The 57,671-nt window shown below is 38.0% G+C and carries 60 protein-coding genes and 1 other RNA gene (2 of these 61 running past the window's edge); 14 read left to right on the plus strand and 47 right to left on the minus strand.

Going from position 1 to position 57,671, the window contains the following annotated elements:
* From parC to HF078_RS16475, 3 genes are all read left to right on the plus strand, one after another.
* Window positions 1-702, plus strand: the final stretch of a protein-coding gene (parC, locus tag HF078_RS16465; protein WP_169292128.1) for a DNA topoisomerase IV subunit A. Its footprint begins 1,743 nt before the window's first position; the window shows 702 of its 2,445 coding nt (coding positions 1,744-2,445); the start codon falls outside the window, past its left edge; it ends in the stop codon at window positions 700-702.
* A 188-nt stretch (window positions 703-890) separates the two neighbouring features.
* Window positions 891-1,055 (plus strand): hypothetical protein, encoded by a 165-nt coding sequence (locus tag HF078_RS16470; protein ID WP_169292129.1) that lies wholly within the window; start codon window positions 891-893, stop codon window positions 1,053-1,055.
* 90 nt (window positions 1,056-1,145) lie between these two features.
* The gene (locus HF078_RS16475) at window positions 1,146-1,712 is read left to right on the plus strand and encodes a cysteine hydrolase family protein (RefSeq protein ID WP_169292130.1); all 567 of its coding nucleotides are present in this window, start codon (window positions 1,146-1,148) and stop codon (window positions 1,710-1,712) included.
* Between the two features lie 34 nt (window positions 1,713-1,746).
* Here HF078_RS16475 and HF078_RS16480 read toward each other — a convergent pair whose 3' ends face one another.
* The 4 genes from HF078_RS16480 to HF078_RS16495 form a co-directional block, all read right to left on the minus strand.
* Window positions 1,747-2,211 (minus strand): nucleoside deaminase, encoded by a 465-nt coding sequence (locus HF078_RS16480; protein ID WP_169292198.1) that lies wholly within the window; start codon window positions 2,209-2,211, stop codon window positions 1,747-1,749.
* A gap of 568 nt (window positions 2,212-2,779) precedes the next feature.
* Window positions 2,780-3,148, minus strand: coding sequence for a hypothetical protein (locus HF078_RS16485; protein ID WP_169292131.1), 369 nt, complete (start codon window positions 3,146-3,148; stop codon window positions 2,780-2,782).
* Window positions 3,149-3,271: 123 nt separating this feature from the next.
* A complete protein-coding gene (locus HF078_RS20945) occupies window positions 3,272-3,439 on the minus strand; it encodes an LAGLIDADG family homing endonuclease (protein WP_240951780.1) in 168 nt (55 codons plus the stop codon).
* 271 nt (window positions 3,440-3,710) lie between these two features.
* A complete protein-coding gene (locus HF078_RS16495) occupies window positions 3,711-4,925 on the minus strand; it encodes an MFS transporter (RefSeq protein WP_169292199.1) in 1,215 nt (404 codons plus the stop codon).
* A gap of 199 nt (window positions 4,926-5,124) precedes the next feature.
* Here HF078_RS16495 and HF078_RS16500 point away from each other — a divergent pair, with 199 nt between their 5' ends.
* The gene (locus HF078_RS16500; RefSeq protein ID WP_169292132.1) at window positions 5,125-5,478 is read left to right on the plus strand and encodes a winged helix-turn-helix transcriptional regulator; all 354 of its coding nucleotides are present in this window, start codon (window positions 5,125-5,127) and stop codon (window positions 5,476-5,478) included.
* Between the two features lie 37 nt (window positions 5,479-5,515).
* Here HF078_RS16500 and HF078_RS16505 read toward each other — a convergent pair whose 3' ends face one another.
* The 4 genes from HF078_RS16505 to HF078_RS16520 all read right to left on the minus strand — a co-directional run bounded on the left by HF078_RS16505 (window position 5,516) and on the right by HF078_RS16520 (window position 9,256).
* Entirely contained in the window at window positions 5,516-6,037 is a 522-nt protein-coding gene (locus HF078_RS16505) for a cupin domain-containing protein (RefSeq protein WP_169292133.1), read from the minus strand.
* Between the two features lie 86 nt (window positions 6,038-6,123).
* Window positions 6,124-6,573, minus strand: a complete 450-nt coding sequence (locus tag HF078_RS16510; RefSeq protein ID WP_169292134.1) for a DUF2512 family protein — start codon at window positions 6,571-6,573, stop codon at window positions 6,124-6,126.
* Window positions 6,574-6,737: 164 nt separating this feature from the next.
* Window positions 6,738-8,342, minus strand: a complete 1,605-nt coding sequence (locus HF078_RS16515) for an ABC transporter permease (protein ID WP_169292135.1) — start codon at window positions 8,340-8,342, stop codon at window positions 6,738-6,740.
* Window positions 8,342-9,256: an ABC transporter ATP-binding protein gene (locus HF078_RS16520; protein WP_169292136.1), complete on the minus strand. Its 915-nt coding sequence runs from the start codon at window positions 9,254-9,256 to the stop codon at window positions 8,342-8,344. Before HF078_RS16520 ends, HF078_RS16515 begins: the two co-directional genes overlap by 1 nt.
* A 172-nt stretch (window positions 9,257-9,428) precedes the next feature.
* Between HF078_RS16520 and HF078_RS16525 the strand changes: the two genes are divergently transcribed.
* Window positions 9,429-10,013, plus strand: a complete 585-nt coding sequence (locus tag HF078_RS16525) for a TetR/AcrR family transcriptional regulator (RefSeq protein WP_169292200.1) — start codon at window positions 9,429-9,431, stop codon at window positions 10,011-10,013.
* Between the two features lie 35 nt (window positions 10,014-10,048).
* Here the strand turns inward: HF078_RS16525 and clpP are convergent, their stop codons facing one another.
* Both clpP and HF078_RS16535 read right to left on the minus strand, forming a co-directional pair.
* Window positions 10,049-10,651, minus strand: a complete 603-nt coding sequence (gene clpP / locus HF078_RS16530) for an ATP-dependent Clp endopeptidase proteolytic subunit ClpP (protein WP_346775367.1) — start codon at window positions 10,649-10,651, stop codon at window positions 10,049-10,051.
* Window positions 10,648-11,328, minus strand: a complete 681-nt coding sequence (locus HF078_RS16535; RefSeq protein ID WP_169292138.1) for a sigma factor-like helix-turn-helix DNA-binding protein — start codon at window positions 11,326-11,328, stop codon at window positions 10,648-10,650. The genes clpP and HF078_RS16535 overlap by 4 nt, the downstream gene beginning before the upstream one ends.
* 199 nt (window positions 11,329-11,527) lie before the next feature.
* Between HF078_RS16535 and HF078_RS16540 the strand changes: the two genes are divergently transcribed.
* Window positions 11,528-11,851, plus strand: coding sequence for a hypothetical protein (locus tag HF078_RS16540; protein WP_169292139.1), 324 nt, complete (start codon window positions 11,528-11,530; stop codon window positions 11,849-11,851).
* Window positions 11,852-11,903: 52 nt separating this feature from the next.
* On the opposite strand, the gene fumC is transcribed toward HF078_RS16540, so the two are convergent.
* A complete protein-coding gene (gene fumC / locus HF078_RS16545; protein ID WP_169292140.1) occupies window positions 11,904-13,289 on the minus strand; it encodes a class II fumarate hydratase in 1,386 nt (461 codons plus the stop codon).
* A 135-nt stretch (window positions 13,290-13,424) separates the two neighbouring features.
* Window positions 13,425-14,384, minus strand: coding sequence for an oxygen-dependent tRNA uridine(34) hydroxylase TrhO (gene trhO / locus HF078_RS16550; RefSeq protein WP_169292201.1), 960 nt, complete (start codon window positions 14,382-14,384; stop codon window positions 13,425-13,427).
* A 275-nt stretch (window positions 14,385-14,659) separates the two neighbouring features.
* Between trhO and HF078_RS16555 the strand changes: the two genes are divergently transcribed.
* Window positions 14,660-16,015 (plus strand): glucoamylase family protein, encoded by a 1,356-nt coding sequence (locus HF078_RS16555; protein WP_169292141.1) that lies wholly within the window; start codon window positions 14,660-14,662, stop codon window positions 16,013-16,015.
* A gap of 51 nt (window positions 16,016-16,066) precedes the next feature.
* Here HF078_RS16555 and HF078_RS16560 read toward each other — a convergent pair whose 3' ends face one another.
* The 10 genes from HF078_RS16560 to HF078_RS16605 form a co-directional block, all read right to left on the minus strand.
* A complete protein-coding gene (locus tag HF078_RS16560) occupies window positions 16,067-17,113 on the minus strand; it encodes an ATP synthase beta subunit C-terminal domain-containing protein (RefSeq protein ID WP_169292142.1) in 1,047 nt (348 codons plus the stop codon).
* 276 nt (window positions 17,114-17,389) lie between these two features.
* Window positions 17,390-18,784 (minus strand): L-cystine transporter, encoded by a 1,395-nt coding sequence (locus HF078_RS16565; protein ID WP_169292143.1) that lies wholly within the window; start codon window positions 18,782-18,784, stop codon window positions 17,390-17,392.
* Window positions 18,785-18,975: 191 nt separating this feature from the next.
* Window positions 18,976-19,245: a DUF1292 domain-containing protein gene (locus tag HF078_RS16570; protein ID WP_169292144.1), complete on the minus strand. Its 270-nt coding sequence runs from the start codon at window positions 19,243-19,245 to the stop codon at window positions 18,976-18,978.
* Window positions 19,246-19,431: 186 nt separating this feature from the next.
* Window positions 19,432-19,620, minus strand: a non-coding RNA gene (ssrS, locus tag HF078_RS16575) — 6S RNA.
* A 44-nt stretch (window positions 19,621-19,664) separates the two neighbouring features.
* The gene (locus HF078_RS16580; RefSeq protein WP_169292145.1) at window positions 19,665-19,955 is read right to left on the minus strand and encodes a DUF6509 family protein; all 291 of its coding nucleotides are present in this window, start codon (window positions 19,953-19,955) and stop codon (window positions 19,665-19,667) included.
* Between the two features lie 16 nt (window positions 19,956-19,971).
* On the minus strand, window positions 19,972-21,198 hold the full coding sequence (locus tag HF078_RS16585) for a DEAD/DEAH box helicase (protein ID WP_346775359.1): 1,227 nt from the start codon (window positions 21,196-21,198) through the stop codon (window positions 19,972-19,974).
* 127 nt (window positions 21,199-21,325) lie between these two features.
* Window positions 21,326-21,925, minus strand: a complete 600-nt coding sequence (locus HF078_RS16590; RefSeq protein ID WP_169292146.1) for a response regulator transcription factor — start codon at window positions 21,923-21,925, stop codon at window positions 21,326-21,328.
* Window positions 21,922-23,058, minus strand: coding sequence for a sensor histidine kinase (locus tag HF078_RS16595; RefSeq protein WP_169292147.1), 1,137 nt, complete (start codon window positions 23,056-23,058; stop codon window positions 21,922-21,924). The genes HF078_RS16590 and HF078_RS16595 overlap by 4 nt, the downstream gene beginning before the upstream one ends.
* Before the next feature lie 171 nt (window positions 23,059-23,229).
* Window positions 23,230-23,715 carry a site-2 protease family protein gene (locus HF078_RS16600; RefSeq protein ID WP_169292148.1) on the minus strand — a complete coding sequence of 162 codons (486 nt, stop codon included), beginning with the start codon at window positions 23,713-23,715 and terminating at the stop codon, window positions 23,230-23,232.
* A 163-nt stretch (window positions 23,716-23,878) separates the two neighbouring features.
* Complete coding sequence (locus tag HF078_RS16605; protein WP_169292149.1) at window positions 23,879-25,099, minus strand: tetratricopeptide repeat protein; 1,221 nt, start codon at window positions 25,097-25,099, stop codon at window positions 23,879-23,881.
* Between the two features lie 375 nt (window positions 25,100-25,474).
* Here HF078_RS16605 and HF078_RS16610 point away from each other — a divergent pair, with 375 nt between their 5' ends.
* From HF078_RS16610 to cydS, 3 genes are read left to right on the plus strand one after another with little or no spacing between them, the layout of a single operon-like run.
* Window positions 25,475-26,806, plus strand: a complete 1,332-nt coding sequence (locus HF078_RS16610; RefSeq protein ID WP_169292203.1) for a cytochrome ubiquinol oxidase subunit I — start codon at window positions 25,475-25,477, stop codon at window positions 26,804-26,806.
* Window positions 26,807-26,818: 12 nt separating this feature from the next.
* A complete protein-coding gene (locus tag HF078_RS16615; RefSeq protein ID WP_169292150.1) occupies window positions 26,819-27,832 on the plus strand; it encodes a cytochrome d ubiquinol oxidase subunit II in 1,014 nt (337 codons plus the stop codon).
* Window positions 27,833-27,845: 13 nt separating this feature from the next.
* Window positions 27,846-27,947 (plus strand): cytochrome bd oxidase small subunit CydS family protein, encoded by a 102-nt coding sequence (gene cydS / locus HF078_RS21330; RefSeq protein WP_481748025.1) that lies wholly within the window; start codon window positions 27,846-27,848, stop codon window positions 27,945-27,947.
* A gap of 46 nt (window positions 27,948-27,993) precedes the next feature.
* On the opposite strand, the gene HF078_RS16620 is transcribed toward cydS, so the two are convergent.
* Window positions 27,994-28,629, minus strand: coding sequence for an NUDIX hydrolase (locus tag HF078_RS16620; RefSeq protein ID WP_346775360.1), 636 nt, complete (start codon window positions 28,627-28,629; stop codon window positions 27,994-27,996).
* Window positions 28,630-28,921: 292 nt separating this feature from the next.
* A complete protein-coding gene (locus HF078_RS16625) occupies window positions 28,922-30,175 on the minus strand; it encodes a YeeE/YedE family protein (protein WP_169292151.1) in 1,254 nt (417 codons plus the stop codon).
* A gap of 232 nt (window positions 30,176-30,407) precedes the next feature.
* Here HF078_RS16625 and HF078_RS16630 point away from each other — a divergent pair, with 232 nt between their 5' ends.
* From HF078_RS16630 to HF078_RS16640, 3 genes are all read left to right on the plus strand, one after another.
* On the plus strand, window positions 30,408-31,154 hold the full coding sequence (locus HF078_RS16630; RefSeq protein ID WP_169292152.1) for a helix-turn-helix domain-containing protein: 747 nt from the start codon (window positions 30,408-30,410) through the stop codon (window positions 31,152-31,154).
* Window positions 31,155-31,178: 24 nt separating this feature from the next.
* Window positions 31,179-32,051, plus strand: coding sequence for a DUF3307 domain-containing protein (locus HF078_RS16635; RefSeq protein WP_169292153.1), 873 nt, complete (start codon window positions 31,179-31,181; stop codon window positions 32,049-32,051).
* Window positions 32,052-32,158: 107 nt separating this feature from the next.
* On the plus strand, window positions 32,159-32,305 hold the full coding sequence (locus HF078_RS16640; RefSeq protein WP_169292154.1) for a hypothetical protein: 147 nt from the start codon (window positions 32,159-32,161) through the stop codon (window positions 32,303-32,305).
* A gap of 89 nt (window positions 32,306-32,394) precedes the next feature.
* On the opposite strand, the gene HF078_RS16645 is transcribed toward HF078_RS16640, so the two are convergent.
* The 4 genes from HF078_RS16645 to HF078_RS16660 all read right to left on the minus strand — a co-directional run bounded on the left by HF078_RS16645 (window position 32,395) and on the right by HF078_RS16660 (window position 36,245).
* On the minus strand, window positions 32,395-32,946 hold the full coding sequence (locus HF078_RS16645) for a cupin domain-containing protein (protein WP_169292155.1): 552 nt from the start codon (window positions 32,944-32,946) through the stop codon (window positions 32,395-32,397).
* A 136-nt stretch (window positions 32,947-33,082) separates the two neighbouring features.
* A complete protein-coding gene (locus HF078_RS16650) occupies window positions 33,083-34,060 on the minus strand; it encodes a VOC family protein (protein WP_169292205.1) in 978 nt (325 codons plus the stop codon).
* Between the two features lie 42 nt (window positions 34,061-34,102).
* A complete protein-coding gene (locus HF078_RS16655) occupies window positions 34,103-35,119 on the minus strand; it encodes a nuclease-related domain-containing protein (RefSeq protein WP_169292156.1) in 1,017 nt (338 codons plus the stop codon).
* A gap of 322 nt (window positions 35,120-35,441) precedes the next feature.
* Window positions 35,442-36,245: an RDD family protein gene (locus HF078_RS16660; RefSeq protein WP_169292157.1), complete on the minus strand. Its 804-nt coding sequence runs from the start codon at window positions 36,243-36,245 to the stop codon at window positions 35,442-35,444.
* 108 nt (window positions 36,246-36,353) lie between these two features.
* Here HF078_RS16660 and HF078_RS16665 point away from each other — a divergent pair, with 108 nt between their 5' ends.
* Entirely contained in the window at window positions 36,354-37,316 is a 963-nt protein-coding gene (locus HF078_RS16665) for a stage II sporulation protein M (RefSeq protein ID WP_169292158.1), read from the plus strand.
* Here the strand turns inward: HF078_RS16665 and HF078_RS16670 are convergent.
* The 19 genes from HF078_RS16670 to HF078_RS16760 form a co-directional block, all read right to left on the minus strand.
* Entirely contained in the window at window positions 37,308-38,669 is a 1,362-nt protein-coding gene (locus tag HF078_RS16670) for a DUF58 domain-containing protein (protein WP_169292159.1), read from the minus strand. The genes HF078_RS16665 and HF078_RS16670 overlap by 9 nt on opposite strands.
* The gene (locus tag HF078_RS16675) at window positions 38,620-39,549 is read right to left on the minus strand and encodes an AAA family ATPase (protein WP_169292160.1); all 930 of its coding nucleotides are present in this window, start codon (window positions 39,547-39,549) and stop codon (window positions 38,620-38,622) included. The genes HF078_RS16670 and HF078_RS16675 overlap by 50 nt, the downstream gene beginning before the upstream one ends.
* Window positions 39,546-40,685, minus strand: a complete 1,140-nt coding sequence (locus tag HF078_RS16680; protein ID WP_169292161.1) for a DUF4350 domain-containing protein — start codon at window positions 40,683-40,685, stop codon at window positions 39,546-39,548. Before HF078_RS16680 ends, HF078_RS16675 begins: the two co-directional genes overlap by 4 nt.
* 18 nt (window positions 40,686-40,703) lie before the next feature.
* Window positions 40,704-41,339 carry a DUF4129 domain-containing protein gene (locus HF078_RS16685; RefSeq protein WP_169292162.1) on the minus strand — a complete coding sequence of 212 codons (636 nt, stop codon included), beginning with the start codon at window positions 41,337-41,339 and terminating at the stop codon, window positions 40,704-40,706.
* 36 nt (window positions 41,340-41,375) lie between these two features.
* Window positions 41,376-42,290 carry a hypothetical protein gene (locus HF078_RS16690; protein ID WP_169292163.1) on the minus strand — a complete coding sequence of 305 codons (915 nt, stop codon included), beginning with the start codon at window positions 42,288-42,290 and terminating at the stop codon, window positions 41,376-41,378.
* A 156-nt stretch (window positions 42,291-42,446) separates the two neighbouring features.
* Window positions 42,447-42,821, minus strand: coding sequence for a nucleotide excision repair endonuclease (locus HF078_RS16695; protein ID WP_169292164.1), 375 nt, complete (start codon window positions 42,819-42,821; stop codon window positions 42,447-42,449).
* 71 nt (window positions 42,822-42,892) lie between these two features.
* Entirely contained in the window at window positions 42,893-44,017 is a 1,125-nt protein-coding gene (locus HF078_RS16700; protein WP_169292165.1) for an NAD(P)/FAD-dependent oxidoreductase, read from the minus strand.
* A gap of 114 nt (window positions 44,018-44,131) precedes the next feature.
* Entirely contained in the window at window positions 44,132-45,469 is a 1,338-nt protein-coding gene (locus tag HF078_RS16705) for an alkaline phosphatase (protein ID WP_169292166.1), read from the minus strand.
* 224 nt (window positions 45,470-45,693) lie between these two features.
* Window positions 45,694-46,530, minus strand: coding sequence for a sugar phosphate isomerase/epimerase family protein (locus HF078_RS16710; RefSeq protein ID WP_169292167.1), 837 nt, complete (start codon window positions 46,528-46,530; stop codon window positions 45,694-45,696).
* 14 nt (window positions 46,531-46,544) lie between these two features.
* The gene (locus HF078_RS16715) at window positions 46,545-47,516 is read right to left on the minus strand and encodes a DUF6005 family protein (protein WP_169292168.1); all 972 of its coding nucleotides are present in this window, start codon (window positions 47,514-47,516) and stop codon (window positions 46,545-46,547) included.
* A complete protein-coding gene (asbD, locus tag HF078_RS16720) occupies window positions 47,513-47,806 on the minus strand; it encodes a petrobactin biosynthesis protein AsbD (RefSeq protein WP_169292169.1) in 294 nt (97 codons plus the stop codon). The genes HF078_RS16715 and asbD overlap by 4 nt, the downstream gene beginning before the upstream one ends.
* Window positions 47,803-49,041 carry an AMP-binding protein gene (locus tag HF078_RS16725; RefSeq protein ID WP_169292170.1) on the minus strand — a complete coding sequence of 413 codons (1,239 nt, stop codon included), beginning with the start codon at window positions 49,039-49,041 and terminating at the stop codon, window positions 47,803-47,805. Before HF078_RS16725 ends, asbD begins: the two co-directional genes overlap by 4 nt.
* A 6-nt stretch (window positions 49,042-49,047) precedes the next feature.
* The gene (locus HF078_RS16730) at window positions 49,048-50,757 is read right to left on the minus strand and encodes an IucA/IucC family protein (protein ID WP_169292171.1); all 1,710 of its coding nucleotides are present in this window, start codon (window positions 50,755-50,757) and stop codon (window positions 49,048-49,050) included.
* The gene (locus tag HF078_RS16735; RefSeq protein ID WP_169292172.1) at window positions 50,735-52,549 is read right to left on the minus strand and encodes an IucA/IucC family protein; all 1,815 of its coding nucleotides are present in this window, start codon (window positions 52,547-52,549) and stop codon (window positions 50,735-50,737) included. Before HF078_RS16735 ends, HF078_RS16730 begins: the two co-directional genes overlap by 23 nt.
* 161 nt (window positions 52,550-52,710) lie before the next feature.
* Complete coding sequence (locus HF078_RS16740; protein WP_169292173.1) at window positions 52,711-54,213, minus strand: helix-turn-helix domain-containing protein; 1,503 nt, start codon at window positions 54,211-54,213, stop codon at window positions 52,711-52,713.
* An 89-nt stretch (window positions 54,214-54,302) separates the two neighbouring features.
* Window positions 54,303-54,758 (minus strand): YrvL family regulatory protein, encoded by a 456-nt coding sequence (locus HF078_RS16745; protein WP_169292174.1) that lies wholly within the window; start codon window positions 54,756-54,758, stop codon window positions 54,303-54,305.
* A 113-nt stretch (window positions 54,759-54,871) separates the two neighbouring features.
* Window positions 54,872-55,693 (minus strand): adenosylmethionine decarboxylase, encoded by an 822-nt coding sequence (gene speD, locus HF078_RS16750; protein WP_169292175.1) that lies wholly within the window; start codon window positions 55,691-55,693, stop codon window positions 54,872-54,874.
* Between the two features lie 66 nt (window positions 55,694-55,759).
* Window positions 55,760-56,671 (minus strand): CBASS cGAMP-activated phospholipase, encoded by a 912-nt coding sequence (locus HF078_RS16755; RefSeq protein ID WP_169292176.1) that lies wholly within the window; start codon window positions 56,669-56,671, stop codon window positions 55,760-55,762.
* Window positions 56,672-56,756: 85 nt separating this feature from the next.
* Window positions 56,757-57,671 carry the 3' portion of an ArsA family ATPase gene (locus tag HF078_RS16760; protein ID WP_169292177.1) on the minus strand. 39 nt of this gene lie beyond the right edge of the window, so 915 of the gene's 954 nt are visible here — the last part of the coding sequence; its start codon lies beyond the right edge, outside the window — the gene reads right to left on this strand; it ends in the stop codon at window positions 56,757-56,759.

The raw sequence follows: 57,671 nt of genomic DNA on the forward strand, positions 1-57,671 counted from the left end.
AACATTGTTCCAATAGACCGAGATGAGTCCATCATAAAAGCAATACCTGTCAGCAATTTCGAAGATCCTAAATTCTTGTTGTTCGTAACACATAACGGAATGGTCAAGAAAACAGAGTTGAGCGCCTATAAAGCACAACGTTACTCTAAGCCACTGATGGCCGTAAACCTTAAAGGGGATGACCAAGTAGTGGATGTTCACCTTACAGATGGCAATCAGGATATCTTTTTGGCGACAAGAAGCGGGTACGGACTATGGTTTACAGAAGAGGAAATCAACGTCGTAGGTGCCCGTGCAGCAGGTGTAAAAGGTATAAACTTGAAAGATAAAGATTTTGTTGTGAGCGGCTTAGTATTCGAAAAGGAATCAAAAGCCATGCTGTTTATCGCCACCCATCGCGGTGCCGTGAAGAAATTAAAAATTACCGAGTTTGATAAAGCCACACGTGCTAAGCGTGGGCTGGTTATGCTTCGTGAAGTGAAAAATAATCCACATCAGATAGCAGCAGTTGATCTGGTGGAGCCTTCCAGTTTCATTTATGTACAAACAGAAAAAGGCATGGTGGAGAAGCTTGCAGCTGCCTCTTACCGCAACAATGACCGCTATTCAAACGGATCCTTCGTCCTGGATCAACAGGAAGCAGGAGATGTAGTGGAGATGTGGGTAGAGACGGAAGAGGAAGTAGAAGGTAAGGAAAAATAGGATAAAGATAGTTGGGACCGCTTTTCTGCGTTGGGTTTTGGCGTGGAGGGGCGGTTTTTTTGTATATGTTTGGAGAAGAGTGTTACGTAGGAAGTAAAATTAGGTTTACAGGATTTATATTATGTAAACTATATAAGTGTTTTGAATGGCTAATTGTATAACATTAAAATTTAAAGGTAGAAGTAAGCTTGGGAAATGTAGAAGTAAATCCGGGAAATGTAGAAGGTGGTAGTTTTAAAGTAGAAGATCAGTATAAAAAGGTAGAACAGCTTAAAAATGACCGAACTCTCCAGTTAAAAATTGTTTCTGTAACAGAAGAGAATGCAATTCCTGATATAATATGGAATAATTAATGCACCAAGAAAAGTTAATCCAAGCCTTTATTCAAGCATATCTATAGTAAAGGTCTAATAATATAGTGGAGGAAAGAGAGGGGATGTATTATGAAGCCGGTATTACTAGTAGTAGATGTACAAAAAGGATTTGATGATCCAGCTTGGGGGCAACGCAATAACCTGGATGCAGAAGATAGAATGCTAGAACTGATGAAATCATGGAGACAAAATGAGTTTCCTATTATTCATGTTCAACACGTATCCCAAGACCCAAATTCTAAACTTCATCCCAGCAACCCTGGATTTGCTTTAAAACCGGGATTTGAGCCGATGGAAGATGAATATTTTATCCGTAAAAATGTGAACAGTTGTTTTATCGGAACAGAATTGGACAGTTACCTAAAGAAAAATGGCTATCAAACACTAATTGTTATTGGATTAACCTCCAATCATTGTATATCGACTACTGTAAGAATGGCTGGAAATCTCGGGTACAGAACGTATGTTTGCAGTGACGCAACAGCAGCATATGAGGCTGTTTCCTATGACGGTTTGAAGCTACCTGCAGAAGAAGTGCATCGCCACGCCTTATCCGCATTACACCAAGAATTTGCAGAGGTTATTACAACTCAAGAAGTAAAAAAATTGTTTCAACAAAAAACAATAAAGAATTAATAAAAACAACGCCATTGCAACGTGGCGTTGTTTTTCAATAATGAGTCCGATCAACTTTTTTACTCCAATTTATAAATGGCTGCAAGGAGTTTACTAGAGGTAAATGAATAAAAGGGAGGGTTCGATTTGCAGGATCAAGTTGAACTTCACGGTAGATAAATTCATCATCAAAATGAATGGCGGCAGCGTCTTTTCGATCTGCAGCAAAATATACGGTGGGAATTCGTGCCCAATATATAGCTCCTAGACACATCGGACAAGGCTCACAGCTGCTATAAAGTATACAATCTCTAAGCTCAAAGGTTTGTAAACTATAGCAAGCCTTCCGTATAGCCATAACTTCAGCATGAGCCGTTGGATCGAGGTTACTGGTCACTTTGTTGACACCTTCAGCAATAATTTGATTGTTTTTTGTAATAACTGCGCCAAATGGACCGCCATTTTCTTTAACATTTTGTACAGCCAAGTCAATGGCGCGGTGAAGAAAGAATGCATGCATATGCTTTTCCAAAGAAACACCTCCACAGAAAGGGATTTCTAACATCTTATTGCATTCCTTTAGAGTTAATACGCTTGAGCAATAAATACATGTAAATATTATTGGCAGCAATGGAGGGACAAAATTATAAAATGATTGCGGTAATACTATTATGTAAACCGTAATGAAAAGAGATGACTGTATATGAAGATTTATAATAAATGATATTAGGGATAATAGATCAAAAAATAACTAAATCTGATTAGCCAGAAATACTAGATTGGTTTAAGGTTTTAGGTTTGATAATAATGATTGTAGTTTATTGAACAAATCCAATTAAAATTAATAAATAATTAAACGATGCATTTTAATCATTTTTATTAATTTCGTCTCACTATCATAAGTTTACTTTGTTTTTGATACAAAATAGCTATTTTTTTATAACTTCCTATAATACATATTATGTAGACCCCGAAGAAAATACAAGATTAGAGGAGTATTAAGTTACTCCTCTGCTCTCGAGTATTTATATTTTTGTTATGAGTTGAATACTTGCAAATTGATCATCAGTTTTTATCCAATTCTCTAACTACTCAACAGAAATATTTGCATGTAAACGTGCTTTTTCTATGGAGTTGTGAAACTCGAACTCTTTAAGGAATACTCTTTGCTTAGTCGTTTTTTTTGCAGCTTTGTTTATTAACTTCTCAGCTGATAATTCTTCTTTATTGTAAATATCAAATTTTCTTTTCAGATATAATCTCTTATCATTGTATATCCGATCACCAAATTGTTTTATGGTCTTTCTGCCGGTAATGTAAATTCTGAAGTGATTATCTTTACTTGTAATTATTGGGTCGTATCCTTTGGAATCGAGTATATTTCTTAAATCTATAAAGAAATATGACCCTCCAACAAAGTTTATCATATTTCCTTTTTTATATACTTCCATCTCCATCAAAATAACCTCTTACAAAATGATGCATATATCCTTCTGGAACATAAGGAAATTCTACAGTTCTAGACTTGTTTGGTGTTAAACCATGGATATTTATTAGGTCATCTTTAATAATTTTGCTGTTTATATTAAGGAAATATACCCATTTTTATATTCCCCAATTGGATGATTAGATTTCATTTCATGTCTTATTTCATCAAGAATTTCAATTTCTTTTTGTGCAAAACTTACTGTTTGTCCTTCTCCACTTACTACTCCATCCGCTAAGAAAAAGCCTAATATATATGCCATGTTCGGTGACCAGTGCTTAAAATAATCCTCATTTATATGATACTTCCTTTTCCAATGTCCCCTAGGACGCAATTCCACATTATTTTTCTTTAGAATTTGTGGTACTCATACCATCATTATACATTTTAATAATTTCTGGGAGGTCAAAGGTGATTTTTCTATTTCGTATCTGCTTCATATTTTCGATTACCTACATTTTTATTATACGAACATTTGTTCTTATGTGCAAAAAATAGCACTTCCCTCCCTTAAAAAAAGAAAAAACCGCCCATTACTGAGCAGTTTTCCCTTCCATTTTCATTAATTTAAACGTCAACCCAACTGCCCCCATCACCATGACTCCCCCAATCCATGGAGTATGGATCAGACCTATAGAATCCACAATAATACCACCTAACAACGATCCAATCGCTATCCCTACGTTAAATGCTGCAATATTGAGCGCAGAAGCCACGTTTACTGCAGAAGGTACATATTTTTCCGCAAGATTCACGACCAACACCTGAAGTCCAGGTACATTCATAAATGCAAACATCCCCATTAAGAAGATCACGATCAGCCCTACAACTTTAAATGGTGCTGCAAATGTCAACACAACCAAAATGACAGCTTGCATTATAAACATCCACATTAGTGCCTTCAAAGGGTTCTTATCTGATGCTTTACCACCAATTACATTCCCTACTGCAACAGCGATTCCATAAACAAGTAAGATACCACTTACCCACTTTGCACTAAATCCTGTAACGGTTTCTAAAAGTGGTGTCAAGTAAGTGAATGCCACGAAAGTCCCACCATATCCTAAAGCGGTTATCGCAAAAGCCATCAAAAGTTTACTGTTTTTCAACACATCAAGTTGCTCGCGTAACGTTGATGGTGGTGCCTCTTTCAAATTGCTGGGAATTAGAATTGCACTTGCTGCTGCTCCAATCACTCCCAAGAGAGCAACACCCCAAAACGTTGCTCTCCAGCCAAACATTTGTCCAATAAAGGTTCCTAGTGGTACACCTGTTACTGTCGCCACAGTCAATCCTGTAAACATCAATGCAATGGCGCTTGCTCTTTTGTCAGCAGGAACAAGATCTGCAGCGATTGTTGCCCCTATTGAAAAGAAGATTCCGTGTGAAAAAGCGGTGATAAACCTTGCTGCCAATAGTAATTCATAATTGCTGGATAAAGCTGCTACCGTATTACCAATAATAAATACAATCATTAGGGAGATAAGTAACGTCTTTCGATTCATCTTATTTGTAAGTGCGGTTAAAACTGGTGCACCAATGGCAACACCCATCGCATAACCCGAGATTAACAATCCCGCCATTGTGATGGAGATGTTTAAATCATTTGATATGGTTGACAATAAGCCAACTGGAACGAATTCTGTTGTCCCAATTCCAAAAGCACTAATTGCTAGTGCTAACAATGCTAACGTACTATTTCGTCTGTTTGCTTTAGTTTGATCTATAGAAATTGCTTGTGAACTCATCATAAATGCCTCCTTCATAATATGGAGATTACCTTTGGCGCCATTTGGTAACCTTTCGAGTTCTTATTATGAAGGCATTAGTTATTAAATGTAAGTACGCACTTTAAAGTGAGGTAGGCACCTGGAAGTACCCTATTTACCTTTAAGAACATGGTGGTATAATGAGTGAAATAAATACCTTACAAAGAAGGGATACTTTATGAAGAAATACAATATTCCAGTGGAAGCTGCATTGGAAGTTATCGGTGGAAAGTGGAAAGTAGTGATTTTATGTCACCTAATTAAAAGTAAAAGGCGCACTAGCGAACTTAAAAGACTCATGCCTACTATTACGCAAAAAATGCTCACTCAGCAACTTAGAGAGCTTGAGGCTGATGGTGTTGTCAATCGCATTATTTATAATCAGGTACCTCCTAAAGTAGAGTATGAATTAACTAATTACGGCTGGTCCCTAAAGCCTGCATTGGACATGCTTTGTTCATGGGGTGAGCATCATATAGAGAAAACTTACCCAGATAAAGAGTTAGTTTTAATGGATACAAATGAAAACTAAGTAAACCCCCTTTCCACTACTTTGAAAGGGGGTTACTTCAAATCGGCAACACTTCATAAGCCATCTTCCGAATAATTTCCTCGTGTTCGGGATACTTTGCCATTAAATCCGTTTGTGTGAACATTTCAAAATCCTTGAATTCAAACCCAGGTGACACCATGCAACCAACCAGAGCATAACTATCTAAAGTATCGACACTTGAACCAAAAATAGAGTTTTTCGAAACTAATACTTGTGGTCTTTCCCCTTCACGTAAATTTAAACCTAACTTGTGTTGTTCATACTTCCCTGCTTCTGTAATGACGTGGACGGTTAATGAACTGCCCCCATGAAAATACCATAATTCATCTGATTTTAACCGATGAAAGTGTGAAATGTTTTTATCTGTAAGTAAAAAATAGATGCTTGAATATAGCTTTCGCTTACCATCGAAAGAAACAGATAGTTCATTATCAGTGATGTTTTCCCCTGATATATATGTTTGTTTGTAAAAGCCACCTTCTGGATGTGCTTCAAGCCCTAATGCCTCTACCCAATCTTTCACTTTATCAAGACTCATAATTGCTCATAGACTCCTTCCCCAATTAAATCCGAATATATAAAAGTATAGCAAACAAAAACAAAAACCCAACAGAAATATTGGGTTTAGTCTTCTCTCTTCTTCTTTTCATGAACACTTAACTCTTCTGAGAACTCTGTTTGGAGTTCCATCGGTCGAGCTTCCCTCTTCGCTTTCTTTCTTGGGTGATCCGGGAAAACACTTTTGACAAGATATAGATGAAAGAACACTTCAAATACAATAATAGTTAATGCTGCAATAGCTGATGGTATCAGGAATCCGCCACTTAAATTGGTCAGAATATATGCCATAAAAGCAATAACCGCAAAATTAAATACAAAGTCAAAAACAGCAGCGAATGTGTAATTTGTTCGTGGCAAGACCATATCATCCACTACAAAGTACGAAAAAGTAACGAGAAGAACAGTTGTCAAAAGAATATCGAGGAAAGATATTTCAGCAAACTGATTCAAGAAAAAGGATAGGATTAAAAAGCTGGCGATGAATTTAATTAATATCGGCATAACATGCTTCATGTTTTTCACTCCTTTTCCCTTGTAGATTGCTCGATGAAAAGGTGTTTTATTCAGGTAAACCCCCTCGTTAATAAATGAGGCCACTGAAATCAACAGCTTGGAATCATTAACAACTTTACTTTTTCAGTTTTTCAGTAGCCTCTTATTATAACGAGGGGGCAACATTATCCTGTGATATCACGATTACGAAATCCGAAAAAACCTACAATCATAAGAATGATTGCAATAAGTGAAAGGGTCGCTAGCGTTAAATAATTGATTTCTTCCACCGGAATCTGTGGTATGTGTCCGTATGGCGATAAATTTGCCATCCAGTCAGGAAGCTTTAGCATCCCCCCAAGATATACAACAAAAAACGAATAGCCTAGTACAAGCCAAGTGAGACCTGTCAGTTTAGGTTTTAATCCAATGATAGCAACTCCAATTCCGGTCATGATCCACAAAGCGGGCAAATAGACTAAGCCTGCTTTTAAAAACGACTGTAAAGAGATAGGATCATCCATGACGGAATCTGCTGCCACCCATAAGCCTAAAATGGCCAAAGTTAGCATAATAAAGCCGAAGATGAGAGACAACAACATATAACTACCCAGTAACTTTGATCGTGACACGCTTCTCGCAAGTATTGGCTCCAGGTGCCCCCTCTTCTCCTCCCCTTTTAACTTCAACAAAAACATGATGGGGGGAATCGTACAAAGCATCGAAATAATAGCCATAAGCATGGTCATAAATTGTTCCGTTAACGTGTATCCTTCCACAGGTGGTAACATTTGAGTTAACATATCATTGCTAGAAAAGAACGTTTCTAGGTCCCCAAGCACGGATCCATACGACGCTCCTAAGATAAACATTCCGATCGCCCAAGCGATAATCCCTGTACGTTGGAGCCTGAAGGCCAATCCGAAAGGACTTTTTAAGAAACGAGACGCAAATCTTTTACCTGGCTTTGTCGGGATGAAACCAGACCCAAGATCACGCAATGCATGTAAATAAAGCGCAGTCACGGCAATAATTATAGAGCTGCTTATTGTAAGAAAAACTGGCCACCAATAATTGTTCACATAAACCTCTGTTCTCAATATCCATCCGAGCGGTGATACCCAAGACAAGCCTTCATTACTTACATCACCTATCGCACGAATGATATAAGAGACTGCAAGCACAGTAAATGACAACCCAATGGTACTACGAGAGTTTGAAGAAAGTTGTGCAAAAAGTAGCGTAATGCTTGTGAAAAATACCCCCGTAACACCTAATGCTGCACCGTATAAAAGGGAACCGTTCAGATCAATGCTTTCAATTCCTAGTGAAAATAAGCTAAAAGCTACGAAGAGACTTAAACATACATTGGTAGCTATCACAACGACCAGTGTAGAAGTAACAGTAGCTAAACGACCTACAGGCAAGGAGCGGATTAACTCGACGCGTCCCTCCTCTTCATCATTTCTTGTATGACGCGTAACTAACATAATACTCATGATTGCCACCACTATCGCTGTAAACAGAAGCATTTGATGTGCCATCATGGGCCCTTCTGTATAGTTTTCCAACCCATATCCCTTACCGACCATTGCCGTCATGGCAGGGTTCTTCATTGTTTCAGCGATTGCTTGTCTTTCCTGGTCATTCGCATACAGACCAGAAAAAGACGTAGCAGTTAATATTGTCATCATAGTAATGGACAGCAACCAAATTGGGATACGAATCTTATCCCGTTTCAAAGTGAAAAGTATGAGGCTACCCGTATTAGTAAAACGTTGCTTCCACATTAGGCTTCCCCTCCCGCTCCTGCATTGGAAGTATTGCCACTATCATAATGTCGCATAAACAAATCCTCTAAGGTAGGAGGAGAACTTTCTAATTTAATTAGACCGTACCCGCTCACATGCTTCATGACATTAGCCAGTTCCTCAGCGTCAACTTGAAAAGAAACCGCAGCATCTTTTTGTTCTACTTCATGTACACCTTTCAATGAACTGATATCCACTAAAGGCTGTTTTGTTTCAACCAGCAGATGTGTTCTTGTGAGATGTCTCAGTTCTTGTAATGTTCCTGTTTCTATAATCATCCCTTGTCGAATGATTCCAACACGGTCACATAGCTTTTCAACCTCAGAAAGTATATGACTTGAGAGAAGCACACTCTTTCCTGCAAGTTTAGCCTCCATTACGCATTCCTGGAAAATCATCTCCATTAATGGATCAAGTCCTGAAGTAGGTTCATCTAATATATATAAATCTGCATTTGAAGCAAATGCCGCAACTAACGCTACTTTTTGCCGATTTCCTTTAGAATAAGTTCTGCATTTTTTTGAAGGATCTAGTTTAAATCTTTCAATCAGATCTTCTCTCTTTCCAGTGTTGCTCCCTCCACGAAGTTTCATGAATAGATCAATGACCTCTCCTCCTGTTAGGTTTGGCCATAATGTCACATCACCTGGTACATAGGCAATGCGCTTATGAATTTCTACAGCATCCTTCCAAGCATCTAGACCAAATATCTTTGCCTCGCCTTTTGAAGCTTTTAGAATGCCTAATAATATACGTATGGTGGTGGATTTCCCCGCTCCATTCGGTCCAATGAATCCGTAGACCTCTCCACTGTTAACATTTAGATTTACTCCGTCCAACGCAGAGAATTTACCGAATGTTTTAGATAAATTTTTTGTCTCTAATATGGTCATGAAAGACCCTCCCTCCATCTACATGATAAATCATACAGAAAAGCAAAATATGAAATATTTTAACTTACATAGTTCATAATATATATAAAATAATCCTTTGACAAGAGTTTATGAACTATTTCATTTGTTTTATTACATAATTTTGATTAAAATATAAGCGAGGTGAAAAATGATGGACGGTTTTCAACGACGGAGAGAACAAAAGAAACAAGATATCCTAGAAGCTGCCTTGACTCTTTTTATGGAATATGGAGTCCAGAAAGTTTCCATTTCTGAAATAGCGCAAAAGGCCAATGTTTCCCAAGTAACAATCTATAATTACTTTGAGAGCAAACATAAATTAACAAGCGATGTCTTTGGTTATTACATAAATAAAACTTCAGACGATTTTGAAAGGCTCATTCATAGCGATATCCCATTCCCAGAGAAAATCAAACAAATAATTTTCAATAAAAAAGAGATTTCTAAACAGATTCATGAAGAATTTTATCACTTCATGATGAAAGAATATACAACAGAAGGTAATATCATTGAGAAAATCTATGTGGAAAAAGCACTTCCTTATTTTGCGAAATTGTTTGAGGAAGGAAAGGAACAAGGCTATGTCGATCCAAATCTTTCGCAAGAAGCCATTCTTTTCTATGTACAGATGCTGAAAGATTATATGCAAAGAGAAGAAGTTTATCAAAAAGTGCTTCCGTTGACGGAAGACATTACGAATATCTTTTTTTACGGGATTATTGGTAAAAAAGAATAAAAACAGGCTTCCTCTAGTGAGGTGCCTGTTATTTATTAGCCTTTTTTAATTACTTCATCGATAATTCCGTATTCCTTTGCTTCACTTGCCGTCATAAAATTATCTCTGTCAGTATCACGCGCAATCTTTTCAATTGGCTGTCCAGTATAGTCAGCAATCATTTTATGAAGGTCATCTTTTAACTTCAGGATTCTACGAGCTGATATTTCGATTTCCGTCGCCTGACCTCTAGCACCACCTAGTGGCTGATGAATCATAATTTCGCTGTTTGGCAATGCAAGCCTCTTCCCCTTCGTTCCGGCCATTAACAGCATTGCCCCAAAAGATGCGGCCATCCCAATACAGATTGTTCGAACGTCTGGTTTGATATAGTGCATCGTATCAAGAATGGCAAACCCAGCAGTAGTAGAGCCGCCTGGGCTGTTTATATAGATGGAAATGTCTTTATTTGGGTCATCAGCAGCTAGAAAAAGCAATTGAGCAACGACACTACTTGCAATCTGATCATTGATTTCATCACCGATCATAATAATACGGTCCTTCAGCAAGCGAGAATAAATATCGTATGAACGTTCTCCTCTAGTTGATTGTTCAATGACATATGGTATTGTATTCATGTCCTTTTCCTCCTTCGTTATGCAACGGATGTAAATGCATTGGTCGGAGTGTGAGTAGAAGGTGTGTACATCATGACGTTATGACGGAAGATTGTCGGCAGTGCATCAATGAGAACTCTTGGATCTTCTTCCTGAAGACTTTGCTGGAATAATGGTGGCAATAGATGCTTTTCCTCCTCGCTCCAAAAACTGTCTATGAGTTCCAAGTTAGGTGGCTCTTTTTTGTTTAGTCTTTTTCTAGAGCGATGTAAAGCTGCTTTTACCGCTCCTTCTGTTGTTCCAAGCATGTCGGCAATTTCAGCAGATTGATAATCAAATGCCTCTGTAAGAAAGAAAATCACTGCTTGTTTTGGTGTAGTATGTGTAAGTAATGTATCTGTAATAACGAGGGCTTTCTCCAAATGATGATGATGCGCCTCTTCCTTAAAAACATCCTGCAATATTTCTTTTTGTCTTCTCCGTACAACATCAATCCACTTGTTGTAAGCAACTTTCTTAAGAAGAGCTTGACTAATAACAGAAGCATGAGAGTAATGCTTAATGGTCTTTGCCATGGTTTCTTGTGCAAGGTCACAACCATCCCATTCGTTTTTCGTAAGAAACAGGCAATATCGGAGTAATTGATGATAATGGTCCTGTATGCGCTCTTCCTGGGACAAGGCGTTTTCACTTGCCAATTTTTTATCTGCTTTTTTCAATGAGCAACACTCCTTTACTCCACTCTATTATCTAAACGAATTATTAGCCCCTGAAGATACGGGTTACTTTATATTTTTTTTAAGTATGTAATATGTAAACAGACTGTAAAGAAAAATACCCCCACAAATCTGAGCATTTTCTTTAATATTATAGATACAATACAAAACCTTAGTATCAGTATGTTCATGGGAGGTAACTATGCAGACATATGTAAAGGATTCTTTATTAGAATGGAAAGAAGAAATGTTAAAGCAGAAGAAAGAAATTGATGATGAATATGAAAAAGTGAAATCTGATCTTCAGTTATATTCTATTAAGTTCAGTATTACGAAACAAGTAATACAGTCCACGATTAATGATGAAATCATCGACAACATTAAAGATTCATATCACAAACCATTTGAAGAGAAATTCAATGAACTTAAACAATACATAAAAGAGTTAGATGAAAAAAGAAAAGTGTTTCAAATGTTTGTGGACAAAATAGATAAAGTCAGTGAAACTGAGATGATGGAGAAATAGAATAACTTGGCCAGGTGGAAAATCAAGTAGGATTCCCACCTGGCCAGCTTGTTTATTGTGGACTTACCATTTTACTCGGATCAACAAAGGCATCAAATTCTTCTTCTGTTAGCAGTTCCAGTTTTAGTGCGGCTTCTTTTAACGTGGTCCCTTCTTTGTGTGCAAGCTTAGCAATGGATGCTGCTTTTTCATATCCTATATGAGGGTTTAAGGATGTTACTAACATCAAAGAGTTTTGAAGGTTTAAGGCTATTTTTTCAAGATTAGGTTCCATTCCGCTGACGCATTTGTCGTTAAAACTGTTCATGCTGTCAGTCAAAAGTGTAACAGATTGTAAAAAATTATAGATAATGACGGGTTTGAACACATTCAGTTCAAAGTTACCCTGACTTGCAGCAATACCAATGGTTACATCATTGCCCATAACTTGCGTTGCCACCATTGTTAATGCCTCACTTTGGGTTGGGTTGACTTTGCCGGGCATAATAGAGCTTCCAGGTTCATTTTCAGGTATAGTTATCTCACCTATCCCGCTTCTTGGACCACTGGCAAGCCACCTTACGTCATTGGCAATTTTCATTAAATCTGCAGCAAGTGCTTTTATTGCTCCATGTACATATACAACCTGATCATGACTGGTTAATGCATGAAATTTATTCGCTGCAGAAATGAAATTTTTCCCTGTCAGTTGTGTAATCTCTTCCGCTACCATCCGCCCAAAATCTGGATGCGCATTTATCCCTGTACCTACTGCCGTTCCCCCTATGGCCAGTTCTTTCATATAGGGTAGGCTTTCTGTAATCATTTTCTCCCCTTTTTCAAGCATATGATGCCATCCGCTGATTTCTTGGCCCAGTGTAAGCGGGGTAGCATCTTGAAGGTGGGTTCTTCCAATTTTAATAACATCATTGAATTTGTCGGACTTTTGTAGCAAAGTCTCTTTTAGTCTCGTTAATGCCGGAAGAAGTCTTTCCTCCACTGCTAACACTCCAGCAATGTGTAAGGCAGTCGGAAACGTGTCATTGGAGCTTTGAGACATGTTTACATCATCGTTTGGATGAATCCGGTCCTCTCCTCCGCTGTCAGTTAACAGTTGGTTTGCCCTATTGGCAATCACTTCGTTTACATTCATATTGGATTGTGTACCACTACCTGTTTGCCACACAACTAGTGGAAAATGCTCATCCCATTTTCCTGTTATTACCTCTTGGGCAGCGGCTGTAATTGCCTCTGCTTTTTCGGAAGAGAGTTTGCTCAATTTATGATTACTTTTTGCCGCTGCTTTTTTTAATAGTGCAAAGCCGTGAATGATCTCTATTGGCATCTTCTCCGCACCAATAGCGAAATTTTCGATGCTTCTTTGCGTTTGTGCTCCCCATAGCTTATTCTTTGGAACTTTTATTTCTCCCATTGTATCTTTTTCAATACGGTATTCCATGTATGTAGTCTCCTTTCTTTTCATTACTTACTATTTACCTCTATTGTTAAAAGAAAAACGTAGTCTTTTCAGATAAGTATTTCTTTAAGCGCACAAAAATAACCTGTCTCTCATTTGAGAAACAGGTTAGCTAAATTAGTTTGTAACTTCTTCTTTTATTGCATCCATTCTTTTGCTTACTTCTTCTTCTGTTAATCCGTGTTCTGTGATATAACGATTTCTTGGGTGTACTCGGCATTCGTGGGAACAACTACGCAAGTATTTGTGTTCGTTTTCCTCAGAGCTCAAGATCTTCTTGTTACACTCAGGGTTTGCACAGTTTACATAGCGCTCGCAAGGTTCACCGGAAAAATGATCTTTCCCGACAACTACATGTTCCTTTTGATTAATTGGAACACTGATACGCTCATCAAACACATAGCATTGTCCATCCCATAGTTCTCCTTGCACTTCAGGGTCTTTCCCGTAAGTGACAATTCCTCCATCCAGCTGGGAAACATCCTCAAAACCTTCTTCAAGCAGCCATCCAGAGAACTTTTCACAACGTACTCCGCCAGTACAATACGTTAAAATCTTTTTGCCTTCAAAATTCTTTTTGTTTTCTTTAATCCATTGAGGAAGTTCTTTGAACGTATTGATGTCCGGTTTCACTGCACCACGGAAATGTCCAAGGTCGTACTCATAATCATTACGAGCATCAATTACCACTGTATCTTCGCTTTGTAATGCTTCTAACCATTCTTTTGGTTTTAAATGCTTCCCTGTTGTTTTGCGGGGATCGATATCATCTTCCAGGCGTAATGTTACCAATTCCGGACGATAACGAACCTTCATTTTAGGAAATGCATGTTCCGTTACTTCATCTACTTTATAGATGATATCTGAGAACAGAGGATGTGCATTCATATGCTCAATATAAGCGTCTGTTTGCTCGATCGTTCCTGAAACTGTACCGTTAATCCCTTCTTTTGCAATTAATACGCGGCCTTTCAATTCTAACTCTTTACAGAATTCCAGATGTTCTTGAGTTACCTCTTCAGGATTCTCGATATCTACATATTTATAATACAATAATACTCTATAGTCTTGACTCATCATTATCACCAATACCTTTATTAAATTTATCTATTTACATAGTTGACATAATTTTTTTTATATAAGAAGTTACAACATATTACTATATCAAAAATGATGGGATTGTGACAAGCTTTTATTACGATAACGGAAAGAAGTGAGTGTCATTTCATTATTTTTGGTGAAAATGTATTGATAAACATTTGGTTAAAGGGTATATTTTACACAAATGAAGGCGTTTTCAGTTGTTTTTTTCGAAACGTTTCACTAAATATGTTAAGAGGGGTTGTTAGAATTTGAAAAAGTTGCTTGGGTTATTTTTAATAACCATGGTGGGTGTTGGTACAATTCTCTATTTTACTAGCATTCCAGAAAAAACAGTTGTTCAGCCGAAAAATGATATGGAGAAAGAACTATTAGACACTGCTGAAAAAACGTTTCGATTTTTTGAAGATTATACCGATCTTGAAACAGGTCTTACCATGGACCGTGTTGACTTTGAGCAGGATGAAACGAAAGCCGAACATACCTCCCCTACTAATATTGCCATGTATATGATAGGGATGGTTTCTGGTGTGGAACTTGGCTTTATATCAAAAAATGAAGCCGAGCAAAAGCTTGAAAAAACCTTGCAGTCACTAGAAGATATGGAAACGCGGAATGGGCTTTATTACAATTGGTACTATACGAAGGATGGTACGCAAAAAAAAGATTGGGGACAGTTTATCTCTAGTGTTGACAATGGTTGGTTGACTGCAGGGTTAATCGTTACCGGGCAGTATTTTGAAGGTCTGAAAGATTTAACAGATCCCCTCGTGGAGCAAATGAATTATTCCACTCTTTATGACCCATCTGTTGGTCATCTACATGGAGGATATGATAAGGAACAAGAAAGTCTTACTTCTCATCATTACGGGATGTTATATACGGAGCCGCGAGTGGCAAGTTACCTCGCTATTGGTAAAGGAGATGTACCTGAGGAACATTGGTGGAAGTTGTACCGAACTTTTCCGCCAGAATTTGATTGGCAATCTCAATCTCCTTCAGGTGAGATGAAGGAGTATAACGGTGTAAGTGTGTTTCAAGGTGTGTACGAATATGACAACATTAAGTTTGTACCAAGCTGGGGAGGCAGTATGTTTGAAGCGCTGATGCCAAGCTTAGTGTTAAAGGAAAATGAACTTGGTGTGAATGGTTTAGGCTTAAATAATCTACAGCATGTAAAAGGTCAAATCCGCTATGCGGAAGTAAATGAATTGGAGGCTTGGGGCTTTTCTCCTGCAGCAATCCGAAATAATTATGGAGAGTTTGGAGCTCCTGTATTAGGAACTGAAGGTTATGAAGATAAAGCGACAGTTACACCACATGCGAGCTTTCTTGCATTAGAGCATGCTCCTGAAGAAGTTTATGACAACCTTAAAAAGCTTCGGGATATGGGAGTCTATGGAGAAGATTATGGCTATTATGACACAGTCAATCTTGAAACAGGGGAAGTTGCCCATACGTATCTTTCTTTGGACCAGGGAATGATTTTAGCCTCTATCACCAATTATTTAAAGAAAGGTGTCATCAGGGATTATTTTCATCAGGATCCGATTGGCAAAAAGCCGGAACATCTATTGGAAGTGGAGGATTTCGGTATCAGGGATTAAATTCAAAAAGAGCCACTGTTTGGCGGCTCTTTTTATTATTCTATAGAAATGTTATTTTATAGAACCAATATATGATAAAGAATTTACTTCAGCAGAATCATAGGAACCTTCTAGTATTTTTCTAATATCTTCAAGCATCGTCGGGAGGTCAACATCTTCTCCTTGTTTACCAGAGAAGGGTTCAGCAACATAGAAAGGTTGGGTTAGATATGCCTCCAATCTTTCCCCTCTCTTATATGTTTGTATTTCAGATTCGGGGAGTTGATCCATTCCTCTTACTTGAACAAGTGAGCGTAACTCACGGTACCGTCTAAGAAGTTTTTGTGAGCGTTGTTGTATGGATAAGTGGTGTTGATCTAGGTGAGCACCTTCTAAAACAGATGAAGTGGAATGTAAAGGATTAATAGCTGGATATTTATGTCTAGCTGCAAGATCTGCATCAAATTGCCATAACGTTTCTAATGGTCCATAAGGCAGGTCTTCATCCACAACCTGACCACTTAAATCAAGAAGGAATGTTGTAACTGTATTCATTCCAACCTTTTCTAGTTTGTTGTGAAGGTCTTGAATGTTCCCATTCGCTACATGACCACGGTCAGCAGTGAAAATTATCTCTTTATTTGGTCCAAGTTCCATGATTTTTTGGTAGGCTTCTTCTATTGTGCTTACAGCCAAATCCACATGATCAAGAATGTCCGTGACCTCAGGATGCTCCCCCTTAGGTGATAGCAAAATTGAAGTGTACCCTTCTCTTTTAAGACGGTAATACAACTCTGCTAGAACCACAAGTTGCCCCATGCCTGGTCTTGCCACAAGACCGTTAGTACCTCCTTTAGTCAATGGAGCCAATAAATCAATAGCTTTAATTTTTGTTTCAATCATATCGACTTTCTCCCCTCTCAATATCAACTCATCCAAGCTACACTCTGCTAAATCAGCTAGCGCGATAATGGTGCGTACCTCTGCTCTCCCAACTGGAATTTTGCCTGTGCACAGATTTGAAACGGTTGCTGGTCTTAAGCCCACAGATTTAGCCGCACTCGTCAAGTTTGGTACCTTTCTACGCAATAAAGCGACATTCAATCTTACATTTTCCATTATTTTCACCTCCTGTTACTTTATAGAGTAATTGATATTCTGTTTAAAAGCAATAAAAATTACGTTTAAACGCATTTATTTTTACTTCCAACCCTCAGTAGTAGGGATTTTAACTTTTCTAAGGCTTATTGTAACTATTTCTTTAGTTATTGTAACTTTCTCTAAGGTTATTGTGACTTTTACACCGGTCATTGTGACATTTCGGATTTCGCATTAAAAACACCACAAAAAAGAGAGCAGCACCTAAGCTGCTCTCTCTCCTCATTCAAAAACTTATTAAACATCCAACTCCATATCCGTAGATGCTTTACTGTTAAATACAGAAGTATCAAGGTCATTCGTCACCTTACTCGTCAGCACACCTGCGGTCATACTACCACTAACATTCACTGCTGTACGTCCCATATCAATTAGAGGTTCTACAGATATCAATAAACCTGCCAGTGCAATTGGTAAGTCCATTGCGGAAAGCACGAGAATTGCAGCGAAAGTTGCTCCGCCTCCTACTCCCGCAACCCCAAATGAACTGATAGCTACAATAACAATCAACATGAATAAGAAAGAGGGATCTAACGGATTTATTCCCACAGTCGGTGCAATCATCACTGCCAGCATGGCCGGATAGACACCTGCACAACCGTTTTGGCCAATAGATAACCCAAAAGAACCTGCGAAATTGGCAATACCATCTGATACACCGAATTCTTTCGTCTGTGTCTTGATGTTTAATGGTAAAGCTCCAGCACTTGTTCGAGAAGTAAAGGCAAATGATAGAACTGGTATCGCCTTACGAACATATGTCAATGGATTTAAACCGGCAATCGCTAAAAGAACTAAATGGATACCGAACACAATTGCCAGTGCCACATAAGATGCTGCTACAAACTGCCCAAGCTTGGCAATGGCTCCGTAATCACTTGTTGCAGTAACCTTGGTCATTAACGCCAGTACCCCATATGGAGTTAAACGAAGAATCAAGGTCACAACTCTCATAATGATGGTATAAAAGGTATCCACTATTTTTGCGAAGGATTCCGCCTGTTCAGGGTTTTTGCGTCTAACTCCTAAATAAGCAATCCCAATAAATGCGGCAAATATAACCACAGCTATTGTCGAAGTCGAACGTGCACCTGTAAAGTCAAGGAATACATTGGAAGGGATGAAATCTAGCATCTGTTGCGGAAATGTTTTAGATGCAAGGTCCCCTGCTCGCTGTTCCATCTGCTCTCCTCTAGCTGTTTCCGCTTCTCCTTGCTCAATTTGGATTGCTTCTAGATCAAAGACAAGTGTGGTACCGATACCAACGGCTGCTGCTACAGCTGTCGTACCGATTAAGATACCAAGGATCAACCCGCTGATCTTTCCAATGTTACTCTTTAATGTAAGTCTGGTGAATGCTGCAATGATACTGATGAACACTAATGGCATTACAATCATCTGCAGAAATTTTACATAGCCAGAACCGACAATATTGAACCAGTCGATAGAACCTGTCAAAACTTCCGAACCTGATCCATAAACAAACTGAAGTCCAAGACCGAAAAGAATCCCTATCCCCAATGCAGAGAAAACGCGCTTAGAAAAAGAAACGCCTTTCTTTTGCATCGTATAAAGCCCAAAGCAAAGTAAAAGTAATAAAATAATATTAAGTACAATAAACAAAGTTTCCATACTATCTCCCCCTTCTTTCTTACTAAAATACTTTAATCCACTAAAACAACCCTGTCAAGTAGGAATTGGATATGGAAGAATAATTTTCCAAGGGAAAATCATTCTTTGATATAATGTATGGAGCTTATTCTCATACATGCCATTAAACAAAAAAAGAGGCTGTCCTTTTTTACAGGACAACCTCCATAGTATTATTGTTCTTTGTCTACCATCGTTTCGAATGCTGCGGAAACTTTATTAAACTCTTCGTCTGTTTCAATTTCGGATAATTCTCCGTCTTCTTCCACTTTCAAGAAGAAAATATCGACGTCGCCAGTCGTGTCTTTTTCAATCTCTTCTACAAAACCGACTGCTACGTATACAGCGCCTTCCACGTCCATCGTTCCAAGAACCTCAAGTTCTTGTTCCTGATCATTCTCATCGGTCACAATAAAAATATCTCCAACTTCTATCTTTTCCATTTTTCTTTTCTCCCTTCAGTTACTTTACTTAGTGCTCTTGTAAGTATTTTCCTAGTACTCGTTATTCTATACACGATATAGAACTTACTTATCTTAACACACTGTGTTACTCAATTGGTCTAGGAAGCAAATAAAAACGAGCCTCCACATAAAGATGGAAGCTCGTTTTTTAGTGTGTTTTTAAAGGAACAAGCCACAACTGCCGTAACTTAGTATAAGAAAGTTTTAAACCACCACTCCTGAAAGTGGGTGTTCGCAAAACCATTCCTGTCGTCCTCTATCCATGGAGGCATGACATTCCTGCTTTTATATAAAACTCCCTAGCTAAGTATAAAGGTTAAAACTTTGTTATGGTTACGTACATCGTAGCTTGTTTCCCTATAGTACAGGAGAACGAGAAAAAATGCAAATGGTTTTAGTTATAACACTGTCTTGAAATGTTCCCCGCAGTATGTTAGCACTGCCTGCTCTTCTTCTTCTTCCATTTCGAAATCCAACGCCTTGTTGGTATTTTCTTCGTAGAATTGATATTGAGCAATCCTATGTCCATTACTATCTACGGCAAGGATCACTTTTATATATACACCCTGCTCGGAATATAATTCATCTTCTTCATCAATTTCCAGATCTAGAAAAAATTCATATCTATCCCCCTCGATAATTCCCGTCGGATCTTTGAGCTTTTCCGCTTCATGACCTTTAATATTCATTGTTAAATCTTCCTTTCTATCTCTTAAAATTCCTGTTAGTAAAATCTTTTTTCTTTGCTTTTTCTTTTCTCGCTTTTGCAATATTTATATTGCGTTCTTCCTCGTAATCTTCGCGGTCAGGAATACTAATGCCTTTAAAAACGAGCTTCTCAAGTGGCATATCTATTCCCTTTTCTATCATTTGTAGGAAATCCACATCTCTAGGAGCGTAAAGGGTGTATGCTTCTCCTGTTCCGCTCGCTCGCCCTGTGCGGCCGGTACGATGGATGTATGTCTCTAAGTCTTCTGGAATGTCATAATTATAGACATGTGTAACACCTTCTACATCAAGCCCACGAGCAGCTACATCTGTTGCAACCAGGTATTGAAGTTTAGCCTCCCGGAACCATTTCATTGCTCTGTTCCGTTTGGATTGTGGGATATCACCGTGTAATGCTTCACATTCTATGCCCTCGTGTTTTAGCACTTCGGTCAATTTTTGTACCCTAGCCTTTGTACGGCAGAAGATAATGGCTAAATAGGGATTATGTTCTTTTATAAGATGAAGCATAGTGCCTTCTTTACGGCGATCAGTCGTTTCCACGGCATAATGGTTGATCGTCTCTACAGTCACTTGCTTTTCCACAATTTGAATGTGTTTAGGCTGCTTCATATATTTTTGAGCTAAAGAATGGATCTCATTTGGTATGGTTGCAGAAAATAACATTGTCTGCCGAGAAGAAAATGTTTCTCCGGTGATGGTATCTATATCCGGTAAAAACCCCATTAATAGCATCTGATCTGCTTCATCGATGACAAGCATAGAGATAGTGGAAAGGTCAATTGTCCCTCTTCTCACATGATCTAGCAAGCGTCCAGGTGTTGCCACGATAATATGTTGTGCTCCTTTAAGCTTTTTCAGCTGGGAATTAACATCCTGTCCACCATATACTGCAAGAACGTTTAAATCATCTATGTTTTCCTTTAATTTCTTTATCTCTTTTGTTATTTGGTGAGCAAGCTCTCTGGTTGGTGTTAATATCAATGCTTGTGTATCAGGGCTATTAACATCCACTTTTTCCAGAATAGGAAGGACAAAAGCTAAAGTCTTACCCGTGCCTGTCTGCGCCTGTGCAATTACATCATGTCCCTCAAGAACTGTAGGAATGGTTTGTTCCTGTATGGGGGTTGGGGAATTTATTCCCATGGATTTTAAGGAGTGGTTTACTGCCTTACGAATCCCTAATTTTAAAAAATCAGTCACTCTTATCACGTCTCTTTTCTAAATATGGCCTTGAAATAGCTTTCATAACTATATCACATATTAAAGTAGAGCATAAACAAAAAACCGATCTTACTCATAGATCGGTTTTTAAACATTATATCCAATTTTATTTAAACCAACCTTTTTCCTTGGATTGGGTAATAGCTTCAATTCGGTTTTTCACTTCCAGCTTATCGAGTATGGTAGAAATGTAGTTTCTAACGGTACCTGATTTGATGCGTAATTCATCAGCTATCTCCTGTGTATTTTTCCCATCTGCCACCAATTCTAGAACTGCTTTTTCCCTTTCTGTCAGCGGATTTTCCTCTCCGTAGAAGTCATCCATCAATTCAGGGGCATAGACACGTCTTCCTGACATGATGCTCCGAATGGAATTGGCCAGCTCTTCACTTGGACTGTCTTTTAGTAAGTAACCTGTAACACCCGCTTTTAAGGCTCTTTGGAAATATCCTGTTCTTGCAAATGTGGTCAATATGATTACTTTGCAACCTAACCCTTTTAACTCTTCCGCTGCCTCCAAGCCTGTTTTTTCTGGCATCTCAATATCCATGATACATACATCAGGCTTATATTTATGGTATAAAGCTACAGCCTCTTCCCCGTTCCCGGCCATTCCGACCACTTCCATATCGTCTTCCAAATCTAGTAATGAACCTAAGGCGCCTAACATCATTCGTTGGTCCTCTGCTATTACTATCCTTATCATGCATTCTCCCCCTGTTCCCTTTGATTGACCATTTTAGGCACCTTGATACGGAGCGTTGTTCCCTGTTCCCCACTAATCTCCATTAAGCCATTTACAAATTCCAGTCGTTCCTTAATACCGAGCAGTCCGCTGCCTTTTCCTATATCATCCTGCTCTGTCATACCAACCCCGTTGTCTTGGATGGTCAGCCTAATTTCGTCTCCTAATTGTTCCATACGGACCATACATTTGGATGCTTTACTATGTTTTACCACATTGGTGACCGCTTCTTTCAAACACATACTCAAAATGTTCTCCAAGAACAATGAATTGTTCTTTAAAGGTAAATCGTGTTTCAATTTTAGTTCTATCTCTGCAGCGTCAAGAATTTGTTTTATTCTTACAAACTCCTCTTTTAATCGAATTCCTCTCATGTGAGACACCATTTGTCTCACTTCATTTAACGCTGTCCTCGCTGTTTGTTGGACATCTTTTAGCTCTGATTTTGCCTGATCAGGGTTTTTATTCATTACCTTCCTTGCAAGATCACTCTTTAAGCCGATTAATGAGAGTTTTTGTCCAAGTGTATCATGCAGGTCTCTTGCGATTCGTTGCCTTTCTTCTTGGATGATAAGCTCAGAAATTCTTTTATTGGCTACATCCAACTGCTCTTCTAACTGATCCTGTTTTCGCTTATTGTAAAGATTAAATGGCAATAAGATCACGGCAATCCAAATAATCACTACAAAAGGGATTTGCTTTAGGAATAACTCGTCTCTCATGACAACATTTATGTTAATTGCTACTGTAGTTGCAATTAGATGAATGATATATAGCACGATAAAGGCAATTTTATTCTTAATTTTCCCATTGTAAAATGCAATATAGAAAGCAAAATAGATGAAATGAAACAGTATAGTCATCGTAATGGAAATCCCTATCAGTAAACAAGTCCAGAGATAAACCGGCCACTGATTGGAGATGAACGCAAATCTATAAGCAATAAAAAATAGAATCGTTAAGAAGATACCCACTATTATTTCAGGTGTGGATGATGATTGAAAAATAAAATAAAACGGCAGGATGCTAAATACGCTCCAGATGTATGGGGATATTCCAGAACCTTTTTGAAACATTAAGTATCTTTTTTTCATAGTTGAAACCTCATTTACCTTTACATATCTTGTATAATCTCATTATAACAAATATTATTAGGAAAGTTTTGTAAAATACTCTTCGTCTTTTACCCTCATTTTACTATTATAATGAGACTTGGCATAGTCATACGTGTCATGAACATGTTATGACAAATGTCATATATCTCATCAATTAGATGGATTTTTACTGAACTTTTTATTCGTTAATAAATTTAGAACTGCCATCCCATCGCTTGGACAGCCATTTAGGTGGTTAATTGGAAATAATGAAAAGAATAAAAAGTAAAAGGAGAAATAGGTAAACTGATAAAAGAAAATGCTTGGCTCTAAAAAGTCATTTAAGATTAATGTGTTCAAGATAAAAATGGATAAGATATTGAAAAGTGATCCCCCTAAATAAACTAAAATTTTATCAAGTTTAGACGCTTTTTTGCTTAACGATATATATTCACACCAACCATCATAAAAATATAACTTCCTTATGCGAATAGAACCAAACTTGAATAGGATATTTCCTGTTCCTATATGAACGATCACCTTACCACCAAAAAGCTTAGCAAAGAAATAATGCCCCATTTCATGAATGGTTGTCACGATAGGTAGCACAAGAAAAAAGGAGAAAAAGAATTTCCACAAATCATTAATCCCAAACAATGTAAACACTACCTTCCTTATTAAAAAGATTAAATAATGCTTACATACCCTATATTGGTTAATCAAACATGAATTTTTAAAAAAATTTCACTAAACCAATTTACCCGTTTTTTATTGGAAAATCCCACACCTGCATTTATAGTGTGGGATTTTCTAATTTCTCTTAATAAGAGGTTTTGGATTTAATATTTTGCAAACAACTGTTAAAAAACTCACTTGCCAACTTGTATTGTTGGTTTACGTAATAGTATTTCGCTAACATCTCCGTATACTTAATCGTGTAACGTTCATTTCCAGCATTCTTAAAATAAGGAATCACTTCTTGTTGGATGTATTGCTCTAACTCTGGATCTTTATCCAATAAATAGATATGTGCAGTGAAGTGAAGAATATATTCTTTTGAATCAGTTCTCACAGCCAATCTCAACCCTTGTTCTGCCCATTCTTTTGAAAATTCTGTTTGATTCAAAAAGTAATACTCTTCGACTAGACCTAGTATGGAATATACACTTCTCTCTTCTTCTCTTTTCCTTTTTAACGATTCTAAATAATAATAGATTGCTTCCTCTGACTGTTTCTGATAGGACTTGATGCAACCAAGATTATGTAAGGCCATCGATTCCAGATATGCATCTTCAATGGTTTCTCCAATATTTTTTGCTGACAGATAATGTTTTTCTGCTAAATCTTGTCTCTTGGAATGGTTAAAGTTGATGCCTAAAATAATATGACACTCTGCCGAACGTTTATTGTTATAGAGACTTTGGTAGAGAGAAAGTGCCTTTTCTGCAAAAAAGATGGATTCAAACGTATCACAAGTTTTTAATTTTGTTAATGCCACTTGATAATACAGTTCTGCTTTATCATTTTCAGAAATATAAGGTAGTTTTTTCGCTAAGGATAGGGCATTATCAAGCGCTAAAGTGGATTGTAAAAAATTATTAGTTCGATAATAATAAATACCTAATGTTTTATGATGTATATATTCAACCGTGGGATTTATGCTGGTAGGTAAATTTCTAATTTGATTATATATTGGATTGTATAACTTTCTATCATTATTTAATATAAAGTATTTAAGTTTTACCACTAGATAAAGTAAGTTTATATTGGGGTCTGATAATAAATTATCCGTATCAAACTCATCATTTAAGTATTGGAACTTTTCCCTTGCTGCTTTCTTATTTTGGAGCACTGTAAAATCATAAATTGTGTATAGTAGTTCTTCCACTGGTGTATTAAATTTTAGTTTCTCATGAACTTTCACACTATCTTTGTGTCCTTCTGATAATTCGAAGGTGCCAACGATTCCTTGATCTAGATTATAGTTTAGAGAGAAACTGTCTCTAGAAAGCCTATTAATATGATATTTTAAATTGCTCATCAAATACACCCTTTGTGTGAATTATAAGAATATTTTACCACCTTCTTCTACATATTTATACAACATTCCATCAGTTTTTTGTTTTTTCCTGAAAATTCACCATCTACGCCTTTATTCCGTACAAGATAGAGCTCTTTCATTTGTTTACTTGGATTAACTTCGTTGGTTGTCACAAATTAGCCGAATCTTTGCCATAAAGATGTCATATTCAAGCGCTTTCCCCCTGTTTTGCTTCTAGTTTAAAGGGAATATACTAGAAAGAGAGTTTGCTTGATGTTTATTTTGTGAAGTATTGAGCAATCTATTGTATAATAAAAATGAATCTTGAAGACAGAAATTTTGTGTTAGAGAAGGAGTGGAATTTGGATGTTTGGGATGTTTGAATACGATCCGGTTTTATTAAGCCGAATTCTAACAGGTATTACGTTGGCTGTACACGTGATCTTCGCCACTGTCGGGGTGGGAGTACCCCTAATGATAGCTTTGGCAGAGTGGATGGGGATCAAAAGGAATGATGAGCATTACCGCCTGCTTGCGAGAAGATGGGCACGTGGATTTGTCATTACCGTGGCAATTGGGGTAGTGACCGGTACCGCTATTGGTTTGCAATTAAGTCTGCTGTGGCCAAACTTTATGCAGATGGCAGGCCATGTTATTAGTCTTCCATTATTCATGGAAACCTTTGCGTTCTTCTTTGAAGCTATTTTCCTCGGAATCTATTTATATACGTGGGACCGATTTAAAAAGAAAATTTATCACTTTTTTATTTTGATCCCTGTAGCACTAGGAGCGATGGCTTCTGGCTTCTTTATCACAACAGTGAACGGCTTTATGAATGCACCTAGAGGATTTGACCTTGAAAACGGCGTTCTGACCAATATCCGTCCATTAGAAGCAATGTTTAATCCTGCAACCCCTACAAAAGTTGCTCACGTTTTATCTTCGGCGTATTTAACAACAGCTTTTGTTTTAGCTGCTATAGCAGCATTTGCAATACTTAGAGGAAAAGATCATGTTTATCATAAAAAAGCATTGCACCTCACTATGACAGCAGCTGCAATCTTTGCGATATCCACTGCGATCATCGGTGATTTCTCAGGTAAGTATTTGGCAAAATATCAACCTGAAAAACTTGCGGCAGCAGAATGGCACTTTGAAACTTCATCAGAGGCTCCGTTAATATTGGGTGGTGTGCTTCAAGGAGATAATGAAGTAAAATACGCATTGGAAATTCCATATGCCTTAAGTATTTTGGCTCACGGTAACCCTGATGCGGAAGTAATCGGCTTAGAAGAATTTCCTGAAGAGGAGCTACCTCCATTAATCGTCCATTACTTCTTTGATTTGATGGTTGGAATTGGTATGTTCCTGGCGTTTATATCAATATTGTACGTCTTGTTTGCAAAAGTCCGGAAATGGAACGAATGGAACAAGCCTTTGTTATGGGCAATAGTTGCGGGTGGACCGCTCGCTGTCCTAGCCATCGAGATGGGTTGGTTCTTTGCGGAACTTGGAAGGCAGCCTTGGTTGCTTGTAGGCTATATGACCGTCGAACAAGGGGCAACAACCTCGGAACATGTTGATTTAATGATTGTACTATTTGTTCTACTTTACATCGTTCTTCTGACAACTTGTGCGACTGTATTACGGAAAATGTTTAAAAATAACCCTGTGGAGAAAGAGCTCCACGATAGGGGCATGGAGTAAGGGGGATGAGGAATGACTTATGAAGTAATAGGAATTACTGTCCTGTGGACGTTTTTGTACGGGTATCTAATTGTGGCATCCATTGACTTTGGCGCTGGTTTCTTTAGTTATTATTCCACCATTACAAAGAAAAATCATCTAATCAACAAAGTGATTGTCCGTTACCTCTCCCCGGTTTGGGAGGTAACGAATGTGTTCCTTGTTTTCTTCTTTATAGGAATAGTAGGCTTCTTCCCTTCTACTGCCTATTATTATGGAACAACACTGTTAGTTCCGGGAAGTATCGCCATTGTATTATTGGCCATACGCGGATCATATTATGCTTTTCATCACTATGGTGAAAAAGGAAACAACTTTTACCAAGCTTTATATGGAGCCACAGGACTTTTAATTCCTGCTTCCTTATCTGTTGTGCTCACCATTTCAGAGGGTGGCTTCATTTACAAGTATGAAGACTCCGTATGGCTTGATTACGGAGCACTGTTCACTAGTTTTTATTCTTGGGCAGTGGTCATCTTGGCGTTAGTAAGTGTCCTCTACATCTCTGCTTATTTCTTAGCATTTTATGCTAAAGCAGCACGTGACGAAAAAGCATTTGAAGTATTAAGAAAATATGCATTAAACTGGAGTCTTCCAACCATTCTAGCAAGTGTTCTCGTCTTCTTCGCTTTAAGTGATCATAACCCAGAACACTTTGATAAAATGTTGGAGCTTTCCTGGATGTTCAGTCTATCGTTCCTCTTTTTCCTTGGAGCGGTTTATCTGATGTGGAAAAAGAAACACCTTGGAGTAGCTTTTATCTTGGTGATGCTTCAGTTTGCAACGGCATTCTTTGGTTACGGGGCATCTCATATGCCATACCTTCTGTATCCATATTTGACGATCTATGATGGATTTACTAATGAGGCAATGGCTGTCGCGTTGATTACAGCATTCATTGCCGGTCTTTGCCTACTGATTCCTTCATTATATCTATTGATGCGCTTGTTTTTATTCGATAACAAGTACGTGCAAGGAAAAAAATAAGGAGGTTCATTCCATGGAAAACTTCTTGATTATGTATGCTTCACCATTGATAGTGGCTTCAGGTATCTTCGTTCTATTCTTTTGGGGAGCTAAGGGGAAAGAAAAATACAAATAACATTAAAAACTGCTTTCCTGATAATGGGGAAAGCAGTTTTTTCGAGTTAAGAAATCTTATTAATGATTGCATTTAGTACATCTCTGTAAAAATCGTCGCTATGCGGAACAAAATTTGCTTTATTTATCTTCCATTTACTCGCTTCCATCTTGCCTTCTTTGTTCTCAAACAATCCTTCTATTAGTATTGTATCTTGATAATCTTTAAACCATAAATCCATAAAACCATCTATAGGAACGAGGTACATTCCACTCACTTCTTCCTGCTGGAGCGTAAACTCTTGAAGCGGAATCACTCTTTTCAGTAAAAAGACATGCGCATGCTCTTTATCAATAAAGTCCTCCAATACTTTCTCATATGGAAAAACCCCAAGATAATTTAATTCTTCTATCGCTACAGTCAGACCTATTTCTTCTTTCACTTCCCTTATCCCGTCTTCTATATTTTCGTTATGTAACAGGTGCCCTGCTGCTGTTATATCTAATAGTCCAGGATAGTCTTTTTTATCTTCGCTTCTGAGTTGGAAGTAAAGATAATTTTCCCCTTCTATTTCTGCAACCAGCCAAAAATGAAACGTTTCATGCCAATACCCTTTCTGGTGAACCTCCTCCCTTGAAGCGATTCCAACATATTCCCTTTGTTTGGTAAAAACTTTAAATTGCTCCAGTTCTCCCACTACCACCTTCAACTCCTAACTGTTACTAACTTATTCTACGAAACTGATTCATTAATTTCTCCCTCTAACAATAGCTAATATATTGGCAATCTATCAACTTATATTAATTTTCGCGAATTCGGGAAATGATTTTGATATAGTGAAAAATACATTTTTGTAATATAACACCTCCACTGTGAATTATTATCCTTATCAGTTATGCTAAGATAGCAATAGCTTTAATTCCAATAATTATTTCCCGTTTTGTATTTACATAAGAAAAGCGATCCCTTTGAAGGATCGCTTTTATTTTGTGTTCTTAACATACTGAATCAGTTGGTTTTGGATTTTTCAACCCGAAAAGTGGACGTATAAATAATGCTAACAGTGTCCCAAGCATTGCCATGACCATCCAAACCCAACCATGTAAACTGAAGGATGCGATTCCTCCAAAGTATGCTCCAATATTACAACCAAAGGCTAGTCTGGCACCGTAGCCCATTAATATACCACCCATAATGGAAGCTCCTGCAATACCAGGTTTGATTTTCTTAGGTTTAAAAGTACCTTGTGCACTAGCTGCAATAAATGCTCCTAAGATGATTCCAAAGTTCATTACACTAGTGGAATCAGCAAGAACCGTCTGAGTTAGAGCTTCTCCGTTTGCTCCGGTAAAATATCCCCAGCCGGAAACATCTATTCCTACTAACATTAATGCCTTACCTCCCCAAAGGGCAAATGCAGAAGTAATTCCCCAAGGGTTTCCTCGAACTGCTAACGTTAGAGCGTTTAGAAGGGCCAAAATGATAGCAGCGGTAAATAAAGGCCATGAACCTCGTATTACCTTTTTCCAACCGGTCGTTGTTGCCAATGGTTTCATACTTGGCGGGTTTTTTCGCTTAGCTATTTGGACTGTTAACCAGTAAATGCCTGCAAACAACGCCATTTGAACCACCCATCCTCCAAAGAAGCCCAGCCCAGTCGATTCGGCGATGGAGATTGGCGGCAAAGCTGGTGTTTCTTCCATCCAAAACGTAAAGTGGTAGGCTCCAATGACAGACCCAACGATGAAGGATAGTAGCGTCAAAATCATCGAAGAAGAGCCTCCCCCCACCGAATAAAGGGTTCCAGATGCGCAACCACTTCCGAGCTGCATCCCGATGCCAAACATAAAAGCTCCGACTAACACACTGACTCCTACAGGTGATACATACCCTGTCGGTGTACTACCAGTAAAACTGAAGCCAGTACTTAGAATGATGGCAAACAATGTAGTTGCGACCGCAAGCATCACCATGTGCGCTTGCAGCCCTTGTACATTCCCTACAGACATCAAGCGCCTGAATGCAGATGTAAATCCAAAGCGTGCATGCAGTAGTGTTAGACCGAGTGCCAAGCCAATAATATATAATGTCCCTTGAATCCAATCAGTTGAAGCGACTATCGTTATTAAAAGTATGATGCTTGCTAATACACCAATCGTTAAGAAAGGTTTTTGTATAGGATTCAATTTAGCAACAATAGTTGTTGGCTGCTTTACTGGTTGAAAAGTATTATAAGTTGTTTCTGCCAAGCCAATCACACCTTTTCGTATTGTTTTTATCGGAATTATTTATTGTTCACATGATAACTTCTTTCCAACTACTTGTAAACCTTTCTGCTTGTATTCTATATTTCTCTAAAAGTTTGAGTTATTCATCTACTTATCTATAATTCGATTAATCTATCGAAATCTTTGCAAGTTGATTATTTAGTCGAATTGAATTAAACTAATGTGGAATTCTTTTTGGAAGGAGTGAGAAAAGATGAAGCACCCAATATCCATTTTTATGATGGATGTGACAAACTCATCAAAAAATTGGAATGAAATAACTGCGTATTTAGGAGAGATTGAAGAGCATGTGAAAAGGTGGACAAGAGGTCTCCCTCATGCACAGGTTAAACACCGACTTGGGGACGAAATTGTCGGGCTATTTGATCATTACTCTACAGCATATACAGTAGCATTTTATATAAGCCAAATATGGAAATACAAAGAACAGCCTCCCTACTTCGGAATCACATTTGGAACGGTTGACACAAGCTTAAAACAAATTAATTTAGATAAATGGAATCATCCACTCATGCGTCAGGCTCGGCTAGCTAATGAAAAAATTAAGCACTCCACTCAGCGTTCGTCCATGATATTCCTCCCAGGTGAGGAATCTCTAGAAAATACGTCATTAGAAATGGCCAATTTGCTTTTATCTTATCAGCATAAATTTATGAGAGACCAAACGTCCTTGCAGCAATTAATCTCCAGGCTGTACGCCATCCTTGATGAGCAAAAAGCCATAGCAAGGCTAGTAAATAAGTCGCCTTCTACTATCTCCAGTCACTATAAGAAAGGGAATTGTGAGATAATATTGAATACCTTATACACGCTTCAAGAAACCTTGGACAAATTAGAAGCAAACGGTTTGGGGAACAATCCACATCATATTACGAAAGAGTTGATCCAAACGATTAAAAATGAGCTTCTTAAAAATATCGATGCGATTATTTCTATATGATTATCTATAGCAAGGAGCGTTGAAATGATAATCCTTTCCCTTATCTTAGCCCATTTAATAGCCGATTTTTATTTTCAGACAGAGCACATGGTGAAGGAAAAACGAAAGTTCTTAAAGCTCCATTTATTTCACCATGCTGCTATCATGTTTATTACTCTACTCCTCATATATTTTTATCAAGGAAATGATTTAATTATAGAGGTCTTGTTGCCCACAATCCTGTTAGTGGCCATTCACGGAGGCATTGATTACTTAAAGATTTTCTTACAGGAAAAGACAGATAACTTAGTACAGAAAAATGCCTGGAATCTTGGCTTATTTATCATAGATCAACTATTGCATGTTATTACTATTTTGTCAGTCTGTTATTTTACTTTACAAGTAGATTTAAAGTCTACATTCTATACCATTTTATTGCTATTCAACTTAAAGGAAGGCTTACGACCAGAGATTGGATTGCTTGAGGGTATCTTGTTTTTACTTATTATGTTAATACTATGTACATCTGTGACAGGCCATCTCATAAGAATCATGCTTGGTTCCCTAACTAAACATATTTCCCTTTTTGAAGGGAAATACACATTGAAAGATCTTGCCGTCAGTCCTAATAGTGAAAAAAATATGTCTGAGGAATATACATATATGGTGATGAAACACCAGGACCTATCACGGGGAAAAGTAATTGGGTATCTAGAAAGACTGTTAGTAGTGGCACTAATTTTAATGGGTTCTTTTTCTGCAGTTGGATTTATTGTCGCAGCCAAATCCCTTACACGATTCAAACAGATGGATGATCGAGATTGGGCGGAGTATTTTTTACTGGGGACCCTTACTTCCTTCCTATTTGCAATCATTTTCGGAGTGTTGTTGAAGATAGTATTCTTCGGTTCTTACTAGCAAACCTTTTTAGGTTTTAATAGTTTTGAAAAAGATAATAGTAAAAAGGTATATACCCTGTCCGATTCTATCATCTCTCATATGATAGAAACAAAGGGGGTGACACCATGTTGCGTTATTACCGTTATGTCACAAGATTAGGCGAAGTTCTAATTGAAGAGGGCGAAGATTACTTGGAAAGAAGAACAAAAATGGCCAAGAAAGTAATCAAAAGAGTAGCCCGCCGCTTGGATGATCTGATTGACTGTGATTGATTAAGAGTTTTCAGTCATTGTCTTTCAGATTTTACATGGAAAACAGCACTATCAATACGGTAGTGCTGTTTTCCTCTACTTACTTTGCTTTAAGAACCGTATTCTTCAGCAGCCTCGGCATCCGCTTTGGTAGGATGAACTGTTCCAAACGGATGATTAGGGGGAGCATAAATCGAATAAAGCTTTAAAGGAGTATTGCCAGTATTGGTCAGGTTATGCCAAGTGCCGGCTGGGATTACTATCGCATAATCGTCTGCAACCATTCTTTCAAAATTAAGATTATTTTTATCTTCTCCCATCTGCACAATCCCTTGCCCCTGTTCTAAACGGAGAAATTGATCAACATCAGGGTGCATTTCTAATCCGATATCCTCTCCTGGATTTAAGCTCATCAATGTTATTTGAAATTGTGTTCCGGTCCATAATGCAGTTCGAAACGTATTGTTTTGTAAAGTAGCCTGGTTGATGTCTGTAACAAATGGGTTTGGACCATAGTCTGTTAACTCAATAGCCCTAGAGTTGTTGTTCAAATAATAAGTATTATACATAGCTGGATGTGCCCAGAAACTGTTTCTTGCATAATTGTATGCATACGGATTTGCAGCATAAGGATATGGATATCTATTTGTCGGATAATACATTCCTTCATCTCCTTTATAAAATTCATTAAATTATCCTATTCATTTTTACTGGGAATGTACGTTGTAATGATTGGTTTAATTTAGAACATATAAAAAAGCCTATTTCTTCAAAAAAAGAAACAGGCTTAATCAAAGATCATTCTTTTATAATTTCTTTTGTGCTTCTTACAGTATCAATTGGTCTTACAAGCTGTTCAATTTGCTCGCGTTTCGGTTCAAGGAACGGAGGCAAAGAGAGTTTCTCTCCTAACGTTTCATATGGCTCATCCCCCATGAATCCTGGACCGTCCGTTGCGAACTCAAATAAAATTTGAGGAGCAACTCGTGCGTATAAGGATTCAAAGAAATAACGGTCCACATGTCCTGATGTGTTAAAGCCAAACCCTTTCAATCTTGCATCCCATTCATCAATGACAGCTCGATTGTCTACTCGGAATGCGGCATGATGTACGGTGCCGAATCCTTGCTGGGCCTGAGGAAGTGTATCGTTATGTTCAACAACCAGCCGGGCACCATTGCCTCCTTCTCCTACCTCAAATAAATATGTGTCTTTATTTTGGTCTATTTCTTTGAAGAGTAAGACTTTCTCTAAAACTTCCTTAAAAAAGTCAAAATTTGCAACACGAATGTGGAGAGGCCCTAGTCCCGTAATGGCATATTCTAAAGGAATCGGCCCCTTCTGCCATGGCGTGCCCGGCTCCACCCCTTTGTTATTTTCATCAGAAACTAATTGGTACTGTTGATCATCAAAATCTACAAATGACAGGGTCTTTGTCCCGAACTGATCCTTGATGCCTTCATGCTTTACGTTTAGGCGGTCAAAACGATCTACCCAATAAGTTAATGCTTTGTCGGATGGTACTCTGAAGCCAGTTCTGAAAATTTCATTTGTTCCGTGGCTTCCTTTTGGAATGCCTGGAAAATCAAAGAATGTCATATCTGTTCCCGGACTACCTGTATCATCCGCAAAAAACAGATGGTATGTTTGGATATCATCTTGATTGACTGTCTTTTTTACTAGCCTCATGCCGAGTACATATGTGAAAAATTCGTAGTTCTTTTCTGCGCTGCTAGTTATCGCTGTTACGTGATGAATACCTTTTAAGCCGTTTATCATAAGGATCTCCCCTTTTTTATATAAATGTTATTGTGTTATTTATCTTGAATTCGAGATAATTATATCGTGGTTGGATGGAGATGTCAAATTGATAAGTGGATATAGGTTGTATTTTATAGACCTGGTGTTTCCAACTGTTTGAAGTCCCATGGAAGTTAGGATTCTTTTCATTACATCAGCAGATGGTACACTTAGGAACTCTCTAGCCTCTTTATTGGAAATGGTCTCGTTGAATAACAAACAATAATCTCTTAACGCGCGTATGTGTGCGTCTTTTGATTTTTTGTTGCACTTAGTACAATACCAATAAGAATGAGTCCTCTGCATAGGGATAGCCAAGCAGGTTGAACATAGTACACCTAATAAAAGCTCACTTGGGTTAATGTTTAACTGTTTTAAAGTGAGGGTTGGTTTAACTTTATGGTGCTTAATAATGGTGCGTGCAAGGTTATAAATTTCTTTATTGGAAAGAATCTGTTTATTGGAGATTGTTTGTTGTTGTTCGATTTTTGTGGGGAGAAAATGACCATGAATGACCTTTTGGTTTGTTGATTTATCTCCAGGATCGACTTGAATCATGCAAGAAGGATTCGAGATGACTACGAATGAGGTAAGTGGTAGTGATGGAATATCAAACTGTTCAATCCATTGCTTCAGCAGCCTTTCTTGATTACTGACCTGTATGATGGGACACTGATAATATTTCACATTGCCCATATACGTCTGAGTCAGCTGATTGAATTTCCTGTCAAAATAAATGGTCCCACCCATATTTTTCACTTCTAATAGGGATATAAAGTTAGCCGACAGGAGTAACGTATCAATATGGAAGTTTTGATTTTGGAATTGTAAACTGACGGAATGGAGAATGTGATAGTCTTGATTAGGAAGGATGCTAAGGGGGTAGTCAATGGCACTTTCGCCTTTATAGCCTTTAATTTGCTTGGCTATCAATTCCTTTACTCGCGGCATTGAGGGGTGCTCTTCATCAAGGCGTCTCTCAATAGCCTGCAAAAATAGTATATTAACAGGGTAATCTCTCTCTTTTACTATCATTTTTAACCTCCCAAGCAAATTTATTAGTAAATTATACCACTTATACAGTGGAATGTCGCTCAAAAGTGAGTGGTTTTTGGAATCGGGCGATAATTTCAATTTACGGGCGATTTTTTGAAAATACGGGCGATAAATCAGAGTATTCGGGCGATTTTTAGGATTTACGGGCGATAATTCAACTTTACGGGCGAAAATAACAAGAAATCGGGCGAATCCCAATAATAGGTAAAAACCGCCCGCCCGCCTCAATTTATTCCTCGCCCCAAAGTCAAAGCCGGAATCCGCAAACCATCATCCCGCCAGTCCAAAAGGAAAAGCCCGTCTACAACTCATACTCCCACTCTTCCTTCATCTGCAAATACAGCACCAGCAGCATATCCTCTAACTCATCATAATGCTTACTAGACGGGTCTAGCCCTATTTTTGGAAACAAGATATCAGCCATTTTTCGAGTCAAAACGATGCGGTCATCAGCATTTAAAGTATCCAATCGCTCTGCGTATGTCTTCAAAAGCCTCCACTCTTTAGCTCCAAGGGACTTCAACGCCCATTCTTCTACAAGGCCTCCCTCAGAACTAAGATCTTTTTCAGCAATACGTTTATCCAGCTTGGAACCTATCTTTTTCTTCTTCCCCCTTCTTTCATGCACAACAATGGTACCTGCAACAAGGTCCCCTAATCGCTTATGCTTGGAGTGAAAAAAGATCATCAGCATCCCCACAAGGTAGTTTGCTGGCAAAATATCGATGATTCGAAGGAAATTACGAATGATGCTAGCAAGCAAGGTGATACTGTGCCCATTTTCTTGAATGACACGTATTCCAACCATTTTTTTCCCTAATGTTCGACCACCTGTAAAGTACTCAAGCACGACATAATAGCCCCAATTTAGTAAAAACATTAATATAAGGACTCCTGCAAACATATAGGATGGAATGTCTGTTTCAACGTACTCAAATATACTGGCATTCAATCCAAAAATTAGAGCAATAACAATTAAAATGTTTATTATAACCAACAAAATAGTATCAAGAATAAAGGCTGCTGCACGGCTTCCTAAGCCTGCAGCGTGAAACTGTAATGAAACATATTCGGGTGTTTTAATATCCACTTGTTCAGTCTTCAAGGTGATTCCCACTTTCTATGGATAAATTTTACTTTAGGGTGTTTCTATTTATCTATAATATTACTATAATATAGAAGATAGATGAAAATGAGACACGAGGTGTAAAAGATGAATGTCAAACAATTTATTAAACAACACCGCGGCCAGTGGAAGGAGCTAGAAAAACTAGCATCTGATTTACATAAGCGAAAGAATATTACCGGAAAGAACCTTGAGCGATTTCACAGTCTTTACCAAAAGGCGGCACAGAACTTATCTTATAGTCAAACTTATTTTCCAGAAGAAGAAGTCACATCTTACCTAAATGGTCTTGTATCCAAGGCACATAATCTTTTATACAAAGATCAGATAACGAGTTGGAAGCAAGCAAGCGACTTTTTGGGCCATAAGTTTATTGGACTCCTTCTCGAACAATGGAAGTTTGTCTTGGTAGCTATGCTTCTTTTTACGATTGGGGGACTTGGAAGTTATTTTGCCGTCCTGTATGATCCACTCTATCTGTATTCCATTCTACCAGGAGACATGGCACAAAACTTTGATCCTGAAAAACTTGGTGACAGTGACGGGATGGTGGATGCCCCTGTTATGTCTGCAAGTATACTGACTAATAATATTCAAGTTGCCATCCTTGCATTTGCCGGCGGGATAACCTTTGGATTGTTGACAGTCTATGTATTAATCTACAATGGAATTATTGTGGGCGCGATCGCTGCCCTGTTTTGGCATTATGATAAAACATACGAGTTTTGGGCTTATATTGTTCCACATGGGATGATTGAACTGACAGCGATTTTTATTGCCGGCGGCGCTGGGTTATTAATGGGGTACAAGCTTTTTGTACCTGGTGAATATTCACGAGGCTATCAGTTGAAGTGGAATGCTAAACGATCTGTGCAATTGTTACTTGGAACGATTCCGTTGTTTATCATAGCAGGGATAATTGAAGGATTCATTACCCCTGCTGCCATATCGTTGGAAACCAAGTATTTTGTTGCTGGACTGACTGTTATGGGATTAATACTTTATGTAACTTTAGGCAGTCTTAAGCTTCGTAAAGCCCAGTTACAATAAACCTCTGTTCATGGTATCGATATAATGGGAAACAGCGGTTATAGCAAGCCGTTCTTCACGGGCCTCCATCATCATGAGGCCTTGCTTTTCCCACCTTGCTTTCTCCCGTTTCTTCGTTAAAATTTGTTGCTGGGCAACCCCTTTAATCATCGTTTCTTCTAAAGACGTTACAGGGCTTGCTGCTCTTTTTCCCAATATCTCGTCTTCAACTCCTATCATGAAAAAGAGATGCCTTTGCCTTACCCTCTTAAGGTAAATTAGGGCGCTTTCCTCATGCAGAAATGTTTTAACGTCGCTAAATAATAGGATAAGGCTTCGCTTCTTTTGAACAAGCTGTAAGTATTGAAAGACTTCAGCATAGTTGGATTCTGCTGCATCGACTTGAACGTTATAGATAGTTTTCAGGATAGTTTGCAAGTGGGGCAACCCTTTTGCAGGCGGGATATATGCCTTTACCTTTTTAGAAAAAGCAAGTACCGCGACATAATCCCCTTTTTGCAATGCAGCTGCAGCAACGGTCAAGGCTGCTTCTAATGACCGCTCCAAACGGTTGCCCTTTTTTAGTTCTGCCCCCATCATTCTTCCACAATCGATAAGTATGGTGATGTATTTACCGTGCTCTGGTTCATACTCATTTGTCATGACTTCCTGTAATTTGGCCGTTTGACGCCAGTTAATTTTCCTTGGATCATCCCCCACCACGTAAGAACGTATTTTAGAAAATTCCCCAACGCCGCTTTTCTGCTTTCTAATAGTTACTCCTTCATGAATCAGAAATTTTTGAGCGTTCTCCAAGTACTGTTTAGTTTCCGTCATATCCGGAATGACTTTTATCGTATCTTCCTTTGCAAAAATCATTTGCTTTTGCCAAAGACCAATCCTACTTTGATATCGTAAATACAGCTGTGAAACAAGATACTCACCTCTAACAGGCGCTGTGGTGTGGTAGGTAAATTGCTTTCTAGTGTTTTTTTCTACCATACCGGTAAAAGGAAACGGCCGAGAAAAGGACTGAGGAATACCATCTCTTAATTCAACCCTCATATCATTTTCTGTTGGATTCTCTAGCACTATGTTAACGTGATAACTAATTCCCCTTTCCATCTCGCTAGGAATAATTCTCGTCAAACTGAGTGCTTTTTTATTTGGTGTAAGTACAAGGTCCACCAAACTAAAAAGAATAACAAATACATTTATTAGGAAAATAATTGGCCAAGAAATGTTTACAAAAAGACTCAATAGAATAAAAGTCAAAGAAAGTATAGAAAGTAAGAGAACTAGTCTACTAGTTGGAAGAATCCCTTTATCTCGGAACAGGAATCGACCCCACAAGTTCTTCAATGATTTGTTCAACAGTCGCTCCCTCCAATTCCATATGAGGAGATAATTGAATCCGGTGACGAAGCGCGGGTTTTGTCACCATTTTAATATCATCCGGAGTTACGTAGTTACGGTTGCTCAAGTAAGCCCAGGCCTGTGCTGCTTTTCCAATGGAAATACCTGCACGAGTGCTCGCTCCGAACCTGATAGAATCCGACTCACGGGTGTTACGGACAATTTGCATAACATAATCAAGGATACTTTCACTTAGGGTAACTTGCTGAATCTCTTTTCTAATGTTTAGAAAGGTTTCCATATCTAATACTGGCTTGGTATCTGTATGATTAAATTTACTTTCCATCACTTGTTTCAGTACTGCCGTTTCTTCTTCCAGGCTAGGAAAATCGATACGCAGCTTGAAAAGAAAGCGGTCTTGCTGTGCCTCCGGGAGCGGATATGTTCCTTCAAATTCAATTGGATTTTGGGTAGCAACCACAAAAAACACATCGGCTAAAGGAAATGTCTCGCCATGAATCGTAACCTGTTTCTCTTCCATCGCCTCAAGCAGGGCAGCCTGCGTTTTTGCAGGGGTCCTATTAATCTCATCTGCAAGGAGAATGTTACTAAAAATAGGTCCCTTCAACGTTTCAAAGTTGCCTTCTTTCATATTGTAAATGGAACTTCCCGTAATATCACTTGGTAAAAGGTCTGGAGTAAATTGAATGCGATTGAATTTTCCGCCCAACAGGCTGGCAAGGGTTCGCACCATTTGCGTTTTCCCGGTGCCCGGCACCCCTTCTAATAGAACGTGGCCGCCTGCCAGTACGGAAGAAAGTAAAAGTTTCAAATTCAAATGTTGACCTAGTATTCTTTCCTCATATTGCTCAAGAAGAGATGCTAATTCTACTTTCATCCTTCTTCCACCTCTTTCCTTAAGGTATCTAATTGTTTTGACCATTCAAGATATTCTTGTTTTGTAATTTTCTTTTTTGCTAACACCTGTGTTAATTGATAAGTAAATAAATCTATTTTTCCATCCTCTTTTGTTTTCCATCTCTTATGGAGGAAGACGGCACACTCTTTCCAGTCCCTGTTATATGGAATACCCCATCTTTCTTGCAGCAAATATTTTACATATTCCGCCTGATTGCTCAGAGAATCCTGATAAGCATTTCCTTTTAAGTACCATGCAGCTAAAGCTCGAAGACTTTCATCACTATACCTGACTGTTTCCTCACGAGGATGTAATATCGGACCGAATCTCTTGCCTTGCTTCCAAAGAAGTAATATCGCTACTAGCATTCCCTGGAAGAGTAACAACAAAAACCAGTCTTGATAGACATCTATAGAAGATGTGCCAGTATCCCCATGGTTGTACTCATCAAAGAGAATGATTGTGTCATTATTTATACCTTCTTCTTGTATAAGGCTAAATAAAAGGGAGAGATGATCCTTCTTTAAAATTTCTTGGTTTGTTAGCCAATGAGGCGTCAAAGCTACGATGAGTGTTCCATCACCATACTTCCGCTTAACAGCAACATCACCGAGTTGATCGGAAAGAAGTATTTCATCTTCTCTTCCCGGTTCTAACCTTACAGGAGAATAAATATCCCCTACAAAGTTGGTTTGGCTCGCATCATCAAAGGTTTGCTCAGGGAACATCGACTCAACAAAGGTCGTGCGGATATCAAAAAATCCTTTTGGGTTATTTTTAAATAAGAGGATGCTGTTCCCTTTTTCCAAGAAATCAATATAAGATTCCATCGTTTTTGTATCAGGAGTAAAGTATGGTTCAACCATCAACAATACCTGTCGTCTTTCTTTATCAGGCAACAAATCAGGGGATTGTTCCCATCTATTCACCATCCCTATTTCGTTTTCCAGATAAGTGTAGAAAGCTTTCAATCCGGTAGGTGAAGGAGATTCTGAGTCATATGGTGAGAATTCTTCCGGCTTTTGGGATAGAACAAGGTAGGAGCAGATTGCAAAAAGAACGAGTAGAGTTCCAAGCCATATCCATCCTTTTTTCTTTGTGGTTATTCCGTTCAAGTCCCACCCTCCTTCCTTTTATAGATCTTGATCTGTATCATTTATCCACTTCAATGCGGTATCACGGTAAGATAAATAGTCATCTTTTCCAATTTTTTGTTTGCCATAAGTTCCTCTGTCGAACAAAAGGGCAAAATTAAAGAAAAATTCAGCCAGTTCTCTTTGTTCTCTTCTTAACTCATCATAATACTCCCAATTCGTTTTCCATATTTTTGCTACGAGCCAATTCCGTTTATGGAAATTGAGTAATAGGCCCAAAAATAGATGTCTAGTTGCAAGTGAATAGTCTTCCATGTCTTCGTATTTCTTTGCCTCCGCTATATGTTGGTGAAATGACCATTCTAGCTCCTCACCTGATTGAAAAGGCTTCGATACTTTATTACGACTATTTCGGTTCCTCTTTATAAGGTAAGTAATGATCCAAGCCGCTAATATTACGATTACAAGGGTGATGACAAAAATCAATATATTCCCTGCTGTTCCGCTTGTATTTTCCATGGAAGGGAAAAGTCGTGAAAGCAAATCTGCTAGCCATGCTTTTAATTCATCCCACCAAATTTGCAAGGTATTTCTCGAATCAGTATAAAATGCCTGGTATTCCTGTTGATCTAGGATTTCTTCTATTTGTTCTCTTGCTTTTGGTTCTTTAAGCACGATCTATCACCTGTCCTTTTCCAAAGGAGTCGGGGTTTATTCAATATGATAATCATCAATGAGATCTCTCAAATCATCTGCATCATGACGAACTTTCAAATCCAGATACATGACAGCGTACCCTACTGCCATAATGAGTGTTGTAAAAAGAGTGGTAAAACTGACAATTAACCCAAGAAGTACACTGTTACCAAGCAAAGCTGAGAAAGTTAATTCTATTGCTACCCCTATGGAGGAAGTTATCAAAAAGAAAATGATGTATAGACCCATCAACTTAAATGTTCTACCTTTTGATAAACGCCAACTTCTTGTTAACCCCGGAGAGTTCTTATCCAATACTACAGAGCCGAAGAAGAAACTCCATCTTGTAAGGAGAAATGCTGCGATGAGCAATAAACTAGCAGTCATTATTATGGATACAATGATTCCTGCAATTACATCTATTGCAAAGACAAGAACCGAAGTAAATATCCCTGCCATAGTAAATCCAAATATAATTCCAAACGCAATAAGTCCATATAACAGAGAGGATCCAATCATTGGAAAAAAACGTCCAAACGCTTGTTTGACTATAGTACGGACAGTAAACTCTCGGTTATGGTTGACATGATTAACGCCGAAGATGATCGCAGCTTGAGCGACAGGATATGTAAACAATACCAATAATGAAACAAATAATATTCCAAGGTCAGCTGCAAGATTAGAAGTTAAAGAGGCTTCTTCCGTCATTTCAAAATTCCTAATGATCTCTTCATACCAAGCTCCCCCGCCGCCTTCTTGTTTAATGAGGCTTTTCCCTGCCGCTAATTCAATAATTGCTTGCAGAAGATAAATGGGACCAACCAGAAGTAATAAAATGAAGAAAAAATCCTTGAATTTGTATTTACTGATTTTAAACGTCTGATCTAGAATCTCCCCGAACCCTTTTGGTTTATTAAGATTGCTGTTCATTCCTTTTCCTCCCTTATAACTATTCCAAATGTTGTCATATCGACTATTTTACCATTAATCTATCAAAATTCGAGTAATAAATTGCGAAAATGTGCAGATTTAAAAAATACGAAAAGCCGTTCTCCTGTGAGGAAAACGGCTCTTAGATTTAATTTATTATTTGTTGAAAACTTTTTCAACATTATACTTTGCATGAAGTGTGTTTGCGATGTATGTTTCATAAATTTCTCTTTCCATAGGGTCTTCTACGATACACACGTCTATACGATATACTTCATCGCGGTGGTTTTTAATTGGGGATACATTGTCCTCAAAGTGTTTTTTAATTCGTTGGCGAAGCTTTCTCGCTTTTCCGACAAACAACAAATCTTCATTGATATTAAAAAACATAAAGATCCCGCCTTGATCTCGTGGGATTTTATGAAAATCAATAAAGCCATTGATTGGTGTAATAATTGGTTCATCATTTGTGCGAATCTGCTGTCGTTCCGTAATGGAGACATTAGTATTAGGTATAGTTATTTTTATCATTGTAGTTCACGTCCTCTTTATCAGTAGAGATTCATGGTAACACAACGTATGGATAATAGCTATAATTGTTTTTATCCAAGAGATTTAATGGCTCCTGCTACATCATAGTTACTGATATCAAGAACCGTTTGTTGTCCCATAGCTAGCCTAGCTAAATCGGCTCCTAAAAAAGGTCCGCTTGTTAAACCTGATGCTCCGAGACCATTGGCAATTAAAACATTATCATGATTTGGTAGCTTGCCGATTACCGGCAGAAAACCTGGCGTAAACGGACGGAATCCTACCCTTGTTTCTAGTAAGGTCCCATCTGTCAAACCTGGTGCAATTTCCAATGCCTTACTCAAGATCTCATTCATTCCACCTGCAGTAACCCTAGAATTAAAACCAGCATCATCTTCATGTGTGGCCCCAACCACAATCCGGCCGTTTTCAAAGCTAAGGATATACTGATTATTCGGTGGCATAACAACAGGCCAATCTTGGGTTTGTTCATTGTCAATTTCCAAGTGAACAATCTGGGCTTTTTGTGGGACCACATCAAAAATCATCCCTAACTCTTGAAATATTTTCTGTGACCAAGCTCCACCTGTTACGATAAATAGATCTGCCTCTACTATCTCTTCACCCAAGATTACTCCTTTAACTTGATTACCCTGAACATCAAGAATTGCATCACCATTAAGGAAAGTTGCGCCATGTTTCTTGGCGGCACTTATGAGCGCGTTGCGCAGGGCACGGCCATTCACCTTTGCCCCACCGGTAATATGGACAGAACCGAACTCGTCTGACAACACGGGGAAAAGCTCTTTTGTTTGTTCAGGACTTAAGATTGTCACCTCGCCAATTTCAGGAGCTTCAGCTCTTCTTTTAATGGCTCTTTCCGCCATCTTCTCGAGTTTTTCTTTATCATTATGTAAGCTAATTGCCCCAACACGGTTATATCCCGTATCTGTTTCTCCATCTTTTTCTAGCTGATCAATTAGAGCTGGATAGTACTTCGCACCGTTTTTGACCATGTTATACCAGGCTTTATTACGGCGCTGCGATATCCAAGGACAGATGATTCCTGCTGCGGCATCTGTTGCCTGTCCTTTATCAAAACGGTCAATTACCGTTACATTCTCGCCAGCTTTTGCTAAATGATAAGCGGTGGATGCCCCAAGAATTCCAGCCCCGATAATTACGATATTTTTCATTATTAAATAGCACCTTTTCTATTATGTTTGTTTTTAAGTGTACAGGATTTTTAATCCGCGCTCAATTTTCTCTTCAGAAAAACCCTTTTCTTATACAAGAAAAGGGTTCGCAAATTACCTATTAAACTTAATTTTCATTGCTTTCGCCATTAACTTAGGAAGATCGGTGTTGTCCAATAACCCACTAAATTTATCTGATTGTGGTCCATAGGCATAAACCGGTAAGTCTGTTCCTGTATGTGCCGTAGTTGTCCATCCGATAAGAGCACGGTCACTTACTACTTCATTAATTGCAATCGAAGGCTTTTCTGCCATTTTGATTTTCTCAACTTCATCTTCAGTTAAATCCAAGGAAGTATATTTCTTTACCACTTCTTTGATATTACTTTTATCGTTATTAAGTTCGCTTGCCATTTTGTTACCTGTTGCTGTTACGCTATCTAGGACATCCATTTTCAAGTCATATTCACCGTTTGCACCAACGGACATTCCACCTGTTTCATGATCACCTGCTACAACAACCAATGTATTTCCATCTTTTTTTGCATATTTTAATGCCGCTTCCACAGCTTTGTCAAATGCTTCGGAATCAGTCATGGCCCATGCTGAGTCATGAGCATGTCCTGCCCAATCAATTTGAGATCCTTCTACCATTAAAAAGAAGCCTTGTTTATTTTTGCTCAACGTATCAATTGCTGTGTTGGTCATTTCAGCTAGGCTCGGTTCATCCGTTTCGTCACGGTGCATCTCAGGAGACATCGCATCGTCGGCAAACAAACCTAGTAACTTATCTCCTTTTGCATTTTTCAACTCTTCTTTGTTCGAAGCATATTGATAGCCGTTCTTTTTTGCTTGCTCAATCAAGTCTCTCTTAGGTTGCTTTCCACCATTTTCTTTACTGAGAAAATAGTCTCTTCCGCCGCCAAGTATGACATCTACGCCGTTATCAAAATATTGCGGTGCAATAGAGGATTCATCTGAACGAGAAGCGACACTTGCTCCAAAAACTGCTGGAGTTGCATGAGTAATAGTAGATGTTGCAACTAGTCCGGTAGATTTTTTGGACGCTTCTGCGGCATCTAAAATGGAATCTACTTCTTCGCCATCAGGAGTCACACCCACCATCCCATTATTTGTCTTTACGCCAGTTGCCATTGCGGTACCTGCTGCTGCAGAATCCGTTACTTCGGTGTCTGCTGAATGCGTTTTGATTAATCCTTTTACATGTTGATCGAAAGAAGATTCCTCGCCTTTATACCATCGATAGTTTGTTGCATAACCGGCATTGTATCCATCTGGAATCATATAAATGACATTTTTGACTTTGCCTTGTTTCTGTTCCATGTTGACATCTTCTTTTTTTGCTTCCGCTTTATCCATTACCACACTTACTTGCACACCTGAAAATACTAATCCTGCTGCGACTGCAACACTTGCGACTTTTTTGAACATGACTTTTTCCTCCTCAGCAATTTTGCTACCTGCTCAGGTTAACAAGTAAAAGTAAAGGAGGAATGAAGATTCTATTAAAGCTATTTTACAAAAATAAGGGTAAATTCTACTAATATAAGATTCGTCGGAATATAAATATAGTCCTCTATAATAGCGCAAGTGAAATAAGTGCTAAAATTCATTACTTAATGGTATCAAGTGTAAATATAGAGTTAAGAAATTGTTTAGCTAACAAACAATGTATTGACCTCTTTTGTTAAATGCAGGATTCTTTTTGCATCTTTCTCTAGCACCTCTTTTACATTGCCACCAAACCATTCTAGAGACGCATCAATCTCTGTCATGCAGGAAGCGGTTTTTATAAATGCCTCATAATCAAGGATTCCTTCAAATAGAGGAGTCATCCCTTCCCTTGAGCCTGCTGCGGCATATACATTTTGCGGATTAAATACATCTAGTTTGCTTTTAGATGATATATTTTTAAAATGAAAGTGCTCAATAAATGGTTTTAGTTTTAATAAAGCATCTATTGGATCCGCTCCTGATTCCCATATATGTAATACATCAAAGTTAATTTTTAAAGCAGGATGATCTACTTCCTCTAATAGTTTTAAAGTAGATGGTAACGTGTCGGTCAGGGTATTGGGATGGGTTTCTAAAAGTAGAAATTGATTTTCTCTTTCTAGCTCCTGACAAATCATTTTTAATTTCTCAACTATTGATTTACGCTCTTGTATATTCATCGAGGCACTCGCACGCTGCCCGGCAAACGTCCTTAATTTATGTGTTCCCCAACGGTGCCCAAGGTCGCTCAATTCCATCGTTGCACGAAGAAGTTCCTTATCTGACAAGTGAAGAGGAAGATAGTCGCTTAACATACTTGTATAAAGGTTGTAGGACGCTAACCAATCATTATGATAGTAAGGGTCATCTTTCAAATTCTTAGCATGAATGCCCCAAATTTCTATACCTTGAAAATAATTTGACTGTGCCCATTCTGCTATCTCTTTTATAGAATGAAGATGGTGTCGAAATGAAATGGTACAAAAAGATAAATTCAAATGCATTCCCTCCTTCAAGCTAGTACTTTAGTTTGATTCATGATCATCCAGGCTTCAAAACAATCTTTAAGGCTGCCCTTGATTGAATATTCCAGTTTTTGTTGTTCTGTTAATTTCATATGGACTTCTTTTAACACGTTTAGATCACCTGTTATCGCATATTTCATCGCACGATAATGTATGGTTGTAAACCCTTTTACAAGCTTTTCTATTTCATCGCACCACTCTTCAAACCATTCCTCTGAGTAACCGTTAGCCTCCCAGAAAAATGCGAAGGCATGTTCATAGGCATATTTTCTGATTGCCAAGACAGGAATTTGCTTAAGGGCATCAGATAGTTCAGTTCTTCTATCCTTTTCAGAGCCTTTTGAAAATAAGTCTACTATTTGGCGGATTGCTTCTGACATGGGATTTTCATTCAATTTCATACATGTTTGAAAATAAGCCTCTATAGTTTCAGGGCTAGTCGGATTAATATGCTCCGTATCAAAGTAATACCCGCCCTTTACTGCAGGAGCCATAATAGCATCCATTATTTTTTGTTTAGACAATCTACCTTCCCACCTAAAATCAGGATCAAACATAAACCATTCATCTGTATCTTCTGTTTCCTCTAACATCACATAATGTGGGAATGGACTTTGATGAAACTTATTTTCACGTTCAGGAAGCATGGAAAGGTCGAGCATCACCATAATGGAACGGTAACTTGGTTTATTTTTCATCAATTCGAGCAAAGTCTTCATATTAGTAGATTTTGACTTTGTCTCGTCATACCATTTATGAATTTTTATACCATAAAGCAATTCATACCACGTTTTAAAAAAGTCGTGATCGATATTTTCAGAATGGTAGCTTAAGGTGCCATCCTGTGTAACATCAAAATCTGCATCCCATACACCAAAGTAAAAGGGGCGATGGTCCACGCCTTCCGTTTTTTTAATTACTTCACATACACAGCTTACGAAGCAATGAACTTTTATCATACTTGCCCCTCCTTTTCTTGGGACTTATCGGAACTCAATTTTTCCAAAAAATTCAATAATGATTCAACGGTATGGAAGTCTTTGGGTACAAGCATATCGTCTGGAATGCTCAATCCCAGATCTAACTCTACATATAAAATAAGTTGTAATATCATAATGGAATCCATATAGAGATCTTCATTCAATCTCGCGGACTCCTTAAAAGATTTCCATGTTGGTATAGTTAGTTTATGTTTCAAAATATCATAAATAGCTTGATATAGCTCTTCTCTGCTTAGACACTCTTTCATCCCATCATCTCTCCTACTAGCTTTCGACTAATCTTTCCATTTGGCAGTGTTGGAATTTTTTCAACCTGTATAAATTCAACAGGAACTTGATGTGGGGCCAATTGCCTCACGCACCAATCCCTTAACTGGGACTCTTCCACAAACGATGAAGCCACAAATTGAACACATACTCTCTCCCCTGCAAATGCATCTGGTTTTTTATAGGCAAGCACTTCTTCGATGTTTGGTTCCTTCAGAATTATTTCTTCTACCTCTTGTGGATACACGTTAAGTCCCGCTACGTTAATCATGTCATCCATTCTTCCAAGGAGGCATAAAGACCCTACTTCGTTAAAATAACCTATATCATTCGTATGGATAGATTTTGTACTTCCTTGCAGTATCACCTCTTGGGGATGGTCCTTATCTTTTCCTGCTCTTACTTTAAAATGTCCCAGCGGAAATCCCATCTCACTAGGACTCTGTACATTCGGATTAATGGCAATGCATCCGGCTTCTGAACACCCATACTGTTGCAGAACTCGATTAGATTTTCTTTTCAAGTCGTCCAGACAAACAGCAGACATCAACATGCCTGATGTCATGACATATTGAAAGGAAAAACCTTGAGGCGAGAGCTTGCTTAACGTATGTAAAAATGCAGGTGAAGCATATAAGATATGGTTTGGCGTTTCCAATAATTTCTTTAAAACATATTTGGGATTGAGGTTACTAAGAATGATAGGAGCTATATGTCGCTCTAAAGCAGTAAGCACCCCACTGATAAAGCCGTAGGAATGGGAGATAGGGCATGCAATAATGGGTACAGTTTCTGCATCCACTGGCAAACTCTCATTATAGTTTTCTATCTCTTCCTCAATGTCTTCCCATGGACGTTCCAAACATTTTGGTTCACCAGTTGTGCCTGAGCTCATTTGGACAAGTACACCTTGCTTTTCTTCCCTGTCATTTATCATTAAAATAGGAGCTTGAAAGGTATCATACATTAAAATATGACTAGAGCTTTTGTGTGCTATGCGTATTGCCGCATCTCTTGGGGTAGCAGCATGAATAGGTACAACAGATCCGCCTTTTTCTTTCATATATAAACAAAGTGCCAAGCCCTCAAAGGCGTTTTTTGTACAAACTGCGATTCTTTTTTTACTGCAGTCATGCAGCACGTTCATTTGATCAAAGTGTTCAAATTGTTTTATAAGGTCATTCTTTGAATAATACTGGTCGTTAATATAGAACATCTATAATTACTTCCCTTCATTAAATAAGCTGTTGTAAACAAGATGACAATATTCCCTTTTATCCATTCCAACTTTTCTAGTAAAAAGAGATTCTGTGAATATTTCTTCTTTGTCTGCTCCAAGTTGTTTATTTCTTTCCTGTAAGGGAGGGTGATTTAAAAAATGAGTTAGTATTGCAACTCGAACTTCTTTCCAGAAATCCTCTTCTGCAAGATCCATGTGATGACTTAGTAGAAAGGATAGTTCACTTAAGTGAAAAACAAACAAAGTATCCATGATCAATTCCCGTAATCCTTCTACCGAGGACATCCAATAATACTCATCATTCGGTGCATGTTCGTAGCATGGATGTAGTTCTGAAAAATTAGGCGCCAACTCAGGCTGTTTCAGGAATTCATTCACATATTCCAAACTTTCATGGAAATCCCGCAAAATCACTCTTTTCGGCCAGCCATTTTCATGTACAAGAATCATATTCTGAGCATGTGCTTCTAGTGCCACTCCTTCTGATACGAGCAAGTGCCATACTGGGACAACCGTAACTTTTACAAATTGCTCCATCCATTTCTTCATACCATAACGCTCAAGCCAAGGAAGGATGAAGGGCTTCCCGTCTTTTTCTAGTAATGACATTGCATTCATTGGTACGGCGCTTTCCAATCCCGTAACGGAACTAGTTGGACTGATTCTCCAAATAGCTGCTAGGTGTCCGGAAAGGTTTGGAAATTCCTCCATAGCCACCATACCGGCATATTCATGCAAAATAGTAAGACTCTCTGTTAGATAGCTATCAGTCTCTATCAAATTTGCCAACCAGTTCGAAAGTGCCGGAGCTGTACATACTGAGTGAGGTTCTATCAGTCTTAAAGAAGAAGTGTTTACCATGTTTATTGGTAATTTAATATGTGCCTTTTCAGGATGTGTCTCATTCCACAATGTTCTAACAGATTGGGTCGCTCGATAAAAATCACCAGCAGATCCAAGTGGGATAATATCATCTTGTCTTAGAAATTTTATTTCTTGCTGAATCTTGTTCTCCCATTGCCAAGGATGTACAGGAAACAGTGAGTAATCTTTGATTGTACCTCCTGCCATTGTCAGACGATCAAGGAGTAAGGAATAAGTTCTTTCACCGACTTCATTTTGTAAGAATGCTTCTTCAGAGTTTGGAAGAGAGGTGTTCACATAGTTCCGTTTGACTGCAACCCAGAATAACTGAAAAGACTGACGCGCCTCTGGACCATACATTTCATGATCGTATGTATTAAAACCAGTCCTTGCCTTAAAACAAGGATGGTAGGGGTGCCCTTCCATGATGGCTGACTCCATTTCTTCATAGGAAAGTTCACGCCTACATGGTTGCTCAAGATTTTTCTCATTCCAGTCACCAAGCAAAATGGTTTGGTGTAACTCCTCTATCAAGCTATCTTGTATTTTATGATCATTTGATAGCTGTGAGACAATCTCCCATATTGGTTCAGGTATTTGATGACCTTGTAGGTCTGTAATTTTAATAGTGGATTCATGTAGTCGAATTCTTCCAAAAGAAGAGCGTGTCGCTTCTGAGTGAATTCGAAAATTATTACCAAATATGATGATATGAGTTTTATAACCTTCCTCCATCATTTCAAAAGGGAGCAATTTTTCAAAAACTACCGCCTCTAACAACTGCTTTATTACCCTTTTTTCCGTATTAGACGCTACTTGCTGTGGCATAATGTTTCTCCTTTTTTTCCATGGAAAGCATCAAGTAAAATGGATTTGGCATGGAAGTATAGACTGCTTGTTCCAAATCAGTCAAAAGTTCATCCACATCATGAAAACGTGTCAAAAGGTTTGCTTTGCACGGCAGTACCTTGTTATTCAATATAAAATGCACAAATCTTTTTCCTTCCCCAGACAATCTCTGTTTAAGATTATTCAATTCTTTCATCATCCAATGGACTAATTTTTCTTCTGCAATTAAGTCATCCTCTCCCATTCTGTATATGATGGAAAAGATATGGTTAATAAAAAGATAATAGGTAAAACGATGTTGGATCATTTCTTCTTCGAAGAATAGTTCGGGTGTATTCTTCAAATTAACAACCATTCTCTCAAGCTTTTCCTTCTTTGAATTTGATAAATAATAGCCTTGATTATCTCTAAAGTAATAATGTGTAGGAAATCCGTTTGATACATCCACCAAACTATTTTGCTGGTGTGCCTCTAATGCCAATCCAAATTCATCATACAAAGAAATCATTGGCTCGACCGAACAGTGCCAATATTTTTGAAACCATCGAAAACTTGCTTCTTCTGTGTTTAGTTGATATGTGGCGGAAATGCTATGAATCAATTTTTCCATTAATGATGCTTCTCCAGGGAGTGGATCTTGCACCAATGCTGCAATGGAATGAACCCCTTTTCCTTCACCATCTTTAAATGGATTTGACCTAAGAATAACTTCAAAACCATTTTCTATTTTCCCGGGAAGGTTTAGAGACAAGGAAATCGGATCATTTAATACTCGGAAACATTTGTACTTTTGTAGGAAGTCTATCCTATTGAATAATTCCGCCATGACAACTCCCGCTTCGAGCTCATGCACTTTGTTTACTCTCATGGAATTTGTCACTTTTACAGGGATGGAGAACTTGTACATCCAGTTATCTTTTTCGTTGTAAACTGTTCTTATAGAAGAAGTGGCACTGAACGTGTCTCCCATAGGGCCTATATATTTCACTAGGTTAGCCTGCGTTGCTTTTTGTACATAGTCCTGTTGCAAAAGCCACTGAGATTGTAATGGGTGCATTGGGAAAAGGTATTTACCGTCCCTTGTCATCTTCAGAATCTCATTCTTCATTAACGAAAAATCTTCTCCAGTATAGAAGTTTTCTTTCAAAATCGATTGGTCTACTTCAAAATAATGTAACTGAAAAGTTCCTTTTAGTTCGGGAGCATATAGATCATGCTGCCAAGCGGCCATCCCTTGTCTACTTTTTGGGGTTGGATGCAACCAATGACCAAATAAAATCGATTGTTCTGATTCTAAAAAGCTGTATTCTTCTACTTTCTTATCATTATTTATAAAAACTGATTTTTCCATATATGTACAAATGGTATGATAGCTATCGATCAACCGTAATATAAGTTCATCATAATGAGATGTCATCTCATGGCAATTATTTTTATTTGCTTGAAGGTTCAATTCTTGAATGCATGAAATCATACAATTTAAAGGTTCTTCTTCCTTCCATTCTAATTCCTTATCATGGAATTTGTAGACTCTCCCTAGTTTATGTTTACCTACTAAGGAACGATAATTGACTTCAATTAGCAATCTTATATGTTGTAAAGGAAGCACCAGTTCCAAAGCTTCCTCACTAGTGAATATGTAGGGCAGTTTAAACAGCTTAAGCAAGTCGTTTTTGTTTACCCACTTCTCATCTCCAACCTCACGAATATAACAATTCATGAAGGCTTCGTAGGAGGCTTTTTCTGCAATTTTTTTAGTTGAATTATGCATAATGCCACCCTTTCTAATTTTTTACCACTTTAATGATAATGATTATCATTTCTAATTAAAAAAGAATGAATCTCTTGTTGAAATTCATTCTCAATGATAACTATTATCAATCGAAGTATCCATGCACAAATCTAACTTTCGACATAGACAAAATATATTTATCACATATAAAGAAGTTTTTTATCTAAGTTAAAATAGCTAACTAGGCCTTCTATCATATGTTTTCTTCCCAATGGTCCCCAAGGATCCCATTCATGACTGCTTGGTATATAAATTTCCTTATTCTCAACTGCTCTTAGTTTGTCCCAAACAGGATCCTTTGCAACCTTATCTACCGCTGCTTTCGTACTCCATAAGAATAGAATTTTATCCGGGTTAAGTTCCAATAAATCATTTACAGTTATCGTAATATACCCACTTTTGGGTAAACCTTGATGGGGTGTAAAATCTAGTGTTTGATACAACAGATCCATGCAAGCATGATTAGATGCACCATAAAGTCTAATTTCCTCATTTCTTACCCACACTACTGCCCATTCCCCACTTTTGGCCACGCCTTTAAGCATCTCTTTTGCGCGCTTCTCCAATTGCACCATTTCTTTCTTGATGTTAGCTACCGCCTCTTCTCTACCAAAAAAATGAGCAATTTGATCTAAATAATCATCCCATGTCTTCTGAAAATCTATCAAATGAACCTCCTTATTTTTCATCCATGTAAGTGTCTGTTGTTCCCCATGGTGAAGAGAGGTTTTTATAATACAATCAGGATCCACTGTCATAATATCTTTGGAATTAATAGTTTTTTCTGCGTTTAAAAGTAAAGTACCCTCTAAAGACTTTTCTAGATAAGAAGGAATTCCATTTGATTTTGGATAAATACTAGGATACACAGGAGCTGCCACCGGTTGAATGCCTAATGATAGTAGGTGGTCTTGTAAAAATAATTGACTGACCACTGCCACTCGATCTTGAATTTTTTTTATGTAAATAGTTGGCGATAACCCTTCACGTTTTTTAAATAAACGGCTAAAGTAAAACTCGTCTTGAATGCCTATTTGAAGTGCCACATCTTTAATATTTATACCTTTATTTTGCACAATTATTTCCTTGGCTTTTTTTATTTTAGTATCAAGAACAAATTCTTTTGGTGGAATTCCTGTTTTCTTCTTAAAAACCCTCGCAAAGGAAACTGGCGTCATACGAGCTTTAGCAGCAAGATCCTGAACCGTAATATGTTTATGAGCGTTCTTGTAAATATAAGTTATGGTTTGTTCTATATCATCTAACTGTTGCACTTCTGTCATACTACCAATCAATTTCCACAGCTTTGCTTGGAAATTGCAACGGTCCAAAAACGATTTACTTTTTTGAAGGATAATCAGCTCATCTAAAATAGGACTTATTTTACATGGTTCCGTAGCGGTGAAGTAAATACTTTCTTGGTTCATATCCTTAATATCAATTATATATATTTTTAAATAGTTGTTTGCAGGTGACACGATAGAGCTGTTTTTCATCCAATATGCTTTTCCCTCGGTTAGTTCCTGTACATCAGACAAATTTTGGTTTTTAACAGCAGCTGAATTAGCTGCAACATAAATAATGGAAGGAGGTGCAATTAGCTCTTCTCCTTCCTCTAATAAGTGATGTGTAATTGTGTACATACGATTTCCCCTTACTTACATTCTCTAAGATTCTCCTATTATATATGATAATGATTATCAATTGCAATAAAGTAATAGGGTTTTGGTTTTTAAGGTCCCAATTCATTCTTAGGAATGCTTTTTTCTACCAAACTATCTAAAACAAGCAACAAACTAGCTGCAACCAATTCTGTATACAATGGAACTGTGATCCCCTTTATCCATTCATCTGTAAGATATAAAGGAATCCATAAAAAAAGAAAGGTAATCCCTATTTGCGAAATTGGAATAATCCACTTCCTCCTTATTCGAGGCAAAACTCTAATTAGAAAGGTCATGGTTGCTATTTCAAAAATCAAGGTTAATGGTATCAGTAATACAATATAGGAAATCAACGAACTTTTTGTCTCATATTGGACACTGAAGAGTTGAAAAAGGCCGGCAAAACCAAACAAAAAGGCTCCACCAACAATAAGCAGGGCAAATGCAAAAAGAAGTGTCATAGAAATCGCTAAAATAAGTTTATCGGAACCGCTTAAATTTGGATCATGATTATGTTGTCCCATAATGCTCTCCCCTTTTTAACCCTATTATTAGGTGTTATTCTTCTAAAGGGGAATTCATTCCAACAAAAAAGCAATAAGTCTTGGACTCATCGCTTTTTCAGATTAATCATTATTCATTCTTCTTCCCTGTGTCCAAAGTTAATGTTTTTGCCATAAAATATTTCGTCCATTTCGTTTGTTAGCTTGTTTGTAATTTCATATCTTTCTTCATCAGATAGTTTGTCTTTTGAGTATCCGAATAGATAATTGTTTAAATCAAACTCCTTTAGGCGGCACTTTGTGTGAAAAATATTTTCCTGATAAATATTTACATCAATCATATCATAAAGCCTTTTTACATCATTGGGTATGTAGTTTTGGATCGAATTGATGTCATGGTCAATAAACAGCTTGTTACCGTTAATATCTCTTGTAAAGCCACGTACTCGGTAATCCATGGTCATAATATCTGTTTCAAAAGAGTGGATCAGATAGTTTAAAGCTTTCAACGGTGAAATCTCTCCGCAAGTGGATACGTCTATATCCGCCCGAAATGTGCTTATTCCTTCAACTGGATGATATTCTGGATAGGTATGTACCGTAATATGACTCTTATCAAGCTGACATACCACGGAATCTGGAAGAGGTCCTGGAGATTCTTCATAAGACTCTGTTGGAACTTCAACTACGGGTCCTTCCGAAACGAGTACCGTCACACTTGCTCCTTGTGGAACATAATCCTGTTTTGCGACATTCAGCACATGTGCACCGATTAGGTCGGCGACGTTCTTTAAAATCTTTGTTAACCGGTCAGCATTATATTGTTCGTCGATATAATCGATATAGGATTCCCTTTCCTCTTTTGTCTTTGTATAACAGATATCATACATATTGAAACTCAGGGATTTTGTTAAATTATTAAACTCATGTAGCGTGATTCTATTTTCCGAAGACAAATCAAAATTCCCCCTTCATTTATTTTCTACAGTTATAGTACCCCTTCTGATATAGAAAAAAACAACTCAGGTACTTAAGAATTCACTTATCACTTTTTTCTGTTCCCAATAAACGGATTGCCCCAGTCGAATCAGCTCGTCCATATAGGTTACATCATCAAATGGCACTTCCTCTCCCAGTTCCTTATTAAGACGGATGTAATTACTTCCTAATAGATGCCTGCATTGATAGGACACAGATTCAGATGATAATTGCAACGCAAGGTCTAATAATTTTGGCGTAACTTTCATGGAAGGGAATTGAAACGGTAGCCACTGTTTTACCCCCCAATATTTATCCTTTTGAATGGTAAAGTCGATTTTTTGAAGTCCAGTCCCGATAGAGAGAATTTCTATATCTTCCAATTTCAACTTAAAATATTCCACCCCCTCTGTCATACAAACCAGAGATGGATTATTTGCCCACAGTCCTCCATCAATGGAAAGATAGTCGTTGCCGATATTGTTTGGGGGAAAATAAACTGGTGCAGAACAAGAGGAAAGCACGGCATCCCATAAGTGAATGGTCAAATCCTTTGCTGCCTTGTTTCCATAATTGGAACGATGCACAAATGGGCGACCATGTGTTAAATCAACAGCTGGTATTAACAAAGGACTTATTATATCCTTCAATTTTCGATTCCCAAACGCTTGCATGATAAACTGTCTAAGTTGACGGTCACTATAGATGCTTTTAAAAAGGCCTACTTTTGCTTGGCGGGTAAATATTTGTTTTCCGTATTTTTTATAACCTGATAATACCTCATTCATTGGCTTTTTGATGGAAATCGAGGAGGCGATAATAGAGCCCGTACTTGTTCCTGCAACAAGGTCTACTAGGTCAGCTATTGGTTGGTTGAAATCTTTCTCCATCTCCTGAAGAATAGAAACGGCAAATACTCCCCGAATTCCTCCCCCATCAAGACATAACATTTTCATGTACCTATCTCCCGTACTCATTTCCTTTTAGGCTTTCCTTCAACCAAGAAAAAACTCCTAAGAAAAGGAGGAATTTGTTCCTTTCTTAGGAGTTCTTCATTGTAAAATGATATGTTAGAGTATATGCATACTTCCTCAAATGGCCAATATTAGAAATGTCATGTTCAAAAAGTGGAGTTTTAATTATTTCTTGCTTATGAAAAATTTCATGAATCTGCTTTATATATGGTCTTTCATTTTCTCTTCGATTATTCATAAAGACACCATCTGCATGGTCTGGGATGACCTTATTAACAAAAACTGTGGAAACGTCCATGTTTTGCTTTTCTAACATATCTATCGCTTTTTTTGTTTCTAGTATAGGAAGTCGTTCGGCATTAAGGACAAAAGCATAACCTGTCTTCTTCTGATCAAGGAGAATATCCCGTACCTTTACAAACTTTTGCTTTCTAGACTGTAATTTTTCAAATATCGGGTCTTCCACCGGCTCTCCATCGTTTAATAACTGGCTATAGTTTTGCTGAACCTTTTTTCTCTTTTCCAACAAGCCGCTTATCCAGACATTCATCAATTCAGGTAATGTTAAAAGCCGAATGGTGTGTCCAGTTGGAGCAGTGTCAAATATGATATGGTCGAAAAAATTGTATTCTTCCAGCACTAAGGAAGTAATTTTATCAAATAGTGCTGCTTCATCTGCTCCTGGTGATGCGCTTGCCAGATCAATTTGCCTATGTACCTCTTCCACCATGGTTGCTTTTACTAATCCCTTTAGATTAGTTTTTACCTCCTCGATGTATCTCTTTGATTCAGATTGAGGGTTAATTTCCAAGAGATGCAGGTATGTGTCGATCGACAATATCTTATCTTTCGGCTTTACATGAAAGATGTCTCCAATATTGTGGGCTGGATCCGTTGATACTAATAAAACCTTTTTGCCTTCTTCCGATAATAGATGTGCAATAGCAGAAGCTGTGGTTGATTTTCCAACTCCCCCTTTGCC

This window comes from Bacillus sp. RO2, from assembly GCF_012911845.1.
GTDB lineage: Bacteria > Bacillota > Bacilli > Bacillales > Bacillaceae_I > Sutcliffiella_A.

Excerpts from the sequence above, each read along its gene's own strand:
- fumC (WP_169292140.1), bottom strand. The coding sequence starts at position 13,289 with ATGGAATACCGTATTGAAAAAGATACAATGGGAGAAATAAAAGTTCCA.
- HF078_RS16525 (WP_169292200.1), top strand. The coding sequence starts at position 9,429 with ATGGACGGTTTTCAACGACGGAGAGAACAAAAGAAACAAGATATCCTA.
- HF078_RS16700 (WP_169292165.1), bottom strand. The coding sequence starts at position 44,017 with ATGAAAAATATCGTAATTATCGGGGCTGGAATTCTTGGGGCATCCACC.
- HF078_RS16570 (WP_169292144.1), bottom strand. The coding sequence starts at position 19,245 with ATGGAAAAGATAGAAGTTGGAGATATTTTTATTGTGACCGATGAGAAT.
- HF078_RS16725 (WP_169292170.1), bottom strand. The coding sequence starts at position 49,041 with ATGTTCTATATTAACGACCAGTATTATTCAAAGAATGACCTTATAAAA.
- HF078_RS16520 (WP_169292136.1), bottom strand. The coding sequence starts at position 9,256 with ATGACCATATTAGAGACAAAAAATTTATCTAAAACATTCGGTAAATTC.
- HF078_RS16690 (WP_169292163.1), bottom strand. The coding sequence starts at position 42,290 with ATGAACAGCAATCTTAATAAACCAAAAGGGTTCGGGGAGATTCTAGAT.
- HF078_RS16635 (WP_169292153.1), top strand. The coding sequence starts at position 31,179 with ATGATAATCCTTTCCCTTATCTTAGCCCATTTAATAGCCGATTTTTAT.
- HF078_RS16630 (WP_169292152.1), top strand. The coding sequence starts at position 30,408 with ATGAAGCACCCAATATCCATTTTTATGATGGATGTGACAAACTCATCA.
- HF078_RS16515 (WP_169292135.1), bottom strand. The coding sequence starts at position 8,342 with ATGTGGAAGCAACGTTTTACTAATACGGGTAGCCTCATACTTTTCACT.
- HF078_RS16615 (WP_169292150.1), top strand. The coding sequence starts at position 26,819 with ATGACTTATGAAGTAATAGGAATTACTGTCCTGTGGACGTTTTTGTAC.
- HF078_RS16505 (WP_169292133.1), bottom strand. The coding sequence starts at position 6,037 with ATGAGTCTTGATAAAGTGAAAGATTGGGTAGAGGCATTAGGGCTTGAA.
- HF078_RS16675 (WP_169292160.1), bottom strand. The coding sequence starts at position 39,549 with ATGAAAGTAGAATTAGCATCTCTTCTTGAGCAATATGAGGAAAGAATA.
- HF078_RS16495 (WP_169292199.1), bottom strand. The coding sequence starts at position 4,925 with ATGAGTTCACAAGCAATTTCTATAGATCAAACTAAAGCAAACAGACGA.
- HF078_RS16715 (WP_169292168.1), bottom strand. The coding sequence starts at position 47,516 with ATGATAAAAGTTCATTGCTTCGTAAGCTGTGTATGTGAAGTAATTAAA.
- HF078_RS16610 (WP_169292203.1), top strand. The coding sequence starts at position 25,475 with ATGTTTGAATACGATCCGGTTTTATTAAGCCGAATTCTAACAGGTATT.
- HF078_RS16640 (WP_169292154.1), top strand. The coding sequence starts at position 32,159 with ATGTTGCGTTATTACCGTTATGTCACAAGATTAGGCGAAGTTCTAATT.
- HF078_RS16705 (WP_169292166.1), bottom strand. The coding sequence starts at position 45,469 with ATGTTCAAAAAAGTCGCAAGTGTTGCAGTCGCAGCAGGATTAGTATTT.
- HF078_RS16475 (WP_169292130.1), top strand. The coding sequence starts at position 1,146 with ATGAAGCCGGTATTACTAGTAGTAGATGTACAAAAAGGATTTGATGAT.
- HF078_RS16510 (WP_169292134.1), bottom strand. The coding sequence starts at position 6,573 with ATGAAGCATGTTATGCCGATATTAATTAAATTCATCGCCAGCTTTTTA.
- HF078_RS16565 (WP_169292143.1), bottom strand. The coding sequence starts at position 18,784 with ATGGAAACTTTGTTTATTGTACTTAATATTATTTTATTACTTTTACTT.
- cydS (WP_481748025.1), top strand. The coding sequence starts at position 27,846 with ATGGAAAACTTCTTGATTATGTATGCTTCACCATTGATAGTGGCTTCA.
- HF078_RS16500 (WP_169292132.1), top strand. The coding sequence starts at position 5,125 with ATGAAGAAATACAATATTCCAGTGGAAGCTGCATTGGAAGTTATCGGT.
- HF078_RS16645 (WP_169292155.1), bottom strand. The coding sequence starts at position 32,946 with ATGTATTATCCGACAAATAGATATCCATATCCTTATGCTGCAAATCCG.
- HF078_RS20945 (WP_240951780.1), bottom strand. The coding sequence starts at position 3,439 with ATGGCATATATATTAGGCTTTTTCTTAGCGGATGGAGTAGTAAGTGGA.
- HF078_RS16560 (WP_169292142.1), bottom strand. The coding sequence starts at position 17,113 with ATGGAAAATGTAAGATTGAATGTCGCTTTATTGCGTAGAAAGGTACCA.
- HF078_RS16735 (WP_169292172.1), bottom strand. The coding sequence starts at position 52,549 with ATGCATAATTCAACTAAAAAAATTGCAGAAAAAGCCTCCTACGAAGCC.
- HF078_RS16480 (WP_169292198.1), bottom strand. The coding sequence starts at position 2,211 with ATGCATGCATTCTTTCTTCACCGCGCCATTGACTTGGCTGTACAAAAT.
- HF078_RS16755 (WP_169292176.1), bottom strand. The coding sequence starts at position 56,671 with ATGAAAATGTTATGTCTTGATGGGGGAGGAATTCGGGGAGTATTTGCC.
- HF078_RS16665 (WP_169292158.1), top strand. The coding sequence starts at position 36,354 with ATGAATGTCAAACAATTTATTAAACAACACCGCGGCCAGTGGAAGGAG.
- HF078_RS16730 (WP_169292171.1), bottom strand. The coding sequence starts at position 50,757 with ATGCCACAGCAAGTAGCGTCTAATACGGAAAAAAGGGTAATAAAGCAG.
- HF078_RS16745 (WP_169292174.1), bottom strand. The coding sequence starts at position 54,758 with ATGGGACAACATAATCATGATCCAAATTTAAGCGGTTCCGATAAACTT.
- HF078_RS16485 (WP_169292131.1), bottom strand. The coding sequence starts at position 3,148 with ATGGAGATGGAAGTATATAAAAAAGGAAATATGATAAACTTTGTTGGA.
- HF078_RS16590 (WP_169292146.1), bottom strand. The coding sequence starts at position 21,925 with ATGATAAGGATAGTAATAGCAGAGGACCAACGAATGATGTTAGGCGCC.
- HF078_RS16580 (WP_169292145.1), bottom strand. The coding sequence starts at position 19,955 with ATGAATATTAAAGGTCATGAAGCGGAAAAGCTCAAAGATCCGACGGGA.
- asbD (WP_169292169.1), bottom strand. The coding sequence starts at position 47,806 with ATGAAAGAGTGTCTAAGCAGAGAAGAGCTATATCAAGCTATTTATGAT.
- HF078_RS16605 (WP_169292149.1), bottom strand. The coding sequence starts at position 25,099 with ATGAGCAATTTAAAATATCATATTAATAGGCTTTCTAGAGACAGTTTC.
- HF078_RS16740 (WP_169292173.1), bottom strand. The coding sequence starts at position 54,213 with ATGTACACAATTACACATCACTTATTAGAGGAAGGAGAAGAGCTAATT.
- trhO (WP_169292201.1), bottom strand. The coding sequence starts at position 14,384 with ATGAGTCAAGACTATAGAGTATTATTGTATTATAAATATGTAGATATC.
- HF078_RS16540 (WP_169292139.1), top strand. The coding sequence starts at position 11,528 with ATGCAGACATATGTAAAGGATTCTTTATTAGAATGGAAAGAAGAAATG.
- HF078_RS16655 (WP_169292156.1), bottom strand. The coding sequence starts at position 35,119 with ATGATAGTAAAAGAGAGAGATTACCCTGTTAATATACTATTTTTGCAG.
- HF078_RS16695 (WP_169292164.1), bottom strand. The coding sequence starts at position 42,821 with ATGATAAAAATAACTATACCTAATACTAATGTCTCCATTACGGAACGA.
- HF078_RS16595 (WP_169292147.1), bottom strand. The coding sequence starts at position 23,058 with ATGAAAAAAAGATACTTAATGTTTCAAAAAGGTTCTGGAATATCCCCA.